Genomic DNA, 56,348 nt, shown 5'->3' with positions numbered 1-56,348 from the left:
TCGACAGCCCGGAACAGACCGATATCACCCGCGACGTGGTGCTGCGCTATCACTACTGCTGGAAATACCGCGACCTCGACGGCGTGATGGCGCTGTATCACCCGGACGTCGAGTACCACGACTTCTTTCAAAACCGTGTGCTGGCGCTGGATGAGCTGCGCGAGTACGTGCTCGCCACCATGCCGCGCGCCCCCGAAGAAGCACTCGAGCACAGCGACCGCATCCGCGTGGACGGCGACACGGCGTTTATTCAGTACCGCATCACCCTGCGCGGTGGCGAAGGGCTGGTGTCGTTTCGCACCAGCGAGGCAATAACGGTGCGCGACGGCCTCATCTGGCAGGTGAACGAATACGCTTCGCTGATGCATGAAACCAGCGGTAGCGACAAGGCGGCGGCAGACAACCGACCCGCCATCAGCCGCCTTGGCCTGTCGGCACGCCAGCTCGGGTTTCTTGCCGATGACTTGCAGCATTATTTTCAGCAGCATCAGCCGTATCTGGATCCCGACCTGAACTTGCAGCATGTCGCCAGCGCTACCGGCTACAGCCGCAACCAGATTTCCTACCTGCTCAACCAAGTGCTTGGACAGAGCTTTTACCGCTATGTAAACCACGCGCGTTTGCAGCACTTGCTGGCCGCTATCGCCAAGGCAGTCGGGCCGGTGCGCATCGATGACCTGGCGTTTGCCGCCGGTTTCAATTCGCTGTCGGCGTTCTACAGCTGCTTCCGCCAGCACACCGGGCTCACGCCCAAGGCCTACCTCAAACAACGCACCAACTGACAAATTTCTTCGCGGGCCCGCGCGCAAGACACGCCGCGAATCTAGCCTCTAGTCTCTGCGCCACTTGATGGCGAACAGTTTCTGGAGCGGTACATGAGCGCGTGGCGCAACGTAAGTCTGTGGATGGATCAGCTCGAAGAGCCGCTGATTCCGCGAGCGCCATTAACCGGCACTGTCGAAGCGGACGTGGCGATTATCGGCGCCGGTTACACGGGCCTGTGGACCGCCTACTACCTCAAACGCCAAGCGCCTGAACTGCGCATTGTGATGGTCGATGCCGAAATATCCGGCTTCGGCGCGTCCGGGCGCAATGGCGGCTGGCTGATGGGCAACATTCTCGGCGAGGACCGTCTGCTGGCAGGATTGTCGCCGGCCGCTCGGCATGAGTCGCTCGAACTGCTGCATCACATTCCGGATGAAGTGGGCCAGGTGCTCGAACGTGAAGGCATCGACTGCGACTACCGCAAGGCCGGCATCCTTTACACCGCCGCCCGTTACCCAGAGCAAGAGACGTCGCTGCGGAGCCAACTGCGCGCCCTGCACGCTAACGGCACCACCGAAGCCGACTACCGCTGGCTGTCAGTCAACGAACTGAACCAGGAACTGCGCGTCGCCAAGCCTTACGGCGCCATCTTCACGCCTCACTGCGCGACCATTCAGCCAGCCAAGCTGGTACGCGGCCTGGCCCGTACGGTTGAGCGCATGGGCGTACAGATATTTGAGCAAAGCCGCGTAAACCAGTGGCAGCCCGGCGTGGTGCGCACCGCGCAAGGCGAAGTGCGCGCGCAGTGGGTGGTGCCGGCGGTGGAAGGTTATTCCGTGACGTTGCCGCCGCTGGGCAACTATCAATTGCCCGTACAAAGCCTGATCGTCGCCACCGCGCCGCTGCCGGCCGCGACCTGGGCGGAAATTGGCCTTGAACGTGGCCAGGCCTTCAGCGAAGCGAGCCGGCAAGTCACTTACGGGCAGCGCACCAAGGACGATCGCCTGGTATTCGGCGCCCGTGGCGGCTACCAATTTGGCGGCAAGCTGCGCCAGGACTCGAGCCTTACGCCAGACGAAGTCGAGCTGCGCCGCTACCTGTTCGGCGAGCTGTTCCCGATGCTGAAGAAAGTGCCGATAACCCATTCGTGGGGCGGCAACCTGGGCATGTCGCGTCGCTTCCATCCGCACATGATCTGCGACCGCAAAAACCAGGTGGCGCTGGCCGGTGGCTACGGCGGCGAAGGCGTGGGCGCGAGCAACCTGGGCGGGCGCACGCTGGCGCAGTTGATCCTCGGCGAAACCAGCGTTTTGACCCGCCAGCCATGGGTGCAAGTCGACAGCAGCATCAAGCACGGCCTGCGCACCTGGGAGCCGGAACCGTGCCGCTGGCTGGGCTACAACGCCATCATCCGCAGCTTCGTCCACGAAGACAAAGTGCTCGCCGACCCCGGCAGCGCACCCTGGCGCCGCCACTTCGCCCAAGGGCTGGCGGGGTTTATGGAAGGGTTTATGAAATAAAGGCCTTTCACCCCTCGCCCGCGTGCGGGAGAGGGGCCGGGGGAGAGGGCCAGGGCGTTACGCAACGTTTTGCCCGGCGCGAATCCGCTCCCTCTCCCTAGCCCTTTCCCGCAAGCGGGAGAGGGGACTGATCACTGTTTAACCGAAGAATGAGTAAACCCATGACCATCACCCACTTCAAAAATACCCCCGCTGCCGTGCTCGAAGAGTCCTTCCCGGTCGCCGTGCCCCTGAGCGAAGTCGTGGCCGTGGCCTCGACCACCTGCGTGGAGCGCGACGACGGCGTGGAAACCGGCATCTGGGAATGCACCCCTGGCGTGTGGCGCCGCCAGATCGTGCAGCAGGAGTTCTGCCACATCATCGCCGGACGTTGCACCTTCACCCCCGATGGCGGTGAGCCCATGGAAATCGGCGCCGGCGACGCGCTGATGATGCCGGCCAATACCGTTGGCGTCTGGGACATCAAAGAGACCGTGCGGAAAACCTACGTGCTTATTTTCAAGTAAGCCGCGCTAACCCCTAAAAACAAAAATACCTGGATAACACCATGCTCAAATTCATCGCTCCGCTCATGCTCGTGGCCTCGGTCAGTCAGGCCGCCGACACAGTCAAGATCTACAACTGGTCCGACTACATCGCGCCAGACACTTTGAAGAACTTCCAGGCCGCCACCGGCATCGCCTCGGTGTATGACGTGTACGACAGCAACGAAACCCTGGACGGGAAGTTGATGACCGGAAAATCCGGTTACGACGTGGTGTTCCCCTCCAACCACTTCATGGCCCGTCAGATTCAGGGCGGCGCGCTGAAGAAACTCGATAAGAGCCAGTTGCCGAACTGGAGCAACCTCAACCCGCTGCTGCTCAAAGCATTGGAAACCAACGACCCGGGCAACCAGTACGGCTTTCCCTACCTGTGGGGCAGCACCGGCATCGGCTACAACGTGGCCAAAGTAAAAGCGGTGCTGGGCGACGTGCCGCTCAATACCTGGGACCTGATTCTCAAGCCCGAGAACATGAAAAAGCTCAGCGAATGCGGCGTGGCGATTCTCGACAACGGCCCTGAAGTGCTGCCGATTACCCTGCATTACCTCGGCTTGCCCCATCACAGCAAAGACCCGGCCGACTACAAAAAGGCCGAAGCCACGCTGATGCAGATTCGTCCGTACGTGCGTTATTTCCACTCGTCCAAGTACGTGACCGATCTGGCCAACGGTGAAATTTGCGTGGCGGTGGGTTTCTCCGGCGACATCATGCAAGCCGCTAACCGTGCGAAAGAAGCCAAAAACGGCGTGGATATCGGCTACGTGATCCCGAAAGAAGGCGCGCCGATGTGGTTCGACATGGTCTCGATGCCAGCCGATGCGCCAGACGAGAAAGCCGCCTACGCGTTCATGAACTACTTGCTCGACCCGAAAGTGATGGCCCCGATCAGCGACTACGTGCGCTACGCCAACGGCAACGAAAAGGCCGATGCGTTGGTGAGCCCGGAGCTTAAAGCTGACACCAAGGTGTACCCGAGCGAAGAAACCATGAAAACGATGTTTGCCCTGGAAGCCATGCCGCTGGCCACCGACCGTATTCGCACGCGGTTGTGGAACAAGATCAAATCGGGCAATTGATGCGCTACGCCTCGCGCGCAACGCGTGAGTGAATACCGGGGCTGAACCGCCTTCTTGCAGCGCCATATGGGCGGTGAGAAGGGGTTCAGCCTCGCTGTTTCAGAGCCAATCCATGCGTTTGAAGTTGGCGAACAGACCAACGCAGCCCACGGTAATGACCGTCATCACCCCGGCGTAACCGTAGTGCCAGGTGAGTTCGGGCATGTATTGAAAGTTCATGCCGTACACGCCGGCAATCGCCGTGGGAAAAGCCAGAATCGCTGCCCAGGCGGCGAATTTTCGCTGGGTAATGCTCTGTCGGGATGACTCCAACAGCAGCCCGATCTCAATGGCGTGATCGGCCATTTCACGCAGACCGGTGAGGTCTTCCATCAAGCGCTGCACATGAATCTGCACGTCACGAAAGTATGGGCGCATGTGCTTGTCGATAAACGGGAAATCAAGCTGCTGCAGCTCTGTGCAGATTTCTACCATTGGCGCGATATAGCGGCGGATGCGCAGCAGGTGCCGACGCATGCGCTGGATGCGTTCGACGTCCTCCTGGCTCAGCGGGTTGCGCAGCACATGCTGTTCCATATCTTCCAGCTTGGCGTTGAACTCTTCCAGACGCGGCCGGTAGTTCTCGATCACAAAACTAAGCAGGGCATACAGCACGAAATCTTCGCCATGCTCGAGCATTATCGGCTGCGCTTCACAGCGTTGTCTGACGCGCGCATAGGACGGGGAATTGCCGTAGCGGCAGCTGATTACATAGCCCTTGCCGGCGAACAGCTGGGTTTCGACGAACACCAGCTTGTCGTCTTCCATAACCGGCGAGTACAGCACCATAAATAGTGCATCGCCGAAGGTTTCCAGCTTGGGTCGGGTGTGCTGCAGCAGGGCGTCTTCGATCGCCAATTCATGCAGGTTGAATTGCTTCTGCAGGTTCAGCAGCTCGGCGCTGCCCGGATCGTGCAGCCCGATCCAAACAAAATGATCGGGCTTGGCCGCCCAGCTTTTGCCCTCGTCGAGCTTGATGTCGGTAACTTTTTTGCCTTGGGAATAAACCGCTGCTGCAACGACGCTTGTCATGGTTGTTATCCGTACGCTCCGGTTTTGAGTGGCGCTGGGCGCCTGGCGCCAAGGGTAATGCATGGCGCGCATGGTGTATCGCTGACGTGTATCGCTGAGGCTATGACAAGCGCAGCGACTAGACGGCTCCGTGCAAAACCTGAAATTTAAGCGCTTGAACGCGGCATCGCCGTAAGCGAGCGTTAATAAAAAACCCGCAGGGCGGGGCTTTTGTTAGCGCGCATCAGGTGCTTAAGGCAGCACAGGTTTGCTGGTGGCCAAGGCGGGCGCCGCTATCTCGCGATCCAGCTCGGCGATGGTCGTCTGCATCTGCTCATGGCATTGCTGCATGAGGGCGGGAATGTCGTCTGCCGTCATGCCTTTGGTGGAAATGCCTGGCAGCGAACGGATGGTCACGCAACCGCTGTTCCAACGATTGAGCTGCATGTGCGTGCTGTACGTGCTCACGCACACGGGAACAATCGGCACGCCAGCGGCGATCGCCATCTGGAACGCGCCTTTCTTGAACGGCAGCAGGCCGTTGCCCAAATTGCGTGTGCCTTCAGGGAAAACCCAGATGGACGTGTCTTTATGCTGAAGGGTCTCGGTGGTCGTCAGCATGGCGTGCTTGGCTTTGGCCGCGTTGCCACGGTCGATCAGCACGTTGCCCGCGAGCCAGTACAGCTGCCCGAAAAACGGCACCCACTTCAGGCTCTTTTTACCAATGCTTACGGTGCGTTTGGGCACCACGGCGCCCAGCACGAACAGATCGTAGTTGGACTGGTGGTTGGCAATGTAGACGCACGACGCCGACTGGTTGCGCAGCGCTTCGGTTTCAGCTTTGAGCTTGAGGCGCAGGATCCACAAGGCGGGGCGTGAATAGAGGCGAGCGCAGAGGCGACTGTTATCAGGGTTAAACGGACGGCACAGGCCAATCAAAATGCCCAACACGCCTGCCAGAACAAAGTGCAGACCCATGAGCAACATGCGCAGAAAGAAAAGCATTGAGACGCCCGTTTCGGAAGAGGTCGCGCAGTGTACGGATGTGCACTATTTTCAGCAATGACCGTTCGTTGGGCGTTTTGTTACAAGCTGCAAGCCAGGCGTTCCGGGGCTTTGCGCCATAAAAAAGCCCGGCTCGATGGCCGGGCTCGTGTGCAAGACTTTGCTTAAACCGCGTGCTTCTTGTCTTCTTCAATCGCCCAGTCCAGGGTTTCCAGCAACGCCTTGCGAACCTTGAGCTTGGTGTTCTTGTGCGCCTTCATATTGATTTTCTTCAACTGCTGCGCGGCGGTAACCGCGGTTGCCATCAACTGCTCGGCGGGGACCACGGTATCAAGGAAGCCGGCATCGACCGCCGTTAGCGGATTGAACATCTCACCATTGATAACCGAACGATGGAACGCCGACTTACGCAAGCGATCGCGCGCCAGCTCAATACCGACGTGGTGCATGGTCATGCCGATCTGCACTTCGTTCAGGCCGATGCTGAACGGCCCTTCGACGCCGATGCGGTAATCGGCAGACAGCAAAATAAACGCGCCCTTGGCAACGGCATGGCCGCCGCAGGCCACGACGATCGGAAACGGATGGGACAACATGCGGCGGGCGAGGGTAGAACCGGCGGCGACCAAGTTAATGGCGTTCTCTGGGCCGGACGTCATCACCTTCAAATCGTACCCACCCGACAAAATGCCCGGCTGGCCCGTGATAATCACCACCGCGCGGTCTTGCTCAGCCCGATCCAGCGCCGCGTTCAACGCCGCTATCACATCGGGAGAAATGGCATTGACCTTGCCATTGCTCAGCGTCAGGGTGGCAATTCCGTCATCAAGTTGGTAACTGATCAGATCGCTCATGGCACAAATCCTTGCTCGGGCAGCTATATAAGGTGGGCAGACGTTACCGAGGCGCAGACGGCAGGTAAAGCGCTAAGGCTGACCGTACGGTCGCGCCGGGCTTCGCTCGAACCGACGCACTTGAGCTACGTGCACCAAGCACCACCTTCGCTTAACCGCATGAATCCGTTAAAAAAACTTTGCCTTTAGCGAACGCTTCGGCTAGATTAGCGCGCCTCGACAGACCTAACCCGTCGTCGAGACACGGTGAAGTGTCCGAGTGGCTTAAGGAGCACGCCTGGAAAGTGTGTATACGAGAAATCGTATCGAGAGTTCGAATCTCTCCTTCACCGCCATATTGAAACGCCTAAGGCCCTGAAAACTGAGAAGTTTTCGGGGCTTTTTGCTTTCTGGCATTACTAGGTGTCGAAGATGTGTCGAAACGACTGAGCGACGGCACTTCCTAACGCAGACCAACCTGGCTATAGAATGAGGCACCTCAAGGAAGAATTGCCGGAGTAAGGATGCGCACAAACTACGTCTTGGTCGATTACGAGAACCTGCAGATATCTTCTGTAGATATGCTCCTTGCCGAGCATTTCAGGCTGCTGATGTTCTTGGGCCCGAACAATACAAAGCTTCCTACAGACCTCGTAGTTGGTATTCAAAAACTTCACGCTCGAGCCGAGTATTTCCAGCTAGTCACCCCTGGACATAACGCGCTCGACTTTCAGCTGACCTTCTACCTCGGAACTCTTACGGCGAAAGACGCGAGCGCGTATTTCCATATCATTTCTCGCGATAAAGGCTTCGATCCGCTGATTCGACATCTGAGGACGCAGGGCATTTCCATTACTCGCTCTGAAACGATTGAAGACATGCCCTGCTTCAAACCCTTAGAAATTACGCCGGCTGCAAAACCTACCGTCGTGCCTATTCAGAGCACAGGAAGCGGAGCTGACTTGATCAAACTAGTGGTTTCGGACTTGATCAGTAGAAAAGCCTCTAAGCCCAGGACTGTTAAAACTCTGATGAGCACGATTCACGCGAAGGTAGGAAAAAATCGACCCGTCTCGGAAATCAACAGCATTTATAAAGCGTTGAGAGACAAGGGGTACGTTCAGGAGAACGGCACCAAAGTCAGTTATAAACTACCGCAACGGGCTTAGCGGATTCAATTTTAGCGCGTCATGCAAATGGTCCGGGGACAAGTGGGCGTAACGCATAGTCATAGCCAAGCTTGAGTGTCCTAGGATCTTCTGCAATGTGAGTATGTTGCCGCCTCGCATCACGAAGTGACTGGCGAAGGTGTGTCGCAGAACATGCGTGGCTTGGCCAGCAGGTAGCTTGATCGAGGTCGTATCAATCACCCGGCTGAAAGTAAGCATGCAATTGCTGAACAGGCCATGGCGCTTGAAGTGACCATGCAGACTCCCTTCCAGAGCCTTATCTATCGGAATCGTCCGAGTCCGCCGGGATTTCGTATTGGCAAACGTCACCGCACCATTCGCTACCCTGGCCGGTGTCAAAGCCTGAGCCTCCCCCCATCGTGCTCCAGTCGAAAGACAAACCCTAGCAACCAAGCCAATTCCAGGCGTAGTGTCCCGACCATCAAGAGCATCTAGGAGCTCGGATATCTGAGGCAACGACAGGAAGGAGAGGGGGCGTTCCTGCAAGCGAAGCGGGCGAACCTTGGCCAATGGGTTTGGATAGTCGATATCGTCGAGGTGTATCAGCTGGTTGAACATCGACTTGAAGTAGCCGAAGCGATTGTTCAGCGTCTTGCCATGTACGCCCGATTCGATGTGTTGCCGTCGGATTTCACAATACGCATTGCCCGTGAAGGTAACGCCAACGGGGTCTCCAAGATCCTTGGCCAGCGTGGTGAGTATCTGTTTGATGCGCGTACCGTCTGCAAGAGTGTGCCCATGCAGGTCGTGGTAACGGTCAACTAGCTCAGATAGCCGCCGTCGATCCTTGGGTTTTGGAGACCAGCTAGGCGTCTCGATGCACTTCGCTCGACAGGTAGCCTCAAACCTCAGCGCTTCAGCTTTGGTCTTGACCGTCTTACGAAACCGCTTGCCTTTAACGGGTTCAACGTCGACTTTCCATTTGCCGTTTGGCTGTTGCTCGATAGCCATTAAACAGCGCGCCCCCAACGTACGTGACGTTCCTCAAGCAGTGCTTTGATATGCTTGTAGAGGTCGTGCTCGCTCATGTCTTTGGCGGCATAGTGGTCGCAGATGACGGGCCAGCATTCCCACTGTTTGAGGTTATCAAACGCCTTTTTTGCGCCCACCCGTTCCCTTGCCAGCAAGCTGACGAAGTTCCCCACGAACAATTCGACGTTCTTGCCGCTAAAGCCACGGCTGGACTTGTAGTAGCGCTTGTATTCAGTGTCATCGAGCATGGAATCGGCCTCTATCTCTACCTTCACGTCATCACGAATAAGGGTCCAAATCGCTTCATAGCGACCAGGGCGGGACAGCAACTTGAACTGGTGCAAGCCATACCGCCACAGACCGTCCAAGTGCGCAGAGAAAGCCTCAAACGTACGGGTGTCGATGACCGCGCCGGAGTGCAGGTTTACGGAGCCACTGGCGAACTGCTGGATGATGGAGTGGTGGTAGCGCAGTTCGACGCGCCACACGGCTTGCTTGGGGTTGTAGTTGTTCTGGTCGTCGTGGTCGAACGAGTCTCGGCGACGCCAAACGCTTTCCCAATAGTCGAGTTTGTCAGTAGCTCGGGCTTGCTCGGTCTTGTTGTAGATGCAGAGCTGTACGCCACTGGCCGAGCCGAACATCGAGGTTTCGCCACGTCCGTAGATGCTCGATTTCATGTCCCACTGAATTTCATTGATGCCCGAAATATCACGGTGAGTACGAGCACGGCAGTGCATGCGGGCGACCAAATCCTTAGGCGGTTCCCAGCCCTGTAGATCGAGCGCCAGATGGACAGCGCATTGGTTAACCTCAACGTGGGTGAGGAGGGCGTCGGCGTAGTAGTCGAGACGGGCTTGCAGACGTTCAGGCGATAGATTGTCGATGGCGTGGGGCGACACTTCGATTTTCAGATGCGGACCAATCTGGTCGATTTTGGCGTTGAAGTTCTTCACCAGCAAAATCAGACCAAGGTCTGCGTTCTGAAGCTTGTACTGATAGCCCGAGTCTTTCCCAACTCGACCCGAGTGCCAGCGTTGGCCAGCGAAGTCGACCATGGCACCAGGGGTCTCAAACAGGGCCATGATTTCCGGGCGAATCATGCCCTTATACAACTGGCGCACGGTATCGACGCCACAGCGCAGCAAGCGAACACCTGACAGGTCAGTGAACACTGCCGTTTTATCGTCAAAAAAGACTCGGCCGAAAGGCGACTCTTTGAATTTTCGGTCTGCACGAATTTGGTCTTTGACGCTCATTACTTTCACTCCGAATAGCTACGAATCGAAACTGTGCTTACTGGTTTATCTGACGTGTTACAGGGACGTCACGCGGCGGCTCGCTTGCTCTGTACCTAGCCGCGCGCTCGCCGCCTTGCTCCTCAATTCAGAAGCGTCCTAGGCATCCGGCTGTTGTCCGGTATGGCAATCACACGGGTGCCCGAAATCTCGCTCACAGGAGCGTTAGCGTTCGTTTGGTAGGGGTTCGTTTGCGGTGTTGCAGATTGGATGGATTGACCGCGCGCGAGCTGTTGCGCAGGCATTGCGCCCTTGCATACGGCTTGGCCTTCCCATTCCTTGTACTTGATCACCACATAGCACGGGCCGCGATAGCCAAGCTTGTAGCCAATGTCAGCCAGTTCGGTTCCGGTCTGCCGAAATACGCGGCCTTCTTCATCCTCAACGCGGAACATCACTTTGCGGGTGAACTGCCCATCACGTTTGCCTTCGACTACGGCCTCAACATAGATATGCCGACCATCGAACGGGTGCGCTAAGACAGGATCCAGTGGAGCACCAGACCGGCCACCCAGAGAAACAGGCAGTACATCAGCAGCCACGTTACTAATATTTTGAGCAGGCGCAGCAGCAGCCGGAGCAGCTTTTTCAGCGGAGGGAGCAGCAGTTTCTTTGTGGGCGCCAGCAGGGCCGAAATCAATTCCGCCGAGAGAAAATACAGCGACAAAAACGCTGGCAATAAATGCCAAGAGAAAAAGTAATTTAGGTGAGCGGAAAAGGCTCTTACCGGCCGTGGTGTCTTGGGAGACGCCTGTAGCGGTGGATTGGTAGAGCCGGAAGGTGTCGGGCTTGATTCGCTTGTATTCAACGATGGTGCCTTCGGCTGGCGCGCGGTTGAGCTGGGCGTCATGCTGGGCCTCCTTGTAGCGGCCAGATATGCCGATCACGGCAAGGTTTGAGTGCTTGTAGGCCATCTCGCTAGTCATCCGAATGTCGTCGCGGATGTAGCTGATGTTTGGGGTCGTCAGAACAACGTCCCAGTTCCAATGCCGGTGGCGAGTCCAGCCGTCGAGCCAATCCATGGGGCGATCCGCAGCGGCCGCCGCCTCACTACCACCCGGATAGTCGAATTGGGCTAGGTCTTTTTCCCGCCACGCTTTGGGAAAAACCAGCTGGGTTTCGTCAAAGATGATGAATGCGCCCCGCGGTGCCCATTGGAACCAGGAGCGCATCTTTTCCATATCAGCCCGGACTTCTAAGTCGAGGTTGATGATGTCGACAGACTGGGGCACCTCGGGCATCACCTGCAGGACTCTTTCCAAGGTGAAGCCACGAATGTTGGTGATGATTACGCGGCCAGCTTTTAGCGCGCGTACCGCATCGTCTTGGATGGCACCGGAGGTTTTGTAAGAGCCGTTCGGGCCGTGGTGAATTTTGATGGCCATCGTCAGCGACCCATGAACGGCACGAAGCGGAGCATGAAGCGTGTGGATAAAGCGGAGAACAGGATATTCAACGCTTGCGGGATGCCGAAGAAGGAAAGCCCGCTCAACACCTCACCCGGTAAACCGGAATACATCTGCCGAATTTGCTGGGTTACGCCAATGCTGTTAACAACGTCTTGGGCGGCTTCATACGCTACTTGCAAAGCGAAGATTTGCATCTGGATATACGAATACAGCGCGGCCTTGGTTGCGATCGCCATGAAGGTTTTGAGCAGGTCGTAAATACCAGTCGTGAGGAAGTCCCACACGTATTGGAAAAACAGGAAAATCTGGTCAATGGTGCTGCTGATCCATTCCACGGTTAGTCCCTCAAGATGATGAAGCCGGCCAAAATCGTTGCGCAGGCGAGCAGGATGTATTTCAGGTAAATGAGCTGGTCTTCGAAATCGGCAGGGCAGAAATCGAGATTGGTGTTGATGTACGGGCTACGGATGGGGATGTCGTAACAGGGCAGCTTTGCGCCACCCGTGCCGATGTTCAGGTCGAAGACACCGGAAAATAGAGTCGAGTACTGGTTAATCAGGCCATCCAGTTGCTGGCGGCCTGCGTCTATCTTGGCCTGCCACTCCGCTTCCTCTTCGCCGAAGCCTTCGGATGCGTTGCCGACAAGTTGCTTGGTGGGACCGGCGATTTCGTCGTCGCCCTCTTCTTCCTCACCTTCGCCTTCACCCTCACCACTACCGGGCGTGCACTTGGCACCCTTACAGCTAGAGCTAGAGTCGCCTGGCGATCCGTCCGCGTTGGTGTGGTTGTTGTTGGTGGTAGTCGTAGTCGTCGTAGTGCAACTGTTTACGCCGGTGCACTTGGTTTCGGTTTTGGTGGTAGTGGTCTGCGTGTCTTTCGAGCCATCCGGGTTGGAGGTCGTTTTGGTTTCGGTGTCGGTCTTTGTCTTGGTCGATTTGGGCTGTGTAATGACGCAGGTCCAATTGCCATTGACCGTGCCCCACTTGCAGTTTTCGTCGCCGTCTTGCTTAACCTCTTTGGTCTCGGTGCAGTTGTAGACCTTTACCGGCTTGCCATCAGCGGTTGTGCTGTCTGGACCGGCTTCGCACTTGTTCGAGGTTTCGACTTGAGGGGCGGTATCAGCCTTGGTGCAGTCGGACTCAAGATTGCATTCGGTGTAGCCCGCTGGGTTAGCTGCCGTGCATTGATTGCCGGTGTAGTTGCCGTCGTAGTAGTACGTGGTCCGGCCACCAGTAGTTAGCGGGTTGGAGTTCGTATGGTAAGCGACGGAGCAGCCGTTGATGCAAGCCGAGCCGGGGAGCGGCACCGATGCGGCAATGTTGGAAGCCCTGCCGGTTTTTTCGGTACAGGGGTTGTAGGGGACAACGCACTCCCCGGTCTCACCGTTGTATGTTGTGTTAACGGGGCAACCAGTACCCGAGCGAGTTAGTGTCCACCAAGAATCACGAACATCGGTCGGGTCATTTATTTTGACCTGCTTATAAGGGCACCTAAAGCTTGTTTCTGAAACCCTAACAACGCCTGTCGTCGTGTATGTATAAACAGAAGTTGCGGCGTTTGCTTGGGATAACAGGATGGAGCAAACAGCAGCGGGGCTTGAAGAAGACGCGCCGGGCCCCGTCCAAACGTAATCGGCAGCAAATGCTGACGGCAACACGCCCCAGAGAGCAAAAACTAAAATCAAAGACAGCTGTTTTCTCATGCAATAAAAAAGGAGCCTTTCGGCCCCTTTTCCCTCCAGATCAGAAGAACTCGCCGCAGCGGTAACCGGTGATGAAGGCCCCGGCCACGAATGCGCCGAGCCACACTGACCAGAGCATCTGTTACGACTTACGCAGCATGCCGAAGATGACGCCAGCGCAAGCCAGAACGGCCAGTGCCAGAGCGACATAACCAGCCACGGTGCCAGCGGAAGTAGCGCCGGCAGTGATTTGCTCTTCGATGCCATCAGTGCTGATTGGGATGGCAGCAGCCATGGCCTGACCAGCAGAGAAAACAGCCAGGCCAGCAGCCAGACCCAGAGCGGAGAACTTGTTACGCAGTTGCAGATGTTTCATTGATTGTTACCTCATACGTCGAAGGATTGAGGCTATCCATCCACCAGATAGCCCGATTACGAACACCAGCAGCACACCGCCAAAACCAACGGCGAAGGCTTTTGGTGAAAAACCACCTGAGACCAGAATGTCTACATAGCCAGCGGCCTCAGGCGGAATCAGATAGGCCTGCTGCCATCCAAGTTGGGAGCAGCTGATAGACGCATCAGCGTTAGTGACCCACTCCATGCAAACCTGAACAGCAACGACCATCAGTAGTTACCCACCAGAGGGAGGCCGCCGAACGCTTGCACCTGCGCTACCACCGAATCGGCAATGGCGAGGCCGTCAGAGAGGCCCCACAGGTAGCCGCCGATACCGGCTAAAGCGGCGATGAACAAATAGCGATGCATGGCAAACCCTCCCGTTTAGCCGTTACGCCTTGGGTGCTTCGGTGGTGGGTTTGCTTGGAGCTTGTTGGGGCGATTGAGTGGCAACGCGGGGCTTTACCGACTCAATGTGCAGGGCAAGATTTTTGCCTTTGTTCTGACCGCCACGGGCGACGTCGAAGGTGATGCGCACGGTTTCCAACGGCGAGAAGTGAGCACCGGCAGCGAAGATTTCTTCGGCGGCGTCATCGTCAGCAGCCATGCCGATAATCGACAGACCGTGTTCGGTTTTGCCGTCCGGTTCATCGCCATAAAACACCTTGATGTACTTGGTGCCGCCTTCACCGTCGAAGCGCTGAGTGCCGAGAAATGCCACTTCCATAGTCGAACGAGCCATCTTGTATTTCCTCGCTTAGTTGCGCGTTATTGCGCGGTTTTGCCTTTCAGCAGGCCGAGCGATCCCGAGCGGATGAACTTTGAAATTTCAAAGCCGCTGGGGTGAATCGGATTGCTGGGGTTTTGGTTACCGGCCTACGTGGCCGCTTGAAGCTTTAAAACCAAGGGCCATGCCCTTGTTATCCCGTTTCGCCACCCGTGCCCGCGTCTGGTAAACCAGACCCGGACACGGCCGGCGATTTGGTTTGCCCGGTGTTTTCGATTGGTACATACCGAAAGTGCTTAATGAACCACCACCGAATCAGCAGATAGGCCAACAGCGGGAAATTCAGAACCGCTCCGAGAAGAGCCCATTGATTCATTGCCATCAGCTCAACTCTCCAGCTCGAACAGGTCGTACCGGGGAACGTAGGGCGTTGGCTTGCCGGTGTCGTACACAACGTTCCAATACTTCGGGGGCCGGCGCGGTGGCGAATGTTTCTCGCAGATAAAGGCCGGCGTTACTTCCCACTCCGACAGCAAGACTTTCCAAACGCCAGCTACCAGGCCCATCTTTAAGGGGCGTATCGGGCGTGCTGATGCGGGGCGGCAGTGCTCGCATCGTGTGGATGGGGAGGAAACGACGCTCACCATCGCGGCCTTTGACCAGCAGACAGAGCAGCCACAATCCACGGAGTGGGGCAGATGCAAGTACTTGTGCATGGCTCATGCTGTCCATTCCTGTTCTAGAAGCCAGTTGCGGAGCATTGCGCTGTTCACCATGCGCAGCTTGCCGAGCTTTATAGAAGGCAGCACACCGCGATAGACCCAAGCACGTGCAGTGCCGACAGATACGCCGTTTCGGTCGGCCCATTTGGCAATGGGTTCTACGTCCTGCTGTGGACCTACTAACGTTGATGGGGCTAGCTCTTCCAGTTCCATGCTCGTTCCGTCACTATTCGTGTGGATTTACACATTCTGTGTTATTGCTCTATCCGATTTGACTAGAGTTGAATTGAATCTTATGCGGATAAAGTCATTTTGGATAGAGTCACAATAGATGAATTTGGAATGATCAAAGAGCGTGTAATAACCGTCTTGAAGCATTGCGGACTAAAGCTCCCGCAGCTTGAGGAACTGACCGGTATAAGCCGGTACACATGGAGCAATTTGAAAAACCCCGCAAAAAGCCGCGAGATCAAGGCGGAAGAGATTGAGGCGGTGGTTAAGCTGTACCCACAGTTTGCGCTGTGGATTGTCAGCGGCGAAATTCATCCTGATTGCGGACAAACGAGCCCTGATTACGAAGCAGCCCATTCAAACTTGCCCAATCAGAACGCGGGATAGCGATTACGCAAGAAGTAGCTAGGCGCTGGTTTGCCCAAAGGAAGGGGACAGAATGAAAGGACTCATCGCTGCATTGGCTCTACTCACATCCTCAATCTGCACAGCAGACGTGGTCGATGATGCTGCTAAAGGCATCACCGATAACGTAGTCATGCCTATGGCGGAGCAGCTTCAGAAACGCATGATGCGGTCCCTCGCCAATGGCAAAGGCCCAATGGCCGAAGCCGCCGAAAAAGACCTCAGACAAAGAGACCTCGCTGAGAAAGAAGAGACGCGAGGTGTACGGCGAACTGTCAAAGAATGTATTAAGCCTGGAAACGTTATTGATGATGATGTGCAGGAGTGTGTTCGAGGGTACAGAGAGAAGACTTGGTGAAAGTTGGATCGAGCGGATCGAAATCATTAACTTCGATCATACCAGGCGCCTTAACTGGCTATCGCGTCAGAGTGCTAAAGAAACAACAAAGCTGCTAAAGGTTAAGAAAGAAATGAAAAGCTGCGGCGCTTAAGCTGCTGAATTAAGCGAGGGTATAATGGAAGACTACAAACCAAGCGATTATCAGAAAATTAAAATCAGCGCTTTGTGGGATAGCCTTAAAAGATTTGATGGCTATATTTCTACAGTGAACTTTAAAAGTGGTCTGTTAGCGACTTTTAATAGTGCTGTATTTGCTGGTGTAATATTGAAGTCTAGTGAAATTCTTTCATCGTTCGCTGGGCTTTCTAAAGTCATTGTTCTAATGAATTTAATGGCTGTCGGCTTGGTATCGTTGTTTAGTATTTATTGGGTTATGAAAAGCATATGGCCGAAACTTTCAAGCAGTAGCACTGCAGGTGGAGGGGAGCCGTCAATATTTTTCTTCGCTTCGGTGGCGCAGAATTTCACAGCTGAAAAATATATAGAAAAAATTAAGGGTGTGACCTTTGAAGAGCTTGAGGCTGATTTATCCCGTCAGGTTCACGAAGTCGCAGTTATAACTAATGAAAAGATAAAGAAGATTTCAGAGGCGAGCCGAATTGCGGTGGTTAATTTGGTATTGTTAGGTTTTCTGGTGCTTGTTTTTATTTATGAGACGTCAGGGTTTAAAATATGTCAGGGATGAATGAGATTTATGGCGGATTTTCTTTGGAACGTCCGATTCATAAGAGCTATGCGCAAGATTCTAAAGAGCGTTTTTTTGATGCGGCTATGGAGTCTGCTTCAACTGAAGTTATGCCCCGGGCGGACGGTGCTAATGATTTTAAAGTGCAGGAGAATATAAGGTCTTTGTTTGGTAAAAAAGGCCATAAAGCTGCTTCAATAGGCGGTCATCCTGACTTTAATCATTTGGAAGACAATGGCAGGCAAGAGCGTGGGTATGTCGTGTCGCTATTTGTTGATATTAAAGGCTCGACAAAATTGGGGGTTGTATACAGTCCGGAGGAAGTTTTTTGGATAAAGAATCAAATAATAAAATGTGCTATAGAGACCGTGCTTGCGTTTGACGGACATGTACATAGGATTATGGGTGATGCAGTGTTGGCATTCTTTCGTGGCAATAATGTGTCCCCTAGAGATAGTGCAATTAATGCAATAAATTGCGGTACGTACTTAGTCGAGTTCATGCGGTCGGTGGTATCCCCGCGAATGAAGAGCTTTGGCGTGGAAGATGATGTGGGTATTCGAGTTGGCATCGATTATGGAAAACACGATAAGGTCTTGTGGGGGATGTATGGGTATTCAGGTAGCTCCGAGGTTACCGCAACCTCTTACCATGTTGATGTCGCGGCTAAGCTGCAGCAAAAGGCAAGCAAGAATAGAGTTATGGTTGGTGAAGAGTTAGTCGAGTTGCTTGATCTTCATAATGACGTTATTGCGCTGAAAATCTCTGCGGGAGAGCCTGATAAGTATGTAACTCCTAACTATACCGGAAAGGATGGGCGGCCAAAAAATTACAAGCAATATGTTATCCAGCATGAAAAATACTTAAACATGCTGCCGAGGCCAGAGGATAGAGATGTTCCGATAATAATAACAAGCGAGGTTGTCGAGCGTAACGAAGCTTTGCATAAATGCTCAAGAAGCGCTTCATCTAATGTGCATATAAAATTTACTGCGGAATTTCAAATTCCTGGGTGGGGAGTTAGTGAGGTAAAGGTTCGTTTTAGAGTTGAGAATCATGGGAAGCAAGCGTCAGCAGAAAAGGACTTTGCTAACCATTCGACGGAAGTTTTGGCAGTAAAAGGGGACGATGGGCGCTATCGTGCAAGCAACACCGAACCAACTGCTTTTATCGGCCTGCACTACATGTTTGTTTCTGTACTCGATACCAGTGGACGAGTGTTCCATCATGAGCAAAATTTTCCTGTTTATATAGGTTGAACGCGGAAGTGCTGATTGCTTAGTTGTAGTGTGTTTGAGTCGAAAAAGTGTCGAAATTACTGGGCCGAATAGCTACACAGTGAGCGGGAAAGGGGCGTCGATCCCCTGATTGAGTGGGTTTGCGACGCAGCGGAACGAAGAAAATAGAATTCGAATCTCTCCTTCACCGCCATATTGAAACGCCTAAGGCCCCGAAAACTGCGAAGTTTTCGGGGCTTTTTGCTTTTTAGGCTCAGCCCTGTAGCAGGAAGATGCCCACCTGCGGCGCGGGGCTTAGCCATTGGCGTTCTAAGGTCCAACCTGCAGATTCAGCCAAGCGCGCTACTGAGTCCGGGGTGTACTTGTGCGAGCACTCGGTGTGTAAGCGCTCACCTTCGGCAAAGTGGAATGTTTTGCCTGCAGCGTAAACGTCTTGGTCCTGCGTGCTCACTAGGAACATCTCCATGCAGCTTTGCTGGGGGTTCCATTGCGCCAGATGAAGGAATTGTTCCAGTTCAAAATTGCCGTCCAGCTCTCGATTGATGCGGGCCAGCAGGTTTTTGTTGAATTGAGCGGTGATGCCGTCGGCGTCGTCGTACGCCGCTTCGAGTGTGGCGATGTCTTTGAGCATATCCAGACCGAGAATCAACCGTGCGCCTTCACCCAAAAAACGCCGCACGTTGCGTAGGAAGTCCACGGAGTCGCGTTTGCAAAAGTTGCCGAGCGTTGAGCCTGGGAAAAATCCTACTCGAGGACGTGTTCGTGCAGCGGCGGGCAGATCTTTTAGATGGCAGAAATCGCCAATTTCAGGAGCGACCCACAGCGCCGGATAGGCATGCTGAAGTTGCTCCGTTGCTTTGTGCAACGCCGACGCGCTGATATCCAGTGGAATGTAGACGTCGAGCTGTGGAGAGGCCTCGAGCAGCAGTCGTGTTTTAACGCTGGCGCCGCTGCCAAACTCAATTAACGCGGCTCCATCAGGTATAAAGGTGGATAGCTCGTGAGCGATATCTTTCAACAGGGCGGTTTCTGCGCGGGTGGGGTAATACTCCTGCGTCTGGCAGATCGCCTCGAATAATTCCGAGCCGATGGCATCGTAAAAATACTTGGGCGCCAGGTTTTTTGACTCAGCAGAAAGTCCTAGGCGCACGTCTTTGGCGAAGTCACTACTGTGTTGATGCTCGTCAGCCTCGGTTTGGTTTTGATGCGACGCCAAGTCGCGGGCTAAGCGCAAACCGGAGAACATCCAACGCTGGCCCGGGTAGAAAAAGTTTCGGTAGCTGAGGCGCGAATGCCCGCTAGGCGTTGCACAGGAGCCGCCTCGAAGCACCAATTGGCTCACCATAAATTTTCCGTTGTACTCGCCGACAGCACTCGCCGCAGGTCTAAATCCGGGGTAGGGCGTATAGGCACTCTGGGTCCATTGCCAGGCGCAATCATCAATTTGCTCCAATAGCCCTGAGCGAGCCGCGATTTCCCACTCCGTTTCGGTTGGAAGTCGAGCATTTGCCCAGCTGGCGTAGGCGCACGCTTCGAAATAACTGATGTGCATCACCGGGGCGTCGAGAAAAATCTTTTGCGCGCCCGCCAGGCTCATCTGCTGCCAATCGCCTTCGAGTCGCTGCCAGTAGAGCGGGGCTTGCCAGCTTTCAGCCTGAACCTTGCTCCAACCATCAGCGAGCCAGAATTCGGCTCGGGCATAGCCGCCATCAGCCATAAAGGCGAGCCATTCGCGGTTGGTCACCAGTCGATCGGAAATTTCGAAGGGTTGAAGCCACGTGGCGTGGCGCGGGCTTTCATTATCGAAAGAGAACTCGTCTCCAATGTGGCCGAGTTCGACCATGCCGCCGGCCATGAGCTGAAACTGGCCTGGACGGTCATTTTGCGGCATGCGCCACGCTTCGCTATACACGGGTTTCAAGGGCGAGAGGCTGAACAGATGGAGGATATCCATCAACAGCAACTCTTGATGCTGCTGTTCGTGCGCAAGACCCAATTCAAGCAGGCCCGTCAGATCAGCCGGCGCGTCTTCTCCCATTAGCGCTTGGATGTGCTCATCTACGTAGTAACGATAGCGGCGAATTTCTGTCATAGCCGGTCGCGTTAACACCCCCCGTTGGGGGCGCGGTTGCCGCGGGCCAAGGGACTCGTAGTAGGAGTTGAAAAGATACGCGTAGGCGGGGTCGAAAGGTTTGTATCCGGGTTCATGAGCCATCAGCACGAAGGTCTCGAAGAACCAGGTCGTGTGGGCTAGATGCCATTTGGCGGGGCTGGCATCAGGCATGGATTGCGCGACCATGTCTTCATCGGTGAGTGTTGCGACCAACGATTCGCTATGCCGGCGAACCTTCAAATAACGCTGAAGCAGGGGGCTTGTCATTCTTATTCCTCTCGCAGCGCCAGCGGCGAGGGACCGTGTTGCGCTGCTCAGCGGGGCTAGGCGGAGATAACAAGGAACTCTCGCCTAATATCAGGTTATAGGTCTGATACATAAGGTTCTAAAAAAGTTCTAGCCGGGACACGCCGATCGCCGAGCGGCAAGCCACTCGGCAAGAGCAGGAATAGAGACGTTGCGGCAAGCGTTTTGCTCGACCGCTTACTTATTGTCGGTGTTGCGCTCAGGTTTACTGCCGGGTTCGTTTGGAGAACTCTTCAAAACGCGATGAGGAGCGTCCTCTATCCCGGTTCCGTCTGTACCTGGCCGTGGAGCGCTGTCAGGACCCTCAATATCAGTTGTAGGACCGTTGCCGTCACTGTTGCCGGTACCCGGAGTGGGAAGTGTTGGAGGAGTAGGGTTCGTTGGGCCTGGACTGGAGGTCGGGCCGGTACTGTCGATAATGTCGGCCGCTAGGCTGCTAGGACCGTTCATTAGCAATCCAGCCAACAAGAGCAAAACGTAGGCGAGCCTATTCATCATAAAATCCCTCATCGAAGGTGATATGAATTGGGCCTATGCTACGTTCAGGTGTTCTGAAAACTGGATAAGCGGTCTGACTGGACCCGTACTATCGAACTACGTGGCCGAGGCGGCAGACGCTAAGGTTCCACCAAGTTCACCTTCGCAAGTGACTCGGCGGTGCGGTATGCAATTTTTACCTTAGCGTGCTGCAAAGACCTGATCGGCACCATGCTGAAACCTGCGGTGGCTCCTGAAAGTATCTTTAGAAACTCTGCGCTGGTGCACTGGCGAGGAACCAGCGCAGCCGCTCCCGCGCTGATAAAAGCTTGCGTCGATCGATAGGAGTCGCGGGAGGTGCATACGAGGACTTTGGTCTGTTCGGAGTGGCGGGACATTTCCAGAATCGTTTCTGTTTGGCGCAGTACCGAGCAACGGAATCCAAAGATGACGACATCCGGTGAATGCAGCGCGCTTTTCGCTAACGTCTCTTCCAAACTCAGCGCTTCGCCGCAGACAAGTAGCTCAGAAGTCCCGCAGATTTTTTGAAAATGCTTCCGTACCGTATTTCGATCGCTAGCTAATAAAATACTGAGCATGCGCTTCCTGCGCTCCCTTAACCATCTATGTAATTAGTGAGATTAAGGTGAACCCGGTTGAATAGATGCAGGAGGGTTCCGAAGCGCAAGAAGCCGATGTGATTTGTTAAGAGTTAAAATTTCGCCAATTAACCCAATCCGTTGCGCTTAGCGAAATCGACGAGTGCAACAAGGTTGAAGGCGTTGAGCTTAAGCTGGAGGCGAGTCTTGTACGTGCTGATCGTCTTGTTGCTTAGCAGCAGAGAATCACCAATCTCTTTGTTTGACTTCCCTTGAGCGAGCATTTGCAACACCATTATTTCCCGATCTGACAGGCTGTTAAGCATTGATTGCTCGCTGCTGTCGGTGATAGTAGGGTTTACAGTGCTGAGAATATCTGTCGGAAAAAAGCTATATCCGGAAAGGGCCGCCCAAACGGCGCGCTGCAGTTCCTCAAGGTTGTCTCCTTTCGTTACGAAACCTGCTGCCCCGGCTTTCATGCAGCGAAATGCCAATAGGTCTGCCGGCTGAGAGGTCAGAATAAGCACTCGGGGCCTCGGTTTTAATGTACTGATTCGGGCGAGAACCTCCAATCCGTCGATTTTTGGAATGCCGATGTCCAAAATAATCAAGTCAGGCCTTTGATTGCGAATCACGGTCAAAGCGTCTACACCATTATCCGTCTCGCCTAGTAATGTATGACCTTCGCGCTCTAATAAAAGCTTGACAGCCAACCGCACTACGGGGTGGTCGTCGACGATGAGTACTTTTCCCATTGTATTTCCGTTATTAACTTCTAGTGGTTTATGATTGCGAAGCGCCAATTTCAATTTCAAGCGATCGCTGTAGGTCTTCTATTGCACAACATACTTCGGTAGCGATGGATTCAATGTTCGACGGTTTATTTTCGAGATTCATCGCTTTCTCGTATTTCTCAATCGATTCAACTAGTGACTTGGCGTTAATTAGCCTAGCCACGCCTTTCACACGATGCGCCATAAATGAGAACCCCTCCCAGTCCAACAATTTTAAATTTCCGTGGAGCTTGTCCAAATCAACTTGGTTGGTGGTGTGCAGCTGCTGCAGGAAAAGAGCCTTTAAGTCATCGTCGCCGTTTGTCAGTGCGTGGATGCTTTTATCATCAACCAGCTGGGAGATATGCTTCGGCTCCCGTGATTGGGATTGGTTAACAAGTCCCTGCAGGTTTTTAATGCAATGTTCCAGTTCGCGTGCGCCTACAGGCTTGAAAAGACAATCCTCCATTCCAGCCTGAATGCAGAGGTCGCGTTCATCGTCGTCCGTACTTGCAGTTACGCCTATGATCCAGTAAAGCGACTGAGCTAGGGTTTTTTCCTGCGCTCGGAGTTGCTTGGTTAACTCGAATCCATCCATTACCGGCATTCTGCAATCGGTAATGATCAGATCGAATTTCGTTTGGCTCGTAAGCATTAACGCCTGAGCTCCGTTTTCTGCGCTTTGGGTTGTATGTCCCAGAAAGATTAGCTGTTGTTCTAGTATCATCAGGTTGGCTGGGTGGTCGTCCACTAATAGAACATTTAATGAAGTCTTTTTGCAGTGGGCGGGGTCCGTTCTAGGGGTAGGAAAATTCGATGATTGCTCAACGCTTCCGTTTGCTTCCTGATTTGAAGGTTTTTCTGATTCCGAAATACCATGCAGCGCGTCTTTACGGTCCATTATGTTCCCCATTAACGGCAATTCCTCGGTCGAGTTTAGTCCAGGTTCATTAATTTGTTTTCTTTAAACTATGTAGGAGGTTTCTTTTTCCCGGCTTAGTTGTGTGTCTTGTTGGGCGTTCATCGTTCTAGCTGCCACTTCTGGACGTGATGCCTCGTCGCCATCAGCGCTCGCGCTCAAATATCTTTTGATTTTCCTTGAATTTACAAAGGCATTTCATACTTATGGAGGGGCTGGTCCAAGATTGCATGATCAAAGTAAAAGAAGCTGTTCCTCCGTTTTATGGCTCGACATCCATTGAATTAAGCTTTCGCCTGATATAGGGGGCGAAAATATGTAGCCCTGTCCGAACTGGCAATTTAGGCTCTGAAGAAGTTTTAGCTGCTCAACTGTTTCGATGCCCTCAGCTACGAGTGATACCCCCATCTGCTGGCTGAGATGAGCCATACTCGCTACGGCTAATTGAGTTCGCTTATTTAGATCGATATTTTTCACGAAGCTCATGTCTAGTTTGATTTCTGTGCAGGGTATCTCGCAGATTCGCTGTAGCGAAGAATATCCTGTTCCAAAATCGTCGATGGATATACCGCAACCAATCGTCCGTAAATGAATTAAATTCGTGTAGCACTCGGCTGGTGATTTAAGAAGTCCAGTTTCGGTAATTTCTAAAATCACGGCACCGGGCCGTACATGGTTGGCCTTCAAGATCTTCAATACTTTTGAACTGAAATCGGGTCTAGTGAGTTGGGTGGCATCTATGTTTATAGAGAGCTTAAAGTTTTTGTCTAATTCTTCATGGTTTAGAAATTCTAGCGCGCTCTGGAAAATTGAAAACGTCATCATATCCAGATGGCCGAAGCGCTTCGCTAAATCAATGAACGTTTGTGGGCCGATAATCCCAAATTTCGGGTGCTTCCAGCGCATAAGTATTTCGGCTCCAACTATTTTCATGGAGGCGAGGTCTATTTTTGGTTGGAAGAATGGAACGAATTCATCATTTAGTGCGGCTGCTGCTACCGCTTTTGCTGGTGGCATCTTGCTACGCAAAGTAGGTCTTGATTGCGTTTTTCGCACGGATGCGCTTTCTAATGCCGCTTGTAATTCAATTCTTGTGTATTTCTTGCCTAGACGTCCAGCTACGCGGATGCCCGAAAACTTCGCGAGGTTGCATAGCGCGGTATAGATATCTGCCGTCACATCGGTCACGAAGATTACTGTTCGAATGGCTCCGGTGTGATTTGCCTGCCGTAAAAAGGTCAAAGCGGAACAATTCGCTGAGCTTAATGAGAAAAATAGTATGTCGAATGACTTTTCTTCCAGGATGAGTTTTTCTGCAATGTCATTCGTAAGTGCAACATGAAGGTTTGTGTGCCCGAGCGATTTTAAAACGCTTACTAAAGCTTGTTGCGCAAGGGGATGGCTTTCGGAGATAAGGATTTTCGGCTGGGACATTGAGTGTGTTCCTACGCGAGTTAAGTGGCCGAAATATCGCACCCGCTTAACTTTGGCGATGTACAACGACTCTTCCTGATCTGTAGGAAAATCCCTATATCCGCTATTTTGCTGCACGCCGCTCAAATCGATTTATAGTTTTTTTCGCCACGTCTGTTGAATTGTGGTGCTACAGTTTTAAGCCATGATGGCCAACCAATTCTTTGCTTGTCGCTTCTTTAACTTTACGAGTATCCAGGTGAATAAAATTTCTGAGTGGATTGGGGCTTACCGTGTTCCGGTTCTTGTGGGGGCTTTGTCGTTATCGTGTGTGCTTGGTTTCGCGGCCACTGAAGCTTATCGGCTAATGGTAGAGGGGCGGTTTCGCGACGCGGAGCGGGCACTGATCCGAGAAAATGCGTTCAGCCTTGAAGGCGTTACGTTAAACGGCAAAGGGATGGGAGCACTGCTGTTGGCGGGGTTAATTAACTCGTCGGTTAGGACCGCTTCACTTGAGCCGGACATCCGCCACGCTCGACAATTTAATATCGCTCAGCCGGCGCTGAAGGTGATCGCTAAGCGCGTGGGGGCTAGTCTCGCCTTTGTCGTCGATGGGGAGGGCGTGATTAAAAGTGATTGGAGCGGTGAAAACCTATCGCCAATCGGGGTGGACGTCCGCAATCGTCCCTATTTCCAACAGGCGATGAAGGGGCTGCCAAGCGTAAGCGGCGGTGTCAGCCCAACGTCCGGCCGGCTTGTTTATTACGTGGCGGCGCCGGTGTATTTGGAGGCTGCGTCGGATGAGGTGACGGGCGCTGTGGTCGGGCGATTCGAAGCTAGTGAATTAGGAGATTTCGTCAAAGATGACGGTTCTCGCATCGGTTTAGTGATTTCTCCCCAAGGCATTGTGTTCACCTCCGGGCGCTTGGAGTGGAGCCTGCGCACCATAGAGCCGAAAACTTCAGCGCAAATAAAGGAAATCGCGGAAACCAAGCAGTTCGGCGCTTATTTTGACGATGAAAGCAAGGTCAGAGCGCTACCTTTCAACCTGTCTGAAGATACCGTAACCATCGAAGGGGAGCGTTACGCTGTTTCGTCAGCTCCGGTCGATTGGAATGATCCCAGCGGTAAATGGAAGCTCGTCACAATCAGCGCGCTTGCGCCGGTTTACAGCTTTAAGGAAGGATTCTGGATTTCATTTTTAACCGCCGGCTCGTGCGGTTTATTAATGTGGTTTTTCCTTCGGCGGCTGGCGGATATGCGTATCCGCCGCAGCGATTCGTTAGAAATTGCCCGGCAACATCAACGCCTTCAATTGATCTTGGATAACGCTCCCGTCGCGGTGTGCATTATTGCCGATGATCTTCAGATCGGGACTACCGGCATTGTCAGATTCGCCAATCCTCTGTTCACCAATACGTTCGATGTTCGGGTTGATGTGCCCATGCCGCGTCTATATGTCCGCGCTGATGAGCGCGAAAAGTTGCGCGACATGTTGCGCCGTGAAGGCGTGGTGGAACAGCATGAAACGCAGGTATATGACAACAATCATCAAATTCGCGACGTCTTAGTTAACTTTCTGCGCATCGATTTTTTGGGTGAGACCGGCACGCTTGGATGGCTTATCGATATTACGGCGCAGAAAGTAGCCGAACGGGAAATGTCTACGGCGATGAGCGCCGCGGAGTCTGCCAATAAAATAAAGGGTGAATTCCTGGCCAACATGAGCCATGAAATCCGCACGCCAATGAACGCCATTATGGGAATGTCCTTATTGGCGCTGCGGGGGGATTTGGATCCCCTGCAACGTAATTACATCGAGAAAGTGCACCAGGCCGCTAACTCGTTGCTGGATTTGATAAACGATATTTTAGACTTCAGTAAACTCGAGTCGGCGAAGATGGAAATTGAGCACGAAGAGTTCCGCTTGGAAGATGCCTTTGAGGATCTTTCAAACGCTATCAGTCTTCGGGCCAATCAGAAGAACATCGAGTTGCTCTTTGATATATCTGCCAGTGTTCCAGCTCTGTTAATAGGGGACCGACTTCGTCTGGCGCAGGTACTGATTAACCTGGGCAACAACGCGGTGAAATTTACCGAGCGGGGTGAAGTCATCGTTGGGGTCGAACTGGTAGAGGCTGTCGAAAAACGGGTCACGTTGCATTTTTGGGTTAAAGACACCGGGATAGGGCTTACCGAGGAGCAAAGGGCCAAGCTGTTTAATAGTTTCACCCAGGCGGATTCCTCTACTACTCGGCGGTACGGTGGCAGTGGCCTGGGGCTTGTTATCTGCAAGCAATTGGTGGAGCTGATGGACGGCCGAATTTGGGTGGAATCCCAGTACGGCGAGGGCTCGATCTTCCATGTTCACGTCGATCTCGACTGCGTCGAAGCGCCGGGCGCCGTACTGTCGTCGACTGCGAATCCATTGAGCGATATCCGCGCGCTGCTGGTTGATGACAATGCGTCGGCTCGTGAAATTGTTGCAACGATGGGACTGTCGTTGGGAATGCAAGTTGATCAAGTGGCCAACGGCATCGAGGCACTGATTGCCATCGATAAAATCGAGCGGTCGGGGGGGCGGTACGATCTCATTTTGCTCGACGAACACATGCCTATCATGGGCGGCGCGCACTGCTTGCGGCTCATTCGGCAGCGGCCAAGCCATCACGACGTCCGGGCTATTCTGATCGGCTCTGCTGGCGGTGAGGGTGGTGCTCAGGTGCAAGACGCTGAAGCGTTCAACGCCGTGATGGTGAAACCGCTGACCGCCGCCAAATTGGCGGGCTCGCTCAGCGAGGCCCTAAGCCATTCCAAGCCGCTGCCTGCCCGGAAGCTTCGAGACGACAACGTATCCATTGATCTTCGTTCGCGCTTGGCCGGCCATCGCATTCTTCTGGTTGAAGATAATGAGATGAATCAGGAGCTGGCGGTTGCTTTGCTGGCCCAGGCTGGCGCCGAGGTTGTAGTGGCTGGCAATGGCCAGCGTGCGCTGGATTTTCTCGCCAAAGACCGCTCGTACAGTCTCATTTTGATGGACTGCCAGATGCCGGTGATGGACGGATATACCGCCACGCAGCACATACGCGCTGATCTGAATACACAGGCAATACCGATTATTGCCATGACGGCCAGCGCCATGAAGGGCGACCGTGAGAAAGCGTTAGCGGCGGGCATGGATGATTACATCACCAAGCCGCTTGATGTCTTGAGCATGTTCACCACAATCGCCAAGTGGATTAAACCGCTTCCTATTTCATCCACTGCGCAAGCTCCGACCGAGCCCTCACCGGCTTCCGAAACATTTGGGGCGCTTCCCGGTGTAGATGTTGAAGCGGGTCTGTCCGTTTGCATGAACAACGCGGCGCTTTACACCAAGTTGTTGAAGATGTTTCGCCAACAAGCGCAGGACTTCTCGGCGGAGTTCCATGCCGCCGTCGAGGCGAATGACACCGTGTTGGCTACGCGCCTCGCTCATACGCTGCAGGGCACTGCCGGAAACATCGGGGCTTTTGGCGCGCAGCGTGCGGCAGCAGCATTGAATCGCGCGTGTCAGGAGCAAACGTCGCAGGCGAAACTGGAAGGCCAGTTGCAGGCGCTCGTGAAGGAATTAACCATTGTTGCTGACGGGTTGGAACGCCTCGAGAGGTAATGTCCTACGGTCTTTGAGGAAACATCGAATTCAATGGATTGGTCACCCTAAGGACACTTGCCGGCTCATTCCTTACGAGCCTTGACCATGTTAGCCAAGCACATGCGCATCCTGATTGCCGACGCCGACCCGCTGGTTCGCGCCAATGTCGAAAAACTCATGAATAACGCCGGCTGTTTCGGCATTGCTTCGGTCGGCACGCTGGAGGAGCTGCGTTCGTTAATCGACTTTGGCGGTAAGCCGTTTGACCGAGTGCTGATTAACCGTCGTCTTCTAGGGCATGAATACACCGACGCTCTCAAAACGCTGAGCGGCTTTCGTAACGTGGTGATCTACCGCAGCGGTTTTCAATTTGACCGCCTTGCCGATCCGCTTTGCAGCGAGACCACCTGCCACGATAACGGCCTGGAGCCGTCGTACACCTTGCACTGACTCGCCACATTTACGAATAAATGGCCGAATGGTGGGGATAGTCTGCCGTTCTCGCGCCCATGATCATTTCCCCAATCCAACTGTTGAGAATCGAGGTGTAGGCTTTTTGATCGCTGTCCTGGCTGAGCGCATGATCGGCGCCGTCGACGATGCGATGGGTAAGCGAGTGAGCCTTTTCGAAAGCAGCGCGGTAGCTCATCAGCGTGGTGTGGGGCACATAGTCGTCGTGCTCCGACTCCACTAACAGCACGTCCCCTTTGAATTTTGCGCAGCAGGCCAGGGCGCGATTCTGTTCTGGCAAGCACAGCGTGCGCCGGTAACGCGCCAGGCGCTCGCGGTCCAGAAGCTGTTTGGGCACCGTCCATTCTTCGTCCCAGTACAACGCGGGCACGCGCAATGCGAGCCACCGTACCGGACGCATGTCGGTAAGAAACGTCGCCAGATATCCCCCATAACTACTGCCGATCACCGCGATTTTGTCCGGATCGATTGCCGGATGGCTCGCCAATTGGTCGTAAGCTGCAACGATGTCCGCCAGGTTCTGTTCCCGTGTCACCGTCTGTTTACTGCCTGACGTGCGCTCGTGGCCGCGCAGGTCGAAGGTCAGGCATACACAGCCGAATCCGGCGATGCCTTTGGCGCGTGCCAGGTCCCTCTGTTGGCTACCACCCCAACCATGTACGAAAAGAATGCCCGGCACTTTCTGTTCCGGGGACATCAGGGTTCCGGCGATTGTTTCGTTATCAACTTGAATGTCTATGGTCTGGCTATGGGCAGGCATTGAGGTCAACCTTTACGAATTTACTGATAGTGCCGTGGGGCGCAACCTCGCCTTGGAACAGGCGCGTCGCACCCGCTGGGGCGTCATCGCCATATGTTTCGTAGGTGCTTGCCTTCAGGCACAGGATTTCGGGGTGTTGCTGCAAGGCTTCCAGCGCGAAGACTTCAGCAGGACTGGCGCCACCGATGCGCCACGACTGTTCCAAGACGCCAGAGCGTTCTTCCCCCAGGGCGTCAATGCCCTGGGCAATGTCGTAGTTGCGACGCGAGGCGATCAGGCCCAGGCAATCGAACGCGGCCTGTTCATACGTAACGGCCTGCTTAATCGCCAAACGGGCGTGCGTGGATAACGGCAGCGCATCAAGCTCTTCATAGCCGCCGCGCACGATCATCAAATCAGAGCCGCCGTACACCTGCGCGCCGCTGTCGTCTTGGGTTAAGCGTTGCGAGCCGTAATAGCTGGCGACGAGCCCGGCGACTTGGATTTGTCCCACGCTAAACGTCACCACCTCCTTCAGGTGTTCCTCCAGTACCAAACCCCATTCCGAGATTTCCTGAGCATCCGCCTGGCGCAAACACGCGCTGAGTTCAGCGGCGTTTTCGACCAACGTCTGACCTCGACCGGCTTTGCCTCGCACGGCTTTCACCCGCACGGGCCCATGCGCCAGCAGGGCCGATCCGGCCCGCTCGGCATCGCTGAGGTCAAACACCGTGGTGCCGCGCAATACCGCATCGGCCGCCTGTTGGTGAAACTGCGCGGTCCAGCCTTCGGGCGTCACGGTCGGCTGCTCGATCAAGGGGTGGCTAATGGCTTTGGTCGCCATGAAGGGGAACCGCACGGCGCCGCCGAAGAAATCCTCGGCGCTGGCGATCCCGAGCGCTTTCATCTGCTGGGCGCCCGTCACCGTTTCGCTGGGGATCCAATAACAGGCGCTGTTGTTTTCGGAAGACGTCTGTACGGGCAGACCGAGCAGGTCGCCGATTTTCTCTGCCAGTACCTGCTGAACCGCGCGCTCATGGTCGGCCAGTGGCGTGTCGAGGGTCAGCAGTGCGACGGCGCGTTTTGTGTTCATCCGGGCTCTCTGTCGTTGAGCATCGTCCCGCGGGCTGCGCGGACGGGCATAACGTGAGAAGGAAGAATGCGCCGTTCGGTTCCCTTTTCCGCACGACGCATTGTTGTCCGGCTAACGCACCTCGGAAGGTTCGCCGCCGCTTTGGGCGCTTTCCCGCGCTGGTTCTTGAATGCGGTATGAAGCGACGTACAACGCCGGCAAGAACAGCAGGGTCAGGAGGGTGGCGCTGATGATGCCGCCGATCATCGCAAAGGCCATCGGCCCCCAAAACACTTCGCGTGCGATGGGAATCATGCCCAGGCTCGCCGCTGCAGCGGTGAGCAGAATGGGGCGGGTTCGGTGGTGAGTCGCTTCAATTACGGCATCCCACGCGTCTGAACCTGCCTCGCGGAATTCGTCAATTTGCGTCACCAGAATCACCGAGTTGCGAATGATGATGCCGATAAGCGCGAGCACGCCAAGAATTGCCACAAAGCCCAGCGGTGTGCCGGTGGGCAGCAGCGCCGCGACCACGCCGATCAAGCCCAGTGGCGCGACGCTGGCAACGAGAAACAGCTTCTTCACGCTTTGCAGCTGAATCATCAGAAAGGTCGCCATCAAAAACAGCATCAGCGGTATGACTTTGCCAATCGGTCCTTGCGCCTTGCCACTTTCTTCCACGGTGCCGCCCGGTTTGATCCGATACGAGGCTGGCAGCTTCGCGGCGAACTCGTCGATCTTCGGCTGCAATTCGGCCATTACATCGGTGGGCTGCTTATCGCCGTGGACGCTCGCCTTGAGCGTGATGGTGGGTTTGCGATCACGGCGCCAAACGAGTGGCTGCTCTAGCTCGTAGCTGACCGTGGCGAATGCGCGCAAGGGTATCGAGGTGCCACGCGGCGTTGTGATTTGCAGGTTTTCCAAGGTTTCAGGAGAACGTCGTTCGCCTTCCTCGGAACGGCCGACCACGTTAATCAGATAGATGCTGTCGCGAACCTGCGTGACATTCGCACCGGTCACCACGCTGTTCATGGTCTGCGCCACGTCTTGTGACGACAGCCCCAACTGCCGGGCTTTGTCTTGCGCCACGTCGATTTTCAGCACCCGGCCAGGCTCGTTCCAGTCATAGATCATGTCGCCGATATCGGCGTTGCCGTCGAGCAAACCGGCCACTTGCATGGCGTATTCGCGCACTTGTTCGATGTTGGGTCCGCTGATGCGGTACTGAATCGGCCGTCCTACAGGCGGGCCCATTTCCAACGGTTGAACCAGGCTGCTGATGCCAACGAAGTCCTCACGCAAACGGGCCTTCAGTTCGGCGGCCAGGCGTTGGCGCGCTTCCAGGTCTTTGCTGACGATCACCAGTTGTGCATAGAAGGGGTTTTGCAGTTGCTGGTCGAGGGGTAGATAAAAACGCGCGGCGCCTTCGCCGATGTAGGTGCTCCAGCGCTGAATGTCGGGGCTGTCCTTGATGGTCGCTTCCAAACGGTCCACGACTTGGCGGGTTTCCTCCAGGCTGCTGTTTTGCGGCAGGTTAAGGTCCACTAGCAACTCCGGGCGGTCGGAGGAGGGGAAGAATTGCTGCTGGACGAATTGCATCAGCACTATCGACGTGACGAAGAGCGCCACAGTGAGGCCGATGCTTAGCCAGCGATGGCGCATCGCCCATTTCAAACCACGGTCCATGCCTCGGGTCAGGCGGCCGGGTTCTTTGTCTTTTTTGTGGCTCAGCGATTTCGGTAAAACATGGACGGCGATAACCGGCGCGAACAATACCGCCACCAGCCACGACACCAGCAGCGCCACAGCAATCACTGCGAACAGGGTGAAGGTGTATTCGCCTGCCGAGCTGGCATTCAGGCCAATCGGCACAAAGCCCGCGACGGTCACCAAGGTGCCAGTGAGCATCGGGAATGCCGTGGAGGTATAGGCGTAGGTGGCGGCCTGGGCGCGGGTGTCGCCTGCTTCCAAGCGCGTGACCATCATTTCCACGGTAATCATCGCGTCATCCACCAGCAGGCCGAGGGCGATGATCAAGGCGCCGAGGGAAATCCGCTGCATGGTGATGCCGCTGTATTCCATGAACACGAACACCATGGCCAATACCAGCGGAATGGAGCACGCCACCACCAGACCGGCGCGCACGCCCAAGCTGATAAAGCTCACCACCAACACAATGATGACCGCCTCAAACAGCGCGCTGGTGAAACCGCCTACGGCTTTGTTCACCACTTCGGCTTGGTTCGACACTTGATGCACGCCAACGCCGACGGGCAGCTCTGCGGTTATTTCTTCCATGCGCTGGTGCAATTGCTGGCCGAAGGTCTGAATGTTCCCACCGTCGCGCATGGCCACGGCCAGGCCAATGGCCGGCTGGCCATTGAAGCGGAACAACGACTCCGGCGGATCCTGAAAACGGTGCTCGATGGTGGCCAGGTCGGCCAGGCGATAGAACTGGTCGTTCACCCGCAAGTTCACCGCCTGCAAGTCTTCCTGCGAGCGGAATTCGCCGGACGTGCGCACCGAAATTCGCTCGGGGCCGGCCTCGATCACGCCCGAGGGCGTCACGCTGTTCTGTGCTTGCAGGCTTTGCACCACCTGGCTTTGGTCCAAGCCCAGCGCCGCCAGCTTGCGGGTGGAAAAATTCAGGTACAGCACTTCGTTTTGTTCGCCGATCAACTGCACCTTGCCCAGGTTGTCGACGCTGCGGATATCCAGGCGCACCTGTTCCACATAATCGCGCAGTTGCCGGTAACTCAGCCCGTCGCCGGTGAAGGCGTAGATGCTGCCGAACACGTCGCCGAATTCATCGTTGAAGAACGGTCCCTGTAACCCTTGGGGAAATTCGCCCTGGATGTCGGTGATTTTCTTACGCACCTGGTACCAGATGTCGGGGATGTCTTTGCCGTTGGTGGTGTCTTTCAGGTACACGAACACGGTCGACTCGCCGGGCCGCGTGTAGCTTTTCACGTAGTCCAGGGTGTCCAGTTCTTCGAGTTTCTTTTCGATGCGATCGGTGACTTGGTAAAGGGTGTCGTTCACCGTCGCGCCCGGCCAGCGGGTCTGAATAACCATGGTTTTGATGGTGAAGGAGGGGTCTTCCTCGCGGCCCAATTCGAAGTAGGAAAAAATCCCCATGACCAGGGAAACAGCCATCAGATACCAGACTAATGATTGATGGCGCAGGGCCCAGTCCGACAGGTTGAAACCGCCCGTTTCCCGACTCATTGCACTGCTCCTGGGTCCAGCTTGACGACTTGTCCGGGTTGCAAACTATTCACGCCGGCGCGCACCACGTGCTCTCCGTCGCGTAGGCCTTCGCCAATTACCACCGAGTCGCCTTCACGACTTAACACCTGCACGGCCCGCTGATTCACCGCGAGGCTCGTAGGGTCAATGACCCACACGTGCGCGCGGCCGTTTTCGACCCGGTCCGCAATCAATACGCTGGCCGGCAATGTGCTGTGAGCCGACGTCTGGCTGCTCAGCTCGATGTTGACGGTGGTGCCCAGGCGCAGTTCTTCCGGGCTGTCGATCAAGCTCAGGCGCACGCGTCGCGAGCGTGTGGTGGGGTCGGCCTGCGGTGCCATTTCGCGAACCTGTGCCTGGGCCTGAACGTCTGGCTGCAATTGCGAGCGCACGGTAAAGCGCGCGTCAGCGGGCAACTGCGCTACTTGTTCGTCAGGCAGGTCGAACACCGCTTCGCGTACGTCGGGGCGGGCCAGGGTCAGCACTTCCTGGCCGGCCGCGACTACTTGGCCGGTTTCTGCGCGCCAGGCGGTGACCACACCAGGGAAGTCGCTAAGCAAGCGGGTGTACTCCACCTGGTCCTTGGCGTTTTGCACATCGGCGGCCATTTGGTCGAGGCTCGCGCGCGCCGTTTTCAAGCGGGTTTGCGCGTCGTCCAGGTTGGCTTTGGCGCCCACGCCGCGATCGAACAGTTCCTGCTGGCGACGCGCGTTGGCTTGCGCATCAATCCACTGGGCGTTAGCGCTGGCCATCTGACCTTCGCGGGCGCGCAGCTGATTTTCCTGATCGCTAGGGTCAAGGGTGGCGAGGAGGGTGCCTTTGTCCACTTTGTCGCCGACGTTCACGGCGCGCGAGGCGATGCGGCCGTTTGTGCGAAAACCGACGGTGGTTTCGTAACGCGCTTCGATGGTCCCGGCGTAGCGGCCCACCGTGGCTTGCTGCTGGGTACTGACCACGCTGTAGAGCACCGGACGCGGCGCCGGTTTTGGCGGTTCTTCGTCTGAGCAGGCGGTTAAGCCGAGGGCTAGCAATAGCGACACAGCGAGTGGCAAGCAACGGTTCATCGCGCGCCCTCCTGCTGTTTATCAGCCGGTGGCGGCGCGGCGATTTTCGCTTTTTCGGGTTCGGCGGCTTTGTCCGGCGTGGCGATTTCCACCACTTGTCCCGGGTGGAGCAACTGCCCACCGGCGACAACCACGTGTTGGCCTGCTGCCAGCCCTTTGCCAATCATCACCGTGCCGCTGCCATACGCCACGTCGCTGACCGGTTGCAGGGTGACTTTCTGCTGCTCATCCACCAGCCACACGGCCGGCTGATTTTGGCTTTTAAACAGCGCCGACCACGGCAATACCACGCGGTTGCTGGTTTTCGGGCGCACGGTGGCGGTGACCACGGCGCCCAGGTTCATTTCCTCGGGTGCATTTTCCAGCGCCACCTTGACCTTCACCGTGCCGCTTTGCGCGTCGATGGTCGGGGTTATTTCGCGGACCTTGCCTTGGGCGGTGACGGCGGGGCGATTCAGCAGGCTGACGGTCACCGGTTGTTCGGCCAGCTCAGCGTTGAACAGCGATTCGTACACATCGAAAACCGCGTCGCGCTCGCCCGCGCGGGCCAGGGTGAAAATCGGCACCGTGGCTTGCACCACTTGCCCGGCCTCCGCCTGACGCTGGGTGATTACGCCATCGGCGGAGGCGCGCAGTTCGGTGTAGGTGAGCAGGTCGCGGGCGTTGGCCAACTGCGCCTGAGCGGCGCTGTACGAACTACGGCTGGAGCGCAACTGCGCCTGCGCTTGGTCAAATTCGCTTTTGCTGGTGTAGCCCTTGGGCAGCAGCTGTTGCTGACGTTTAAAACTGACTTCAGCCAGACGCAGTTGCGCCTCTTGCGCTTGCAGGGCGGCGCGGGCGTTATCGACGTTGGTTTGCTGTTCTTGTGGGTCGAGGCGCGCCAGCACTTGATCGGCCTTCACCCGGTCGCCGACTTCGACCATGCGCTCGATGATCTTGCCGCCGACGCGGAAAGACTGCTGCGCTTCGACGCGCGCCTGAATGTCGCCGGTCAGCTCCACTTGGTCGCTGAAATCGCCGGGTTTTACGCTCTGCACCAGCACGCGGGTGTGGGGCGGCGATTGCTGTTTGTCGTTACAGCCAGCGAGCGCCAGGCAGGCGGCAATGGCCAGCAGAATCGCGACGGTCGACGGCTTGCGCTCAGGCCATGCCTGTTCCGGCATTGGAAAACTCCTATTCCTTTAAGACGGCGGCGAACGCCATGTCGTGCATGGGCTTGAGAGGAAGCCACAGGTCGGAAAGTTCAAGTTTTCAAGCAGATAACGACGTAGACGGCGAATTTCGACCACGAATGGATGCGGTTACAAACCTCCCTGAACCGATCTGGCGTTGCGCCAGTCAGCAGCTAAGACACCGACACATTTAACGCGGAGATCAGCGTATGACCCATTGGGTGATCAGTTACAACCGGGACCAAAACACCTCCGTTCTGGATGTCGAGCAGGACGAAAAGCCGAGCGTCGAGCAAGCGGTGGAATACGTATGGGAATGGGCCGAGCAGAATGTGGAGAAGGGCGAATTCGGTGATCCGCAGGAAGAGGCGACCGAGCTGCCGCTGAAATTGCTAAAGGACTACGGCATTACCATCACCGGCATTTTCCCCAAATAGCCGGCCGATCCAATCAACCTGGCGAGCAACCTGGTGAGCCCGTCTAGGCGGGCCTGCCCACGAGGTTTAACCCGTCTCACCGTCGCATTGGCGGACCAAGCTCAGCGCTTGCTCGACCGACAGCGGTTCACGCATACGTTCAGCCAATAATGCCGTCGCCGCCTGTCGTTGGCACGCCACCACGCCTTCCACCTGGCCATGGCTGCAGAGCAGGGCGATAAAGTGCAGGTTCACCAGATCTCCTTCAATAACGGTTTCCTGCCAGTCTTTTGCGTGGCCAAGGTAGTCGAAACGCTTGCCGAAATGCTGGGTCCAGAAGAACGGCACGCTGTCGTAGGCCACTTCGCCGCCGAGCATGTTCTGCGCCGCAATGCGCGCGTGCTGCTGGGCTACGCGCCAATGCTCGATGCGCAGGTGCTCATCGGCCAAGGGAAAGCGCGCGATGTCGCCAGCCGCCCACAGCCCGGGCGCGGCGCGCATATGTTGGTCAACCACCAGCGCGCCGTCGTCGCATAAGCGCAGGCCTTGCAACAGGTCTGTCGCCGGGCTCACGCCCACGCCGACCAGCACCAGGTCGGCGGCGATGCGCTCGCCGCAGGCCAGGCGCACCGCCTTCACATGTTGGTCTTCATTGGCTTCGTCGGCCTCGAAGCTCACGGCTTCTTCTCCCACGCGAAACACCACGCCGTTGCTCTCGTGCAGCAGGCGGATGGCGCGGCCCACTTCAATGCCGAACTGCTTGGCGAACGGCACTTCGTGGCGGGCGATTACGGTGACGCCGAGGCCACGTTTGCGCAACGAACTGGCCGCCTCCAGGCCGATAAAGCTGTCGCCGATGATGACCGCCCGATCACCCGGTAGCGTGGCGTGCAGGATGTCCGCGGCATGCGCACGCGAGCGCAGCACATGCACGTTGTGCAACTGCGCGCCGGGCAGGTCGAGGGTTTTCGGCTTGGCGCCGGTGGCCAGTAGCGCCGAGTCGTATCGGTACAGGCGACCATCGCTTAGTTCGATTTCGCGTCGCTGGGCGTCCATGCGATTGACATGGCCATGGACGCGCTCAATGCGCTGTTCGCGGTAATAGTCATCGTTTTTAAGATCGGGAATCTGCGCCGGCGCCATCTCGCCAGCGATGACAAATTTGCTTAACACCGTGCGATCAAAGCCCGGTGCTTCTTCACGGTCGATTAGCAGAAGGCGGCCGGCAAAGCCGTGCTCGCGCAATGCCGAAGCCGCTGCCGTACCCGCAGCGCCGCCGCCGACGATGGCGAATAAACGCTCGTCTGGTGATTGGGATTTGTCGGTTGAGGCAGGCAGCGGTTGATCGTCCACATACACCTGGCCGTCGCGAATGGTCACCGCATAGCGCTGCAAATCTTCCAGCGCTGGCGGTTCGCACACGTGCCCATCGCTGAGGCGGAATGTGCCTTTGTGCCACGGGCATATCAGGCGTCCATTGCACACCGCGCCCTCGGCCAACGGTGCGCCGGCGTGCGGACAATTGCCCTGAAACGCCTGCACCGTGTCGCCGGTTCGCAACAAGATCAACGATTGCTCACCGATCTTGCCCTGGCCAATCCGGCCGTCGGGCAAGTCTGCCAAGCAGGCGACATAGTGCAGTGGCATGGACAGCTTTCCTTAACGTGAACGACAGGGGCTAACGCAAGCGTTAACGACCTCAGGGTTTTTCGTAGGGCGGGTACTCATCGCTTGGCGCGCGCTTCTCGGCCCGCGGATCCGGCGCATCGTCTGGGATGCGCGGGGGATGCCGCGGGTCGATTTGCGGATCGGCAAGGTCCGGCGAGTCAGGGTCGAAGTCCGCTTCGGAATCGATCTGCTTGCCGGCTTGCTGACGCGGATACCCGGGAAGCCCCCGGGTATCGGCCGGCGTGTCCTGAGCGGGCCACTGCTCGGCGTCGAGCGTGGCGCCGTCACGATCCGGCGGCGCGGTGTGTTGAGCGTTCATACAACCTCCGCTGAGCTTAGTGGTCGTGCTTGGCTTTCAACTGTTTGGCCATTTCCAGGTGATGTTCCAGGGCGGGCAGCTTCTCTTTGGCGAAGGCTTGCAGCTCTGGGTTTTCTTTGGACTCGGCTTGTTTCTTGAACAGCTCAATGGTCTGTTCGTGGGCGGCTACCTGGTTGCCGGCGTAGCCCTTATCGAACGACTCGTCGCGCATTTCCAGCAGCAGCTTTTTGGCTTTGTCGATCATCGACGCTTCGTCTGGCACTTCGATGTTCTGCTTCTTCGCCAGGGCGGTGAGTTCTTGGTTCACCTTGGTGTGGTCCGCCTGCATGGTGGTGGCGAATTCGCGCACGTCGCTGCTTTTGCTTTTTTGCAGCGCCAGCTTGGCCGCTTCAATTTCCAGGATGCCGCCTTGGGTGGCGTTTTCGACGAAGGAATTGGACTCGGCGGCCACGGCACTTGCCAGGGCGCTGAAGCTGAGAACGCAAGCCAGACCGAAGTGTTTGAGCGGGGTAGTGTTCATTCCATCTTTCTCCACTGTGACGCGAACGGGTCGTCGCTAATTAGTGGACGGGTGGGTTTGGCGGAAGGTTTCGATTATTTGCTGAGCGGTACGGTGGGGTGAGTTGGGGTAGGTTTTTTTTGGTTTTTAAGCGCATGCACGTTAGAGGGGTTTAGACGAGTACCGATACATGAACGAGCCTGGATTCCCGCCTGCGCGGGAATGACGGTGGTTTTTTTAGATAGCTTTGTTCAAGCCTGGATCCCGGGTCGTCTGACCGCCACCTGCGCGGGAATGACGGCGTTGCATTAAAGACCACCGTCATCCCCGCGAAGGCGGCGGTCCGACGATTCGGGATCCAGGCTTGCATGCCGAACGCCGATTTTGACGACGCGGCCGTAGCACGTGCACTAATCCTTACGATTCAGCGCCGCACTCAACATCTGCGCCACCTGTTCAGCCGAGTACGGTTTGCGCAGGAAGGCGAAACCCTGAAAGCCTCCGGCGGACAACGTCTGGCTGTAACCGGAGGTGAGAATAATGGGCAGACCGGGGCGGCGGCGGCGCAGTTCGGTGGCCAGGTTCAGGCCGCCAATGCCGGGCATCATCACGTCAGAAAACACGGCATCGAATTCCAGCGCCTCAGGGCCCATGCGTTGCAGGGCTTCTTCGGCAGTGCTGGCCCAGGTCACGTCGTAGCCCAGGTCTTGCAGCATGTCGGCGGCAAAGCTGCCGATCTCTCGGTTGTCTTCCACCACCAGCACCCGCTGCCGCGCCCCATGCAGGGTTTGCAGCATCGGTGGCGGGGCAGGTTCAGTAAGCCCGGCTTGCGCTTCGACCTGCGGCAGAAACAAGGTGAACGTGGTGCCTTGCCCCGGCACGGAATGCACGTCGACATCGCCGCCCGATTGCTTGGCGAAGCCAAACACCTGGGACAGGCCAAGACCGGTGCCCTGGCCGATTTCCTTGGTGGTGAAGAAGGGTTCGAAAATTCGCGACAACACCGCCGGAGCAATACCGGCACCGGTGTCGGTAACGGCAATGGCGGCCAGCAAGCCGGCGTCGGCCGCAGATTCAGTGGCAGACGGCATGCGCTGGTTGCACGTCAGGCGGACCGTCAGTTGCCCTTCGCCGCCCATGGCATCGCGGGCGTTGATGGCCATGTTGATCAGCGCGGTTTCCAACTGACTGAGGTCGGCCCGAACAAAACAGGGCTGCCTCGGCAATTCCAAGACCACCTGAATGCGCGCGCCGGCGGCCGAGTCGAGCATGTCGTGCAAGGCCTCCAGGCGTTGGCCCACTTCGAACACTTGCGGATGCAGCGGTTGGCGGCGGGCAAAGGCCAGCAGTTGGCCGGTGAGCTTGGCGCCGCGCTCGATGGTGTTGGAAATGGTGTCGATGTAACGGTTGCGGCGTTCCAGCGGCAGATCGGTGCGGCGCAAGAAGTGGATCGAGGAGCGAATGATGGTCAGCAGATTATTGAAGTCATGGGCCACGCCGCCCGTGAGTTGGCCGATGGCCTCCAATTTCTGCGCCTGGCGCAGCTCGGCTTCGGTTTCGACCAGCTGCGCCGTGCGCTCCTGCACCCGTTGTTCGAGGGTGCTGTTGAGCGTGGCCAGGGCGTTCACGGCTTCACGTAGTTCGGCGTCGGCGCGCACCCGCTCGATGTGCGCCCACGAACGCTCGGTCACTTCGCGAAGCAGGCCCAGGTCTGCGTCGGTCCACTGCCGGGGCACGTTGTCGTGAATAGCCATCAATGCCGTGAGGCGGCCGTCTTTGATCAGCGGCATGCAAATGGTCGCCGTGATGCCCAGGGCCTGAAACGCCGCCGATTCGTGGCTGGGCAGCTCGCTGAGGTTGTCGTGGATGATCAACGGCAAGCCGGCGTTTAGGTTGCGCACGGCCAGTTCGCCGAAGTCGGCCAGGCGGTAGATACCCAGAATATGCGGCGAGCCGGGCGCTGCCCAATCGCCGCGAATGGTGAAGCCGTCCTCGTCGGCATGCATGTCTGCGTAGGCGCAGTTCGACAGCCCCAACTGCTGGGCCAACATGCGCGTGGTGGCGGCCAGAATCACGTCAGCGCTGGTGGCCGTGGCTACCGCGCGCCCCAGCCCATCGAGAAAGGCCAGGCGCTGGTTGGCGACCACCGTGGCCGTGGTTTCAGCCACGGTGTCGAGGATGCCAACGACCTTGCCGGTGTGGTCGCGTATGGGGCTGTAGCAGAAGGTGAAATACGCCTGCTCCGGCGCGCCGCCGCGCTCGATCAGCAGCGGGAAGTCTTCCAGGTAGGTGGCCTGGCCGGCAAAAGCGGCGTCGGCGAAGGCGCTGATATCGCGCCATGCTTCGCTCCACACGTCGCTGAACGAACGGCCCAACGCAGAGGGTTTATTGCCGAGAATCTGATTGAAGGCCTGGTTGTGCAGGGTCGTGAGGCTGTCGCCCCAAACAATGGCTTGCGGGAAGCTTGAACCGAGACTCAGGGCAACCGTGGTCTTTAAAACATCAGGCCAATCCTCAATCGGCCCCAGCGGCGACGAGGCCCAGTCGTAGGCTCGTATCCGCTCCACCATCTGCTCGTCACCTTTGAGCCACTGCGCCATCTGTCCCCATCCGTAGCCAATCAAACACGTCTTTTTCGTGGCGTTCCTTATACCGTCCTACACCCCGGCATCCAAGCCGAAGGTGAAAACGCTGATAGGCAGTGCGGCATGTCGCACGCGCCTCCTGATCTATAGTCAACGGGTGAGGTTTGGGCAAAACAGGAGTGAGCGGTGAGAGCAATGTTATGGGCCGTGTTTTGGCTTGTGCACAGTGCGGCGTTATCGGCCGCCGAAGACATCACCTTGTTTTGCTACCAGAACAAACCGCCCTACGTGGTGGATTACGCCGCTCAGCGAGGCCTGTATTTCGACCTGGCGCAGCGCCTAGAGGCGCTGATGCCGGATTACCACTTTGCCGTGCGCGAGATTCCTCGCCGGCGTCTGGATCGTCAGTTGCACGAGGGTCGGCTGCCGGGGCTGGTGCTCGGCGTGAGCCCAGCATGGTTCGCCAATTCGCCTGCTTTTACGCTGACTGAACCGTTTATCGATGACGTCAATTTGCTGGTGTCGCGCAACAGCGGCGAGGTCTCGCGGCTCACGCTTGCCACGCTGCAGGGGCATCGCTTGGGCTTGGTGGCCGGGCATCACTACCCGGAGCTGACGCCGCTGCTGACGAGTGGATCGGTCAGTCGACAAGACGGTGTGGATGAGCGCGTGAACGTCGAACGCCTGCAACGCGGTTGGATCGACGCCACGGTAGTGGGCAAACACACCCTGGAGTTTTTCTGGTCTGAGCGACCGGCCTTGCAGGCCGAGTTATTTGTCGCCGAGCCGCTGAGTCGCTATCAGCGTCACCTGTTGGTGCCCACTGCCTACGCACGCTTAGTGCCAGCGCTGAACAAGGCCATCGAGGCGCTGGACGACGACGAAGCGTGGCAGGCGAGGGTGGCGGCTTATCGTTAGCCGCCACGGCCTGCTTTTAACGCTCAAAAATCATCGAGGCTAAAGCCTCTCCCACAGACACCGTGGTTTGGGCCGGTCTAGGCTGGATTCGCCTTGGCGCGGCGAACCACGATGGCGCCGATCACCAGGCCTAGCGTTGCCGCGATAGCCGAGGCCAGCAGCACGCCGAGCTTGGCCGCGCTGAGCAAGCCTTCATCGGTAAAGGCCAGCGAGGCAATGAATATCGACATGGTGAAGCCGATGCCCGCCAGGCAGCCGATCAAGCCCAGCCACGACCAGGTCATGCCCGGCGGCAGCACGCACCAGCCCAGGCGCACCAGCAGCCAGGTGCTGAACATCACGCCAATCGGCTTGCCAATCACCAGCGCACACAGCACGCCGAACATCACCGTCAGCGAGGCTGAATTGTTGAGGTCGACACCGCCGAGGCTCACGCCGGCGTTGGCCAGGGCGAACAGCGGCATCACGCCATAGGCCACCCACGGATGCAGCGCTGCCTGCACGCGAATCACCGGCGGCAGCAGTTCGCGCTGTGCGGTGCGCAGCTGTTTGACCGAATGCAAGACCTCGCCGGTGTCTTCCTCGGCACGGTGCGTCAGGTTGTGCAGGGCGCCCCTGGCCTTGTCCAGCGGCCCCTCGGTATCGGGGCGGGAAAACACTGGCGTCATCAGCCCCAACACCACGCCGGCCAGGGTGGGATGGGCGCCGGTTTTCAACAGGCCGAACCACAAAATGGCGCCGGGCAGCACATAGGCAAACGCGGAGCCAATGCCGATTTGCTGAAAGATCAACACCAACGCGATGCCGGCAGCGGCGATGAGGAAACCAATGGGCTCCAGGCCGCCGGAGTAGAACACGGCAATGATCAGCACGGCGGCAATGTCATCGATGATGGCCAACGCCAGCAGAAATACCCGCACGGACGGCGGAATCGATTTGCCCAGCAAGGCCAGCACGCCCATGGCAAAAGCGATATCGGTGGCCGTGGGCACGGCCCAGCCGGCGCGCAGGTTTGGGTCGACGTTAAGGGCGACGTAGATCAGCGCTGGCACCACGACGCCGCCGAGCGCGGCGGCCATCGGCAGGGTCGCCAGCTTGAGCGTGGCGAGGGCGCCTTCGTGAATTTCGCGGCGAATTTCCAGGCCGACCACCAGAAAGAACACGGTCATCAAACCGTCGTTGATCCAGAAGTGCAGCGACTGTGAAAGCTGCCAATCGCCTAAACCAAGGCTGACGGGCATGTGCCAGAGGTGGTGGTAACTGTCGGCTGCTGAAGAGTTTGCCCAGATCAGGGCGATGGCAGCGGCGAGCATCAAAACGATGCCGCTGACGGCTTCGATATGAAGGAAATGCTCGAGGGCGCTAAACGCTTTGTCGGCTACGCGGCGCGCAGCCGGAAGAGCCTTTGGGGGAAGGGGTCGGTTCATGGTCGCTCACTTTTTCAGACTGTGCGGCGGCCCGACCAACACAAAAAACCTGCCCGGCTGCAGAACCGCAGCCGTGACACCCGCCGGCAACCTTACACAACGAAAACCGATACCGCCACCCGCGATTTACTCGGTTAGGGTCATCAGCACATCGGAATACCAGGCGCAATTAAGGCCCAGCGCTTCGTCCAGTTCCTGATCGCGGTTAACGTCCAGACGCGATGAATGCACGCCTAGCAGCAGCCACGGAAGCTCGCGGTTATCGTCGGCGGCCATGCGCATCACAATCGGTGCGCCGCTAGAGCCACGGTGCGTGCGCGCGTCGGTGAGGAAATAACCTTCGCCCTTGAAACGCAGGCCAAACGCCGAGGCAATGCTTGCCTGCCGCGCTACGGGCATGTGGTGCAAGGTGTCGTGAAAACCCAGCGGAAAGCCGACCACCAGCAAAGGGCTGCCGATTTCGATGGGCTTGGTCAGATCGGCCAGGTGCTCGGGTGTGAAGGCCAAGTACGCGGTGGTTGGCGGCAGCGCGCTGCGTTCGATTTCCACCACGGCGATGTCAATTTCACCGCCCGAATCGGTGCCCTGACGCCACAGGCTTTTACCGTCTTTAAACAACGGAATGGAAAAACCGATGGACTCCGCCAGGTTGTCCTTATTGGTGTGCAACTCGATTTCCAGACGGCTGGGGTGATGCTCGGTCGGTGCGTCGACCACTACGTGGCGGCTGGTGACCAGAAACAGGCGTTGGTCGCGCTGGAAAAAAAAGCCACTGGCGTTGGTGAGTGGGCGGTCCAAGTCATACGTGGACACGCGCGTAGCGGCGAGAAGAAGGGGTTCCAGCATGATGAGTTACATCCTGTAAAGAAGCTGCGGTGTTAAGTAAGAAGGGCGCAGCGGCTGGAAGGTTCGAGGGATATTTTCAAGCGGCCGACGCGGGTTTCGTCAGGACCGCGAAACCCGCATTGACGGCGCTGCGGCTATTTGTCGACCACTGGGCGATGCATGTGGAAACGCTGGCTTTCTTCAATGGCGAAATAGTCCGTGGGGCCGCCGCCGCGCATGATCGGTTGTGCCAACACCGTGTTGTACACGCCGTCTTCCAACACCGCCGTGTCGATGTGCACGGCCACCACTTCGCCCAACACAAGCCAGGTATCGATCAGCCCCCCGTCGGCCTTCTGCAGCTGCACGATGTCGCTCAACCGGCACTCGAACGACACCGGACTGGCCAGCACCCGTGGCGGTTTCACCAGGCGCGAGGGCGCGGTGTCGAGGCCCGCCAGCTCGAACTCGTTGACCTCGGGCGCCACCAGCGCCGACGAGGCATTCATCTGCTCCGCCAGCGGGCGGCTGGCGAGGTTCCAGACAAACTCTTTGCTGGCCGCAATGTTTCGTACGCTGTCTTTCCAGCCGATGCTGGAAAAGCCAATGATCGGCGGCGTGTAGTTGAAGGCATTGAAGAAACTGTACGGCGCCAAATTGAGCACGCCGTCAGGGCTTTGCGACGAGATCCAGCCAATCGGCCGTGGGGCGACGATTGAATTGAGCGGATCGTGTTTCAGGCCGTGGCCGAGTTTGGGTTCGTAGAAATGGAATTCACGCATCGGAGACCTCAAGTGCTCTCTGTGGGAGGGGTTGGGCGGCATTGCGAGTAGCCGCGATGCTGTTAAAAACATCGCGGCTAAAGCCGCTCCCACAGGTAGGGGGGTTAACCGTTAATAACGCGGTAGCACGGCACATACGCCGCGCCACCTGGCAGTTTCATGCGGTGCTGCTCAACGAAGGCTTGCAGCAGTTTGTCCAGCGGCTCCATCACGGCGGGGTCGCCATGAATTTCATAAGGGCCGAACTCTTCGATCAGACGAATGCCGGTCGCCTTCACGTTGCCGGCCACAATGCCGGAAAACGCCCGACGCAAATTCGCCGCCAGCTCGTGTGGGGCAATGCTGCGGTTGAGTTTCAGCGCGGCCATGTTGGCGTGGGTCGGCTCGAACGGGCGTTGGAAGCCTTCATCGATTTTCAGCAGCCAGTTGAAGTGGAACGCGTCGTTGCGCTCGCGGCGGAACTGTTTCACCTGCTTCAGCCCGAGCGTCATCTGCCGCGCCACTTCAGCGGGGTCATCGACAATGATCTGATAATGCGCCTGCGCCGATTCCCCCAGCGTCGCCCCAATAAACGCGTGCAGCTGCTCGAAATACGCCTTGGCGCTTCTCGGTCCGGTAAGGATGACGGGGAAAGGCAGGTCCTGGTTGTCCGGGTGCATCAGAATGCCCAGCAGGTACAAGAATTCTTCGGCCGTACCGGCGCCGCCCGGGAAAATAATGATGCCGTGACCGACCCGCACAAACGCCTCCAGGCGTTTTTCGATGTCCGGCAGAATCACCAACTCGTTGACGATCGGGTTCGGTGCCTCGGCGGCGATGATGCCCGGCTCGGTCAGGCCCAGGTAGCGGCTGCCGGTGATGCGCTGTTTGGCATGGCTGATGGTCGCGCCCTTCATCGGCCCTTTCATTACGCCAGGGCCGCAGCCGGTGCACACATCGAGGCTACGCAGGCCCAGCTCGTGGCCGACCTTCTTGGTGTACTTGTATTCCTCGGTGCTGATGGAGTGACCGCCCCAGCACACGACGATTTTCGGCTCCACGCCGGGGCGCAGGGTGCGGGCGTTGCGCAGCAGGTGGAACACGTAATCGGTGATGCCCTGTGATGTGTCCAGGTCGATGCGTTGGCTGTCGAGTTCGTTCTCGGTGTAAACGATGTCGCGCAGGGCGCTGAACAACATCTCGCGCGTGCTGGCGATCATTTCGCCATCGACGAACGCGTCGGCCGGCGCATTCAACAACTCCAGGCGCACGCCACGGTCTTGCTGGTGGATGCGCACTTCGAAATCTTTATAGGCGTCGAGGATGGTCTTGGCGTTATCGATATGGGCGCCGGTATTGAGAATGGCCAGGGCGCACTGGCGGAATAGGTCGTAGATGCTGCCGGAACCGGCTTCGCTGAGTTGTTGCACTTCGCGTTGGGACAATGTTTCCAGGCTGCCTTTGGGGCTGACGGAGGCGTTGATGACTTGTCTGTGGCGCATTCTGTTTTCCATAAAGAGGAGCGGTGGACAGGAGCACTCCGGCTCCGGTGTGGGGGTAGTTTGCCGTGTGGGAGGGGGGATGTCACAGGGCGATGCAGGTCGGGGTTTTTTGCGGGCTGGGTGTATGGCTAGAGACCGGTGGGGAGTGGGGGTTGTTCCGTTGGGGTTTGGTTGAGGCCGGTAACGGCGCCTCCGTCATCCTCGCGAACCCGCCACCGCACTTCGCTCCGAAACTCTGGATTCCCGCGTTCGCGGGAATGACGGTGGTGTTGGAAAAAACCTCGTCATTCCCGCGCAGGCGGCGGTCCGACGATTCGGAATCCAGAATCTCAAGCCGTACTCGGCACCTCGGCGAAGGCATCCATTCCCGCATGCGCTGAATGTTTCACGCCTTACGCGCCCGTGATCAAAACCCCGTCATCCTCGCGAACGCGGCGGTCCGACGATTCGGGATCCAGTATTTCGAGCCTTACTCGGTAGATGGGCGAAGGTATTCATTAACATCCCTGCTCAAGGCGATTCCTTCCTAAACCACCCGCCAAACCCCACCATCCCCCACCACAAAAACCCGCTCCCCATCCTCAGGCAACACGCCCATCGCGCCGGTAAAACTCCCAAACGCGGGCATCAGGCTCACCCGTTCGCCAATCAAAAAGCACGGCAGTCGCAAGCTCTGCCGACCTTTTCCTCGCAGGCGATACGCAGGATGCACATGCCCGGCCAGAACATGGTGGGTGGCGTGGGCTTCCGGTTCATGTTGCAGGGCCAGCGGCCCCACCAGCAGCGGTTCGGAAACGGTTTCAATGCCCAGCCCTGCCGGGGGATCGCCAGCGTTGCGGTCGTGGTTGCCGCGGATGAGGGTGATGTCCATGGCCACATGGCCACTGCGCCATTGCTGTAGGGCGGCCAAAGTGGCGGGGTTTTTGGCTTGGCGGGCGTGGAGAAAGTCGCCAAGTACGATCAGGCGCCGGCTGGGGTAGCGGTGCAGCAACTGGTCGAGGCGTTGGAAGTTTTCAGCGGTTGTGCCGTGGGGCACAGGTTGGCCCAGTTGGCGGTAGGTGGCGGCCTTGCCCAGGTGCAGGTCGGCGATCAGCAGCGCCTGATAGTCGGGCCACCAGATGGCTTTGTCGGCGAGTAGCCAGAGTTCGGTGCCAGCCAGTTGCACGGGCAGATGTTCGCTCAAGGACGCTCCTTAACGGGACGTGGTCGGCCGTCTTTGCCTTGACGCGGGGCGCGGCCTTTGCGTGGGGCAGGGCGCTCGTTGTCGATGGAGAAACGTGCGTCGGTTTCGGCTTCGTAACCGCCGGGGCCGGCGGCTTTTTCCAGGTCTTGCACCATGCGTTTGATGCGGTCGGCCAGTTTTTCCGAGCTGAGGCTTTCCCGAAAGCGTTCCACCAGCAGCGGAAAGGCCAGGGGCGTGGCGCGTTTGATCACGTGTACGTCCAGGCGCCGTGTTTGCAGGCGCTCAAGGGTTTGTTGCAGGCGCTGAACTTCCAGCTCCTGGCGCAGCACTTCTTGTTGCGCCTGGGTGAGCAGCAGGTTGCTCGGGTCGTATTGTTGGAAGACGTCGAAGAACAAGGCGCTGGAGGCTTGCAGTTGTCGGGCGCTTTTGGCGGCGCCCGGGTAGCCGGAAAACACCAGCCCGGCAATGCGGGCGATTTCGCGAAAGCGGCGACGTGCCAGCTCACCGGCGTTCAGGCTGGCGAGCACGTCGCGCAACAGGTGCTCGGTGCTGAACAGCGCCGGCGCAAGGTGCTGGGCGTAGTCGATGGGACTGGCGCACAGCAGTTCCAGGCCATAGTCGTTAACGGCGATGGAAAAGCTCAGCGGTTGCCCTTCGGCCAGGCGCCAGGCGAGCAAGCTGGCCAGCCCCAGGTGCACGGAGCGTCCGGCGAACGGGTACAGAAACAGGTGCCAGCCTTCGCGTGATTTCACCACTTCGGCAAGCAAGGTGTGCGCCGTTGGCAGCGCTGACCAGCTCTCCTGCACCGCGAGCAATGGGCGCAGCAGACGCATTTCATCGCTGGCGTATTCGCCCTCGGCGGCGGCACCGAGTTTGTCGACCACGGCGTCGGCCAGCTCGCTGGACAGCGGCATACGCCCACCATTCCAGCGCGGCACCGCGGCTTTTTTGCCGGTGGCGCGGCGCACGTAGGCGGTCATGTTTTCCACCCGCACCAGTTCCAGCAGGCGCCCGGCGAACAGGAAGCCGTCGCCGGGGCGCAGGCGGGCGATAAAGCCTTCTTCAACGCTGCCCAATGAGCCGCCGCTGCCGCCCTTGGTCCAATATTTCACGCTCAAGCTGGCATCGCTGACGATGGTGCCGATGCTCATGCGGTGCCGCCGCGCCAAGCGCGCGTCGGGCACGCGCCAGCGGCCGTCGGCGTCGGGTTCGGCGCGGCGGTAGTCGGGGTAGGCGGTGAGCGAGTGGCCGCCATGGCGAATAAACGCCAAGGCCCAGTCCCATTCCTCGTCGGTGAGCTGGCGGTAAGCCCAGGCGCTGCGCACTTCGGCGAGCATGGCCGCGCTCATAAAACCGCCGCCCAAGGCCATGCTGACCAGATGCTGAACCAACACGTCGAGGGGTTTTTCAGGCGACTGGCGGGCCTCGATTCGCCGTTCGGCCACGGCCGTTTGCGCCGCTGCCGATTCCAAGAGTTCCAGGCTATGGGTCGGCACCAGCGTGACGCGCGAAGGCCGCCCCGGCGAATGGCCGCTGCGCCCTGCACGCTGCATCAGGCGCGCCACGCCTTTCGGTGAGCCGATTTGCAGCACGCGCTCCACCGGCAGAAAGTCCACGCCCAAGTCGAGGCTGGAGGTGCACACCACGGCTTTTAGCGAGCCTTGCTTGAGCGCCAGTTCCACCCAGTCGCGCACCTCGCGCGACAACGAGCCGTGGTGCAAGGCCAGCAAACCCGCCCAGTCGGGACGCGCTTCGAGCAGCGCCTGGTACCAGATTTCCGCCTGCGAGCGCGTATTGGTGAATACCAGTGTGGTGCTGCTGCTTTCCAGCTCTTCAACCACTTGCGGCAACATGCGCAAACCCAGATGGCCGGCCCACGGAAAGCGTTCGATGCCGGGCGGCAGCAGGGTATCGACGCGCAAGGTTTTGGCCATTTTGCCTTGCACCAAACGCCCGGTCGGCATCAGCACTTCCATGGCGTGCGGTTGGTTGCCGAGGGTGGCAGACAAGCCCCAGACCATCAGTTCCGGCGTCCATTGCCGCAGGCGCGCCAGCGCCAATTGCAGCTGCACGCCGCGCTTGTTGCCGAGCAGTTCGTGCCACTCATCGACGATCACCATGCGCACGCTGGCGAAGGTGTCGCGGGCTTTGGCGCCGGTGAGCAGCAGCGTCAGGCTTTCCGGTGTGGTGATCAGCGCGCTGGGCAGCTTGCGACTTTGCCGCGCGCGCTCGGCGCTGCCGGTGTCGCCGGTGCGCAGGCCAACGCTCCAGTGAATGTGCAAATCATCCAGCGGCGCCTGCAAAGCGCGCGCGGTGTCGGCGGCCAGGGCGCGCATGGGGGTAATCCACAACACGGTCAGCGGCGCCACTGTCGGTTTTCGAGGGCGCGCGGTGGGCGCGGGTGCAGTGGCAATCTTGGCGAAGCGATTGAGCGCGGCGAACCACACGGCATAGGTTTTCCCCGCGCCGGTGGTGGCGTGCAGCAAGCCGGACTCGCCGCCTTTCACGGCGGCCCACACCTCTTTTTGAAAGGGGAAGGGTTTCCACTGACGCAGCGCAAACCAGGCGCTGGCGGGGCTGGTCATAGCAGGCCCTGCAGGGTGGCGAGGGTGTCGGCTTGGTCCACGGTTTTGTCGGTGCGCCAGCGCAACATGCGCGGAAAACGCACAGCGATGCCGCTCTTGTGACGCTTGGACAGGGCGATGCCCTCGAAGCCCAGCTCGAAGACCAGGCTGGGCGTGACGCTGCGTACCGGGCCGAATTTCTCCACGGTGGTTTTGCGGATGATGGCGTCCACTTTGCGCATTTCTTCATCGGTGAGCCCGGAATAGGCTTTGGCGAACGGCACCAGTACGCGCTCGCCGGGGCTGGCGTCGTCCCACACGGCGAAGGTGTAGTCGCTGTACAAACTGGCGCGCCGGCCATGGCCGCGTTGTGCGTAGATGAGCACGGCGTCGATGCTGAACGGGTCGATTTTCCACTTCCACCACAGGCCCATGTCCTTGGTGCGGCCGACGCCGTAGAGCGAGTCGCGGCGCTTGAGCATCATGCCTTCCACGCCCAGCTCGCGAGAGGCTTCGCGCTGGCGGGCCAGGTCGGCCCAGTCGCTGCCACGCACCTCGGGCGACAGGCGCAAACGTTCGTCGCCCATCTCTGCCACCAGCAGTTCCAAGCGCGCCCGGCGTTCATCCTGCGGGCGGCTGCGCCAGTCTTCGCCGCGCCATTCCAGCAGGTCGTAGGCAAGCAGCACCACGGGCACGTCATCGAGCAGTTTCTTGCTCAGGGTTTTACGCCCGATGCGTTGTTGCAGCAGGGCGAATGGCTGGATGCCGAAGGCTTTGTCGCTGTCGTGTTTCCACACCACCAATTCGCCGTCGACCACGGTGCCGTCGGGCAGCGCCTCGCCCAATTCGTGCAGCTCGGGAAAGCGCTCGGTCACCAGCTCTTCGCCGCGTGACCAAATCCACAGGCGACCTTCACGTTTAACCAGCTGTGCGCGAATACCATCCCACTTCCATTCCACCAACCAGTCCTCGACCGGGCCGAGCACCGTGTCGAAGTTGTCGAGTTCCTGTTGCAGCGGATGGGCGAGAAAAAACGGGTAGGGCTGGCCGCCGCGCTGGGCGTGTTCGTCGTCGGACTCGGCGGCGATCAGCGCCAGGTAACGCGCGGCAGTGGGGCGGTGCGACAAATCGGTGTAGCCCACCAACCGCTGCGCCACGCGCTTGGCGTCGATGCCCGCCAGGGCCGCCAAGGCGCGGGTGACCAAGAGCTTGGAGACGCCGACGCGAAACGAACCCGTGAGCAGTTTCAGGCTGACCATCAAGCTCTGCCGATCCAGTTGCGCCCACAGCGGCGGCAGGCGGTCGGCCAGGGTTTCCGGCGGCAAGCCGCGCAGCGGTAGCAGGTGTTCTTCCAACCACCAGGCCAGGCCGTGGTCGCTGCTGTGCTCGGCTTCGGGCAGCAGCAGGGAAATGGTTTCGGCCAGGTCGCCGACCGCTTGGTAGCTTTCCTCAAACAGCCAATCGGGCAAGCCCGCCAAGCGACTGGCCAACTCGCGTAGCACGCGGGTGGGCACCACTTGCCGTGGTCGGCCGCCGGCGAGGAAATACGTGGCCCAAGCCGCGTCGCCTGGCTCGGCCAGGGCGAAGTAATCCTGCATGGCTTGCAACTTGGCGTTGCTCGATGTTGTGGCGTCGAGGCGCGCGTACAGTTCGGCGAAGGCTTTCATGCGGGCGCCTCGGTGTCGTCTTCATCGCCGTATTCGGTTTTGAAACCGCGCGCGTCGAGGCCCTGTTCGCGCAAATGCCGGACCAGCACATTCACCTGGCCGTGGGTAACCATCACCCGTTCGGCGCCGGTTTGCTCGATGGCCCACAGCAGGCCAGGCCAGTCGGCATGGTCGGAGAGCACAAAGCCTCGGTCTACGCCTCGGCGCCTGCGTGTGCCGCGCAGCAACATCCAGCCGCTGGCAAAGGCGTCGCTGTATTCGCCGAAGCGGCGCATCCACGTGCTGCCGGCGGCGGAGGGCGGCGCCAGAATCAGCGCCTGGCGCAAAAGCGGGTCGTTCTTGGCGATGTCGCCGGCATACAACGTGGTGGGAATACGCACGCCGGCTTCGCGATAAACCGCATTCAGCGGCTCGACCGCACCGTGCACGAGAATCGGCCCGATGCTGTCGTCGATGCCATGCAGAATCCGCTGCGCCTTGCCGAACGAATAAGCGAACAACACGCTGGCGCGTCCGGCGGCGACGTTGTCCCGCCACCAGCTGTCGATGCCGGCGAAAATCTCGCGCTGCGGCTGCCAGCGATAGATCGGCAGGCCAAAGGTCGACTCGGTGATAAACGTATGGCAGCGCACCGGCTCGAATGGCGTGCAGGTGCCGTCGGCCTCGACCTTGTAGTCGCCGGAGGCCACCCACACTTCGCCCTGGTATTCCAACCGCACCTGCGCGGAACCCAACACATGGCCGGCCGGGTGAAAACTCAGGGTCACGCCGTGGTGATTGAGGCGCTCGCCGTAGGGCAGCGTTTGCAGGTTGATGTCTTGCCCCAGGCGCGAACGCAAAATGCCTTCGCCCGGCGCCGCCGCCAGGTAGCGCTGGTTGCCGGTGCGCGCGTGGTCGCCGTGGGCGTGGGTGATGACCGAGCGCTCCACGGGGCGCCACGGGTCGATATAAAAATCACCGGGTGGGCAATACAGGCCTTCGGGTCGAGCTATCACCAGCTCCATGCAGGCACCTTGGCGGTTTCGGTTCAGTTAAGAGGGGCACACCGGCCGATAGGTTCGCTTGGTTTCAGTGCCGCGCCTCACCGTAGCAAACACCTCGAACCATTGCCGGACCGGCTCAGTCCATTTTTTATGGAGGAGCCGAACCATGGGCATGATCCGGGTAAAACTGACTGAACACGATGCGCGCAGCCGCCTCACGCCGGTGCGCGAAAACATGGCGGTACAGCGGCGCTTGTGGCTGCTCGAACGCCTCGGGCTGGTGGGCATGACCGTGCTGGTGCTGCTGACATTGTTGGGCCTGTTTTCCAAAGGCCTGTTGAGCAGCAGCCAGGCCAGCACGGGCCAGGATCAGCTGGCCGTGAGTTACGAACGCTTTCTGCGCAACGGCGCCACGTCCGTGATTGTTGTCGACCTGCGCGGCGCGCCGAACGCCGACGTGGCGCTGCGTATCGAGGGCGAATTGCTCGACGGCCTGACCGTGGAGAGCATCACGCCACCGGCGAAAAACGCCGCCACTTTCGACAAAACCGGCATGCAGCTGGCGCTTCGCGCCGACGCTGGCGGCCAGGTACGGGTGCACTTGGCCGTGCGCTCTGACGGCGTCGGCGCCTATCGCTCGGTGGTGCGTGGGCCGGGCGGCAGCGTGACGCTCAACCAGTTTATCTACCCCTGATTCGAGGCCTTTATGGACGCTGTCTTACGCGCCGCTGGTATCTACTTTGCGCTGCTGATCATCCTGCGCTTTGCCGGGCGTCGTTCGTTGTCGGAACTGACTATTTTCGATTTCATCTTGCTGCTGATCATCAGCGAAGCCACCCAGCAGGCGCTGCTGGGCGACGACTTTTCCTTCACCAACGCCGCCCTGGTGATCGTCACGCTGGTGACCATCGACGTGGTGTTGTCGCGGCTGAAATACCGCTGGCCGTCGTTTGATGTGTGGATGGAGGGCTCTCCCACCATCGTCGTAGAAAACGGCGTACCGCTACAGAGCCGCCTGCGCGCCATGCACTTGCGTGAGGAAGACATTCTCGAAGCCGCCCGCGAGAAACAGGGGCTGGTGAGCTTGCAGCAGATCAAGTTTGCGATAGTGGAGAAGAACGGCAAGATTTCCATCATTCCAGTGGAGTCTTGAAAAGCATCGCGGCTAATCGGAATGCCGCCCAGCCGCTCCCACAGGAGGCGTGTCCCTGTTAGCTCGGCTAAGCGGCATTCCGATTACCAGGACACACCTCATCGTAAAAGTTGAACGGCCATCGCGCGCCGTCAGTCGACCCTACTCGATCAACTGACTGGAGCGAACCGATGAAAGAGTACCCAACGCCCCCATTCCCTTCGCAAAAACAAGCTGTGCCAGGCAGCCAGACGCGCATGGAGCCGTACCCCGATTGCGGCGAGCAGAGCTACACCGGCCACCATCGGCTGGCGAACAAAATTGCGCTGATTACCGGTGCCGACAGCGGCATCGGCCGCGCCGTCGCCATCGCCTTCGCCCGTGAGGGCGCGGACGTGGCCATCGCTTACCTGGACGAGCACGAAGACGCCAAGGAAACCGCGCGTTGGGTCGAGCAGGCTGGGCGTCAGTGCCTGTTGCTGCCCGGTGATATCGCCGACAAAAACGTGTGCGAACAATTGGTGGCCAAGACGGTGGAAACCTTTGGCCGCATCGACGTGTTGGTCAACAACGCCGCGTTCCAGATGACCCACAGCGACTTGGCCGATATCCCCGATGAAGAGTGGGTGCGCACTTTCGATATCAACATCACGGCGATGTTTCGCATCTGCAAAGCGGCCGTGCCGCACATGGCGCCAGGCAGCTCGATCATCAACACCAGCTCGGTCAATTCCGACACACCGAAGCCGACCTTGCTCGCCTATGCCACCACCAAAGGCGCCATCGCCAACTTCACTGCTGGCCTGGCGCAGCTGTTGGGCGAGAAGGGTATTCGCGTGAATTCGGTGGCGCCGGGGCCGATCTGGACGCCGTTGATTGTCTCGACCATGACCGAAGAAGACATCACCAGTTTCGGCTCGCAAACACCGCTGGGCCGTCCGGGGCAGCCCGTGGAAGTGGCGCCGATTTATGTGCTGTTGGCCTCGGATGAAGGCAGTTACATCTCCGGCACGCGCTATGGCATAACGGGCGGTAAGCCAATTTTGTAACGCTGGCTCGTTGGGCTTCGTTTCAAGCGAAGCCCAGCGCTCCCGCTGATTACGCCCCCTGTCCCCAATTCATTTCTAAGCCGCCATCCACGACGAAATTCTGCCCGGTGATATACGCCGAATCCGGGCCGATCAGAAACAACGCCATCTCGGCGATTTCCTCCGGGCGGCCGGGACGTTTGAAGGGAATATTCGGCAGCTCTTTGGCGCGGGTTTGCGGGTCTTCCAGGCGTTTGTGGGTCATCGGCGTGTCGATCATGCCGGGCGCCACGGCGTTCACGTTGATGCCCATCGGTGCCAGTTCCAGCGCCAGGCTGCGGGTCATTGTCAGCAGGCCGCCTTTGGCGGCGCCATAGGGCACGTTGCCGGGGCTGGGGATGGAATCGTGCACCGAGGTGATGTTGAGGATTTTCCCGCCACCACCGGCTTTGTCCCGCAGACGGACAAATTCGCGGCTGCACAGGAACGGCCCGCGCAGGTCGGTGCGGATGGTTTTATCGAAGTCCTCGGCGGTCAGCTCGATAAAGGCTTTGCTCATGCCAATGCCAGCGTTGTTGACCAAAACGGTCGGCGTGCCGAGCTCGGCGGTGACGGCGTTGAACAGCTCTACCACGCTGCTTTCATCGCCGACATCCACCTGGCGCATCAGCGCACGATTGCCGCGTCGTTTCACCTCGTCAAGGGTCGACTGCGCGCCTTCT

52 protein-coding genes and 1 tRNA gene (2 of these 53 cut by a window edge) are annotated in these 56,348 nt (G+C 57.9%); 17 read left to right on the top strand and 36 right to left on the bottom strand.

Annotated elements, in window-relative coordinates:
• The 4 genes from AC0IW7_RS19595 to AC0IW7_RS19580 form a co-directional block, all read left to right on the top strand.
• Positions 1 to 782: the 3' portion of an AraC family transcriptional regulator gene (locus tag AC0IW7_RS19595; RefSeq protein WP_471820251.1), read on the top strand. The gene continues 43 nt to the left of window position 1, outside the view; only the last 782 of its 825 coding nucleotides appear in the window; its start codon lies beyond the left edge, outside the window; the stop codon is at positions 780 to 782.
• Positions 783 to 875: 93 nt separating this feature from the next.
• Entirely contained in the window at positions 876 to 2,285 is a 1,410-nt protein-coding gene (locus tag AC0IW7_RS19590; RefSeq protein ID WP_471820250.1) for an NAD(P)/FAD-dependent oxidoreductase, read from the top strand.
• 161 nt (positions 2,286 to 2,446) lie between these two features.
• On the top strand, positions 2,447 to 2,791 hold the full coding sequence (locus AC0IW7_RS19585) for a cupin domain-containing protein (RefSeq protein WP_471820248.1): 345 nt from the start codon (positions 2,447 to 2,449) through the stop codon (positions 2,789 to 2,791).
• A gap of 41 nt (positions 2,792 to 2,832) precedes the next feature.
• Positions 2,833 to 3,906: a polyamine ABC transporter substrate-binding protein gene (locus AC0IW7_RS19580; protein WP_471820247.1), complete on the top strand. Its 1,074-nt coding sequence runs from the start codon at positions 2,833 to 2,835 to the stop codon at positions 3,904 to 3,906.
• A 99-nt stretch (positions 3,907 to 4,005) separates the two neighbouring features.
• On the opposite strand, the gene AC0IW7_RS19575 is transcribed toward AC0IW7_RS19580, so the two are convergent.
• From AC0IW7_RS19575 to AC0IW7_RS19565, 3 genes are all read right to left on the bottom strand, one after another.
• Positions 4,006 to 4,977: a magnesium and cobalt transport protein CorA gene (locus AC0IW7_RS19575; RefSeq protein ID WP_471820246.1), complete on the bottom strand. Its 972-nt coding sequence runs from the start codon at positions 4,975 to 4,977 to the stop codon at positions 4,006 to 4,008.
• Positions 4,978 to 5,208: 231 nt separating this feature from the next.
• Positions 5,209 to 5,961 carry a 1-acylglycerol-3-phosphate O-acyltransferase gene (locus tag AC0IW7_RS19570; RefSeq protein WP_463382863.1) on the bottom strand — a complete coding sequence of 251 codons (753 nt, stop codon included), beginning with the start codon at positions 5,959 to 5,961 and terminating at the stop codon, positions 5,209 to 5,211.
• 164 nt (positions 5,962 to 6,125) lie between these two features.
• Positions 6,126 to 6,815 (bottom strand): crotonase/enoyl-CoA hydratase family protein, encoded by a 690-nt coding sequence (locus tag AC0IW7_RS19565; protein WP_471820244.1) that lies wholly within the window; start codon positions 6,813 to 6,815, stop codon positions 6,126 to 6,128.
• Between the two features lie 245 nt (positions 6,816 to 7,060).
• Between AC0IW7_RS19565 and AC0IW7_RS19560 the strand changes: the two genes are divergently transcribed.
• Positions 7,061 to 7,150 (top strand) — tRNA-Ser (locus AC0IW7_RS19560).
• A gap of 168 nt (positions 7,151 to 7,318) precedes the next feature.
• A complete protein-coding gene (locus AC0IW7_RS19555) occupies positions 7,319 to 7,963 on the top strand; it encodes a PIN domain-containing protein (RefSeq protein WP_471820243.1) in 645 nt (214 codons plus the stop codon).
• On the opposite strand, the gene AC0IW7_RS19550 is transcribed toward AC0IW7_RS19555, so the two are convergent.
• The 10 genes from AC0IW7_RS19550 to AC0IW7_RS19505 form a co-directional block, all read right to left on the bottom strand.
• The gene (locus AC0IW7_RS19550; protein ID WP_471820241.1) at positions 7,946 to 8,935 is read right to left on the bottom strand and encodes a phage integrase; all 990 of its coding nucleotides are present in this window, start codon (positions 8,933 to 8,935) and stop codon (positions 7,946 to 7,948) included. The genes AC0IW7_RS19555 and AC0IW7_RS19550 overlap by 18 nt on opposite strands.
• On the bottom strand, positions 8,935 to 10,212 hold the full coding sequence (locus AC0IW7_RS19545) for a hypothetical protein (protein ID WP_471820240.1): 1,278 nt from the start codon (positions 10,210 to 10,212) through the stop codon (positions 8,935 to 8,937). The genes AC0IW7_RS19550 and AC0IW7_RS19545 overlap by 1 nt, the downstream gene beginning before the upstream one ends.
• Before the next feature lie 122 nt (positions 10,213 to 10,334).
• Positions 10,335 to 11,636 (bottom strand): zonular occludens toxin domain-containing protein, encoded by a 1,302-nt coding sequence (locus AC0IW7_RS19540; RefSeq protein WP_471820239.1) that lies wholly within the window; start codon positions 11,634 to 11,636, stop codon positions 10,335 to 10,337.
• Between the two features lie 2 nt (positions 11,637 to 11,638).
• The gene (locus AC0IW7_RS19535; RefSeq protein WP_463551427.1) at positions 11,639 to 11,995 is read right to left on the bottom strand and encodes a DUF2523 family protein; all 357 of its coding nucleotides are present in this window, start codon (positions 11,993 to 11,995) and stop codon (positions 11,639 to 11,641) included.
• A gap of 2 nt (positions 11,996 to 11,997) precedes the next feature.
• Positions 11,998 to 13,362 (bottom strand): hypothetical protein, encoded by a 1,365-nt coding sequence (locus AC0IW7_RS19530; protein ID WP_471820238.1) that lies wholly within the window; start codon positions 13,360 to 13,362, stop codon positions 11,998 to 12,000.
• A 121-nt stretch (positions 13,363 to 13,483) separates the two neighbouring features.
• Positions 13,484 to 13,717, bottom strand: a complete 234-nt coding sequence (locus tag AC0IW7_RS19525) for a hypothetical protein (RefSeq protein WP_471820236.1) — start codon at positions 13,715 to 13,717, stop codon at positions 13,484 to 13,486.
• Between the two features lie 251 nt (positions 13,718 to 13,968).
• Positions 13,969 to 14,109, bottom strand: a complete 141-nt coding sequence (locus AC0IW7_RS19520) for a hypothetical protein (protein ID WP_463551424.1) — start codon at positions 14,107 to 14,109, stop codon at positions 13,969 to 13,971.
• A 22-nt stretch (positions 14,110 to 14,131) separates the two neighbouring features.
• A complete protein-coding gene (locus AC0IW7_RS19515; RefSeq protein ID WP_471820235.1) occupies positions 14,132 to 14,482 on the bottom strand; it encodes a hypothetical protein in 351 nt (116 codons plus the stop codon).
• 371 nt (positions 14,483 to 14,853) lie between these two features.
• The gene (gene pflM, locus AC0IW7_RS19510) at positions 14,854 to 15,183 is read right to left on the bottom strand and encodes a lysogeny maintenance protein PflM (protein WP_471820234.1); all 330 of its coding nucleotides are present in this window, start codon (positions 15,181 to 15,183) and stop codon (positions 14,854 to 14,856) included.
• A 3-nt stretch (positions 15,184 to 15,186) separates the two neighbouring features.
• Positions 15,187 to 15,402, bottom strand: a complete 216-nt coding sequence (locus tag AC0IW7_RS19505; protein WP_471820233.1) for a helix-turn-helix domain-containing protein — start codon at positions 15,400 to 15,402, stop codon at positions 15,187 to 15,189.
• Positions 15,403 to 15,531: 129 nt separating this feature from the next.
• On the opposite strand from AC0IW7_RS19505, the gene AC0IW7_RS19500 reads away from it, so the two are divergent.
• The 4 genes from AC0IW7_RS19500 (at position 15,532) to AC0IW7_RS19485 (ending at position 18,169) form a co-directional block, all read left to right on the top strand.
• The gene (locus AC0IW7_RS19500; RefSeq protein ID WP_471820231.1) at positions 15,532 to 15,807 is read left to right on the top strand and encodes an XRE family transcriptional regulator; all 276 of its coding nucleotides are present in this window, start codon (positions 15,532 to 15,534) and stop codon (positions 15,805 to 15,807) included.
• A gap of 52 nt (positions 15,808 to 15,859) precedes the next feature.
• Positions 15,860 to 16,183, top strand: a complete 324-nt coding sequence (locus AC0IW7_RS19495; RefSeq protein WP_471820230.1) for a hypothetical protein — start codon at positions 15,860 to 15,862, stop codon at positions 16,181 to 16,183.
• A gap of 157 nt (positions 16,184 to 16,340) precedes the next feature.
• Positions 16,341 to 16,910 carry a Pycsar system effector family protein gene (locus tag AC0IW7_RS19490; RefSeq protein WP_471820228.1) on the top strand — a complete coding sequence of 190 codons (570 nt, stop codon included), beginning with the start codon at positions 16,341 to 16,343 and terminating at the stop codon, positions 16,908 to 16,910.
• Positions 16,898 to 18,169: an adenylate/guanylate cyclase domain-containing protein gene (locus tag AC0IW7_RS19485; RefSeq protein WP_471820227.1), complete on the top strand. Its 1,272-nt coding sequence runs from the start codon at positions 16,898 to 16,900 to the stop codon at positions 18,167 to 18,169. Before AC0IW7_RS19490 ends, AC0IW7_RS19485 begins: the two co-directional genes overlap by 13 nt.
• A gap of 232 nt (positions 18,170 to 18,401) precedes the next feature.
• Here AC0IW7_RS19485 and egtB read toward each other — a convergent pair whose 3' ends face one another.
• The 5 genes from egtB to AC0IW7_RS19460 form a co-directional block, all read right to left on the bottom strand.
• Complete coding sequence (egtB, locus tag AC0IW7_RS19480; protein ID WP_471820226.1) at positions 18,402 to 20,528, bottom strand: ergothioneine biosynthesis protein EgtB; 2,127 nt, start codon at positions 20,526 to 20,528, stop codon at positions 18,402 to 18,404.
• Between the two features lie 656 nt (positions 20,529 to 21,184).
• The gene (locus AC0IW7_RS19475) at positions 21,185 to 21,643 is read right to left on the bottom strand and encodes a response regulator (RefSeq protein WP_471820224.1); all 459 of its coding nucleotides are present in this window, start codon (positions 21,641 to 21,643) and stop codon (positions 21,185 to 21,187) included.
• Positions 21,644 to 21,771: 128 nt separating this feature from the next.
• Positions 21,772 to 22,398 (bottom strand): response regulator, encoded by a 627-nt coding sequence (locus AC0IW7_RS19470; protein ID WP_471820222.1) that lies wholly within the window; start codon positions 22,396 to 22,398, stop codon positions 21,772 to 21,774.
• A gap of 28 nt (positions 22,399 to 22,426) precedes the next feature.
• Positions 22,427 to 23,317: a response regulator gene (locus tag AC0IW7_RS19465; RefSeq protein ID WP_471820220.1), complete on the bottom strand. Its 891-nt coding sequence runs from the start codon at positions 23,315 to 23,317 to the stop codon at positions 22,427 to 22,429.
• A 252-nt stretch (positions 23,318 to 23,569) separates the two neighbouring features.
• Positions 23,570 to 24,769: an EAL domain-containing response regulator gene (locus tag AC0IW7_RS19460; RefSeq protein ID WP_471820219.1), complete on the bottom strand. Its 1,200-nt coding sequence runs from the start codon at positions 24,767 to 24,769 to the stop codon at positions 23,570 to 23,572.
• Between the two features lie 184 nt (positions 24,770 to 24,953).
• Here AC0IW7_RS19460 and AC0IW7_RS19455 point away from each other — a divergent pair, with 184 nt between their 5' ends.
• Both AC0IW7_RS19455 and AC0IW7_RS19450 read left to right on the top strand, forming a co-directional pair.
• A complete protein-coding gene (locus AC0IW7_RS19455; RefSeq protein ID WP_471820218.1) occupies positions 24,954 to 28,400 on the top strand; it encodes a response regulator in 3,447 nt (1,148 codons plus the stop codon).
• Positions 28,401 to 28,487: 87 nt separating this feature from the next.
• Positions 28,488 to 28,832, top strand: a complete 345-nt coding sequence (locus tag AC0IW7_RS19450) for an ANTAR domain-containing protein (RefSeq protein WP_471820216.1) — start codon at positions 28,488 to 28,490, stop codon at positions 28,830 to 28,832.
• A gap of 10 nt (positions 28,833 to 28,842) precedes the next feature.
• Here AC0IW7_RS19450 and AC0IW7_RS19445 read toward each other — a convergent pair whose 3' ends face one another.
• The 5 genes from AC0IW7_RS19445 to AC0IW7_RS19425 all read right to left on the bottom strand — a co-directional run bounded on the left by AC0IW7_RS19445 (position 28,843) and on the right by AC0IW7_RS19425 (position 36,140).
• Positions 28,843 to 29,613, bottom strand: coding sequence for an alpha/beta fold hydrolase (locus tag AC0IW7_RS19445; protein ID WP_122495747.1), 771 nt, complete (start codon positions 29,611 to 29,613; stop codon positions 28,843 to 28,845).
• On the bottom strand, positions 29,600 to 30,685 hold the full coding sequence (locus tag AC0IW7_RS19440; RefSeq protein WP_471820214.1) for a DUF3182 family protein: 1,086 nt from the start codon (positions 30,683 to 30,685) through the stop codon (positions 29,600 to 29,602). The genes AC0IW7_RS19445 and AC0IW7_RS19440 overlap by 14 nt, the downstream gene beginning before the upstream one ends.
• 111 nt (positions 30,686 to 30,796) lie before the next feature.
• Positions 30,797 to 33,892, bottom strand: a complete 3,096-nt coding sequence (locus tag AC0IW7_RS19435) for an efflux RND transporter permease subunit (RefSeq protein ID WP_471820213.1) — start codon at positions 33,890 to 33,892, stop codon at positions 30,797 to 30,799.
• A complete protein-coding gene (locus tag AC0IW7_RS19430) occupies positions 33,889 to 34,977 on the bottom strand; it encodes an efflux RND transporter periplasmic adaptor subunit (RefSeq protein ID WP_471820211.1) in 1,089 nt (362 codons plus the stop codon). Before AC0IW7_RS19430 ends, AC0IW7_RS19435 begins: the two co-directional genes overlap by 4 nt.
• Complete coding sequence (locus AC0IW7_RS19425) at positions 34,974 to 36,140, bottom strand: efflux RND transporter periplasmic adaptor subunit (protein ID WP_471820209.1); 1,167 nt, start codon at positions 36,138 to 36,140, stop codon at positions 34,974 to 34,976. Before AC0IW7_RS19425 ends, AC0IW7_RS19430 begins: the two co-directional genes overlap by 4 nt.
• Positions 36,141 to 36,358: 218 nt before the next feature.
• Between AC0IW7_RS19425 and AC0IW7_RS19420 the strand changes: the two genes are divergently transcribed.
• Positions 36,359 to 36,586 carry a hypothetical protein gene (locus tag AC0IW7_RS19420; RefSeq protein WP_471820208.1) on the top strand — a complete coding sequence of 76 codons (228 nt, stop codon included), beginning with the start codon at positions 36,359 to 36,361 and terminating at the stop codon, positions 36,584 to 36,586.
• 66 nt (positions 36,587 to 36,652) lie between these two features.
• On the opposite strand, the gene AC0IW7_RS19415 is transcribed toward AC0IW7_RS19420, so the two are convergent.
• The 4 genes from AC0IW7_RS19415 to AC0IW7_RS19400 all read right to left on the bottom strand — a co-directional run bounded on the left by AC0IW7_RS19415 (position 36,653) and on the right by AC0IW7_RS19400 (position 41,651).
• Entirely contained in the window at positions 36,653 to 38,212 is a 1,560-nt protein-coding gene (locus AC0IW7_RS19415; RefSeq protein WP_471820206.1) for an FAD-dependent oxidoreductase, read from the bottom strand.
• A 52-nt stretch (positions 38,213 to 38,264) separates the two neighbouring features.
• The gene (locus tag AC0IW7_RS19410; RefSeq protein ID WP_471820204.1) at positions 38,265 to 38,552 is read right to left on the bottom strand and encodes a DUF6021 family protein; all 288 of its coding nucleotides are present in this window, start codon (positions 38,550 to 38,552) and stop codon (positions 38,265 to 38,267) included.
• A gap of 16 nt (positions 38,553 to 38,568) precedes the next feature.
• Positions 38,569 to 39,072 carry a DUF4142 domain-containing protein gene (locus AC0IW7_RS19405; protein ID WP_471820203.1) on the bottom strand — a complete coding sequence of 168 codons (504 nt, stop codon included), beginning with the start codon at positions 39,070 to 39,072 and terminating at the stop codon, positions 38,569 to 38,571.
• A gap of 389 nt (positions 39,073 to 39,461) precedes the next feature.
• The gene (locus AC0IW7_RS19400) at positions 39,462 to 41,651 is read right to left on the bottom strand and encodes an ATP-binding protein (RefSeq protein WP_471820201.1); all 2,190 of its coding nucleotides are present in this window, start codon (positions 41,649 to 41,651) and stop codon (positions 39,462 to 39,464) included.
• A gap of 171 nt (positions 41,652 to 41,822) precedes the next feature.
• Between AC0IW7_RS19400 and AC0IW7_RS19395 the strand changes: the two genes are divergently transcribed.
• Positions 41,823 to 42,554 (top strand): substrate-binding periplasmic protein, encoded by a 732-nt coding sequence (locus AC0IW7_RS19395; protein ID WP_471820199.1) that lies wholly within the window; start codon positions 41,823 to 41,825, stop codon positions 42,552 to 42,554.
• A 77-nt stretch (positions 42,555 to 42,631) separates the two neighbouring features.
• On the opposite strand, the gene nhaA is transcribed toward AC0IW7_RS19395, so the two are convergent.
• From nhaA to AC0IW7_RS19355, 8 genes are all read right to left on the bottom strand, one after another.
• Complete coding sequence (gene nhaA, locus AC0IW7_RS19390) at positions 42,632 to 43,981, bottom strand: Na+/H+ antiporter NhaA (RefSeq protein ID WP_471820197.1); 1,350 nt, start codon at positions 43,979 to 43,981, stop codon at positions 42,632 to 42,634.
• A 126-nt stretch (positions 43,982 to 44,107) separates the two neighbouring features.
• A complete protein-coding gene (locus tag AC0IW7_RS19385) occupies positions 44,108 to 44,827 on the bottom strand; it encodes a S1 family peptidase (RefSeq protein WP_471820195.1) in 720 nt (239 codons plus the stop codon).
• 134 nt (positions 44,828 to 44,961) lie between these two features.
• Positions 44,962 to 45,588 (bottom strand): flavin reductase family protein, encoded by a 627-nt coding sequence (locus AC0IW7_RS19380; protein WP_122495773.1) that lies wholly within the window; start codon positions 45,586 to 45,588, stop codon positions 44,962 to 44,964.
• A 104-nt stretch (positions 45,589 to 45,692) separates the two neighbouring features.
• Positions 45,693 to 47,069 (bottom strand): nucleotide 5'-monophosphate nucleosidase PpnN, encoded by a 1,377-nt coding sequence (gene ppnN, locus AC0IW7_RS19375; protein ID WP_122495775.1) that lies wholly within the window; start codon positions 47,067 to 47,069, stop codon positions 45,693 to 45,695.
• Positions 47,070 to 47,595: 526 nt separating this feature from the next.
• Positions 47,596 to 48,252 carry a ligase-associated DNA damage response endonuclease PdeM gene (pdeM, locus tag AC0IW7_RS19370; RefSeq protein WP_471820192.1) on the bottom strand — a complete coding sequence of 219 codons (657 nt, stop codon included), beginning with the start codon at positions 48,250 to 48,252 and terminating at the stop codon, positions 47,596 to 47,598.
• On the bottom strand, positions 48,249 to 50,837 hold the full coding sequence (locus AC0IW7_RS19365; RefSeq protein WP_471820191.1) for a ligase-associated DNA damage response DEXH box helicase: 2,589 nt from the start codon (positions 50,835 to 50,837) through the stop codon (positions 48,249 to 48,251). Before AC0IW7_RS19365 ends, pdeM begins: the two co-directional genes overlap by 4 nt.
• On the bottom strand, positions 50,834 to 52,483 hold the full coding sequence (locus AC0IW7_RS19360) for an ATP-dependent DNA ligase (protein WP_471820189.1): 1,650 nt from the start codon (positions 52,481 to 52,483) through the stop codon (positions 50,834 to 50,836). The genes AC0IW7_RS19365 and AC0IW7_RS19360 overlap by 4 nt, the downstream gene beginning before the upstream one ends.
• A complete protein-coding gene (locus AC0IW7_RS19355) occupies positions 52,480 to 53,487 on the bottom strand; it encodes a ligase-associated DNA damage response exonuclease (protein ID WP_471820188.1) in 1,008 nt (335 codons plus the stop codon). The genes AC0IW7_RS19360 and AC0IW7_RS19355 overlap by 4 nt, the downstream gene beginning before the upstream one ends.
• 145 nt (positions 53,488 to 53,632) lie before the next feature.
• Between AC0IW7_RS19355 and AC0IW7_RS19350 the strand changes: the two genes are divergently transcribed.
• From AC0IW7_RS19350 to AC0IW7_RS19340, 3 genes are all read left to right on the top strand, one after another.
• Positions 53,633 to 54,160: a hypothetical protein gene (locus tag AC0IW7_RS19350; protein ID WP_471820186.1), complete on the top strand. Its 528-nt coding sequence runs from the start codon at positions 53,633 to 53,635 to the stop codon at positions 54,158 to 54,160.
• Between the two features lie 12 nt (positions 54,161 to 54,172).
• Positions 54,173 to 54,619: a DUF421 domain-containing protein gene (locus AC0IW7_RS19345; protein WP_471820185.1), complete on the top strand. Its 447-nt coding sequence runs from the start codon at positions 54,173 to 54,175 to the stop codon at positions 54,617 to 54,619.
• Positions 54,620 to 54,789: 170 nt separating this feature from the next.
• The gene (locus tag AC0IW7_RS19340) at positions 54,790 to 55,647 is read left to right on the top strand and encodes an SDR family oxidoreductase (RefSeq protein ID WP_471820183.1); all 858 of its coding nucleotides are present in this window, start codon (positions 54,790 to 54,792) and stop codon (positions 55,645 to 55,647) included.
• 49 nt (positions 55,648 to 55,696) lie between these two features.
• Here AC0IW7_RS19340 and AC0IW7_RS19335 read toward each other — a convergent pair whose 3' ends face one another.
• Positions 55,697 to 56,348: the 3' portion of an SDR family oxidoreductase gene (locus AC0IW7_RS19335; RefSeq protein WP_471820181.1), read on the bottom strand. 122 nt of this gene lie beyond the right edge of the window; only the last 652 of its 774 coding nucleotides appear in the window; its start codon lies beyond the right edge, outside the window — the gene reads right to left on this strand; the stop codon is at positions 55,697 to 55,699.

It is taken from the genome of Pseudomonas sp. AC229 (assembly GCF_979254655.1).
Note: the sequence above shows the minus strand (reverse complement) of the source record. Positions and strands in the feature narration are given on the sequence as shown.

Coding starts and splice junctions, on each gene's coding strand:
- AC0IW7_RS19590 (WP_471820250.1), top strand. CDS start 876: ATGAGCGCGTGGCGCAACGTAAGTCTGTGGATGGATCAGCTCGAAGAG.
- AC0IW7_RS19585 (WP_471820248.1), top strand. CDS start 2,447: ATGACCATCACCCACTTCAAAAATACCCCCGCTGCCGTGCTCGAAGAG.
- AC0IW7_RS19580 (WP_471820247.1), top strand. CDS start 2,833: ATGCTCAAATTCATCGCTCCGCTCATGCTCGTGGCCTCGGTCAGTCAG.
- AC0IW7_RS19575 (WP_471820246.1), bottom strand. CDS start 4,977: ATGACAAGCGTCGTTGCAGCAGCGGTTTATTCCCAAGGCAAAAAAGTT.
- AC0IW7_RS19570 (WP_463382863.1), bottom strand. CDS start 5,961: ATGCTTTTCTTTCTGCGCATGTTGCTCATGGGTCTGCACTTTGTTCTG.
- AC0IW7_RS19565 (WP_471820244.1), bottom strand. CDS start 6,815: ATGAGCGATCTGATCAGTTACCAACTTGATGACGGAATTGCCACCCTG.
- AC0IW7_RS19555 (WP_471820243.1), top strand. CDS start 7,319: ATGCGCACAAACTACGTCTTGGTCGATTACGAGAACCTGCAGATATCT.
- AC0IW7_RS19550 (WP_471820241.1), bottom strand. CDS start 8,935: ATGGCTATCGAGCAACAGCCAAACGGCAAATGGAAAGTCGACGTTGAA.
- AC0IW7_RS19545 (WP_471820240.1), bottom strand. CDS start 10,212: ATGAGCGTCAAAGACCAAATTCGTGCAGACCGAAAATTCAAAGAGTCG.
- AC0IW7_RS19540 (WP_471820239.1), bottom strand. CDS start 11,636: ATGGCCATCAAAATTCACCACGGCCCGAACGGCTCTTACAAAACCTCC.
- AC0IW7_RS19530 (WP_471820238.1), bottom strand. CDS start 13,362: ATGAGAAAACAGCTGTCTTTGATTTTAGTTTTTGCTCTCTGGGGCGTG.
- AC0IW7_RS19525 (WP_471820236.1), bottom strand. CDS start 13,717: ATGAAACATCTGCAACTGCGTAACAAGTTCTCCGCTCTGGGTCTGGCT.
- AC0IW7_RS19520 (WP_463551424.1), bottom strand. CDS start 14,109: ATGCATCGCTATTTGTTCATCGCCGCTTTAGCCGGTATCGGCGGCTAC.
- AC0IW7_RS19515 (WP_471820235.1), bottom strand. CDS start 14,482: ATGGCTCGTTCGACTATGGAAGTGGCATTTCTCGGCACTCAGCGCTTC.
- pflM (WP_471820234.1), bottom strand. CDS start 15,183: ATGCACAAGTACTTGCATCTGCCCCACTCCGTGGATTGTGGCTGCTCT.
- AC0IW7_RS19505 (WP_471820233.1), bottom strand. CDS start 15,402: ATGGAACTGGAAGAGCTAGCCCCATCAACGTTAGTAGGTCCACAGCAG.
- AC0IW7_RS19500 (WP_471820231.1), top strand. CDS start 15,532: ATGATCAAAGAGCGTGTAATAACCGTCTTGAAGCATTGCGGACTAAAG.
- AC0IW7_RS19495 (WP_471820230.1), top strand. CDS start 15,860: ATGAAAGGACTCATCGCTGCATTGGCTCTACTCACATCCTCAATCTGC.
- AC0IW7_RS19490 (WP_471820228.1), top strand. CDS start 16,341: ATGGAAGACTACAAACCAAGCGATTATCAGAAAATTAAAATCAGCGCT.
- AC0IW7_RS19485 (WP_471820227.1), top strand. CDS start 16,898: ATGTCAGGGATGAATGAGATTTATGGCGGATTTTCTTTGGAACGTCCG.
- egtB (WP_471820226.1), bottom strand. CDS start 20,528: ATGACAAGCCCCCTGCTTCAGCGTTATTTGAAGGTTCGCCGGCATAGC.
- AC0IW7_RS19475 (WP_471820224.1), bottom strand. CDS start 21,643: ATGCTCAGTATTTTATTAGCTAGCGATCGAAATACGGTACGGAAGCAT.
- AC0IW7_RS19470 (WP_471820222.1), bottom strand. CDS start 22,398: ATGGGAAAAGTACTCATCGTCGACGACCACCCCGTAGTGCGGTTGGCT.
- AC0IW7_RS19465 (WP_471820220.1), bottom strand. CDS start 23,317: ATGGACCGTAAAGACGCGCTGCATGGTATTTCGGAATCAGAAAAACCT.
- AC0IW7_RS19460 (WP_471820219.1), bottom strand. CDS start 24,769: ATGTCCCAGCCGAAAATCCTTATCTCCGAAAGCCATCCCCTTGCGCAA.
- AC0IW7_RS19455 (WP_471820218.1), top strand. CDS start 24,954: ATGATGGCCAACCAATTCTTTGCTTGTCGCTTCTTTAACTTTACGAGT.
- AC0IW7_RS19450 (WP_471820216.1), top strand. CDS start 28,488: ATGTTAGCCAAGCACATGCGCATCCTGATTGCCGACGCCGACCCGCTG.
- AC0IW7_RS19445 (WP_122495747.1), bottom strand. CDS start 29,613: ATGCCTGCCCATAGCCAGACCATAGACATTCAAGTTGATAACGAAACA.
- AC0IW7_RS19440 (WP_471820214.1), bottom strand. CDS start 30,685: ATGAACACAAAACGCGCCGTCGCACTGCTGACCCTCGACACGCCACTG.
- AC0IW7_RS19435 (WP_471820213.1), bottom strand. CDS start 33,892: ATGAGTCGGGAAACGGGCGGTTTCAACCTGTCGGACTGGGCCCTGCGC.
- AC0IW7_RS19430 (WP_471820211.1), bottom strand. CDS start 34,977: ATGAACCGTTGCTTGCCACTCGCTGTGTCGCTATTGCTAGCCCTCGGC.
- AC0IW7_RS19425 (WP_471820209.1), bottom strand. CDS start 36,140: ATGCCGGAACAGGCATGGCCTGAGCGCAAGCCGTCGACCGTCGCGATT.
- AC0IW7_RS19420 (WP_471820208.1), top strand. CDS start 36,359: ATGACCCATTGGGTGATCAGTTACAACCGGGACCAAAACACCTCCGTT.
- AC0IW7_RS19415 (WP_471820206.1), bottom strand. CDS start 38,212: ATGCCACTGCACTATGTCGCCTGCTTGGCAGACTTGCCCGACGGCCGG.
- AC0IW7_RS19410 (WP_471820204.1), bottom strand. CDS start 38,552: ATGAACGCTCAACACACCGCGCCGCCGGATCGTGACGGCGCCACGCTC.
- AC0IW7_RS19405 (WP_471820203.1), bottom strand. CDS start 39,072: ATGAACACTACCCCGCTCAAACACTTCGGTCTGGCTTGCGTTCTCAGC.
- AC0IW7_RS19400 (WP_471820201.1), bottom strand. CDS start 41,651: ATGGCGCAGTGGCTCAAAGGTGACGAGCAGATGGTGGAGCGGATACGA.
- nhaA (WP_471820197.1), bottom strand. CDS start 43,981: ATGAACCGACCCCTTCCCCCAAAGGCTCTTCCGGCTGCGCGCCGCGTA.
- AC0IW7_RS19385 (WP_471820195.1), bottom strand. CDS start 44,827: ATGCTGGAACCCCTTCTTCTCGCCGCTACGCGCGTGTCCACGTATGAC.
- AC0IW7_RS19380 (WP_122495773.1), bottom strand. CDS start 45,588: ATGCGTGAATTCCATTTCTACGAACCCAAACTCGGCCACGGCCTGAAA.
- ppnN (WP_122495775.1), bottom strand. CDS start 47,069: ATGCGCCACAGACAAGTCATCAACGCCTCCGTCAGCCCCAAAGGCAGC.
- AC0IW7_RS19365 (WP_471820191.1), bottom strand. CDS start 50,837: ATGACCAGCCCCGCCAGCGCCTGGTTTGCGCTGCGTCAGTGGAAACCC.
- AC0IW7_RS19360 (WP_471820189.1), bottom strand. CDS start 52,483: ATGAAAGCCTTCGCCGAACTGTACGCGCGCCTCGACGCCACAACATCG.
- AC0IW7_RS19355 (WP_471820188.1), bottom strand. CDS start 53,487: ATGGAGCTGGTGATAGCTCGACCCGAAGGCCTGTATTGCCCACCCGGT.
- AC0IW7_RS19350 (WP_471820186.1), top strand. CDS start 53,633: ATGGGCATGATCCGGGTAAAACTGACTGAACACGATGCGCGCAGCCGC.
- AC0IW7_RS19345 (WP_471820185.1), top strand. CDS start 54,173: ATGGACGCTGTCTTACGCGCCGCTGGTATCTACTTTGCGCTGCTGATC.
- AC0IW7_RS19340 (WP_471820183.1), top strand. CDS start 54,790: ATGAAAGAGTACCCAACGCCCCCATTCCCTTCGCAAAAACAAGCTGTG.